General features: G+C 65.7%; 60 protein-coding genes, 1 tRNA gene and 1 riboswitch (1 of these 62 only partly in view). Of the genes, 48 read left to right on the plus strand and 13 right to left on the minus strand.

Translation table 11 applies throughout. The annotated features are described in order from the left end of the window. The 5 genes from ugpB to ugpQ form a co-directional block, all read left to right on the plus strand. A protein-coding gene (ugpB, locus tag MYA_RS01580) for a sn-glycerol-3-phosphate ABC transporter substrate-binding protein UgpB (RefSeq protein WP_011883028.1) crosses the window boundary here: on the plus strand, positions 1-514 show its final stretch. It extends 821 nt beyond the left edge of the window; only the last 514 of its 1,335 coding nucleotides appear in the window; its start codon lies beyond the left edge, outside the window; it ends in the stop codon at positions 512-514. 97 nt (positions 515-611) lie between these two features. After that, positions 612-1,496, plus strand: a complete 885-nt coding sequence (ugpA, locus tag MYA_RS01585; protein WP_041493739.1) for a sn-glycerol-3-phosphate ABC transporter permease UgpA — start codon at positions 612-614, stop codon at positions 1,494-1,496. Beyond that, positions 1,493-2,338, plus strand: coding sequence for a sn-glycerol-3-phosphate ABC transporter permease UgpE (ugpE, locus tag MYA_RS01590; protein ID WP_011883030.1), 846 nt, complete (start codon positions 1,493-1,495; stop codon positions 2,336-2,338). Before ugpA ends, ugpE begins: the two co-directional genes overlap by 4 nt. A gap of 32 nt (positions 2,339-2,370) precedes the next feature. After that, the gene (locus tag MYA_RS01595) at positions 2,371-3,456 is read left to right on the plus strand and encodes a sn-glycerol-3-phosphate import ATP-binding protein UgpC (RefSeq protein WP_011883031.1); all 1,086 of its coding nucleotides are present in this window, start codon (positions 2,371-2,373) and stop codon (positions 3,454-3,456) included. Positions 3,457-3,491: 35 nt separating this feature from the next. Then, entirely contained in the window at positions 3,492-4,256 is a 765-nt protein-coding gene (gene ugpQ, locus MYA_RS01600; protein WP_011883032.1) for a glycerophosphodiester phosphodiesterase, read from the plus strand. A gap of 168 nt (positions 4,257-4,424) precedes the next feature. Here the strand turns inward: ugpQ and MYA_RS01605 are convergent, their stop codons facing one another. Continuing rightward, on the minus strand, positions 4,425-5,156 hold the full coding sequence (locus tag MYA_RS01605) for an OmpW/AlkL family protein (protein ID WP_011883033.1): 732 nt from the start codon (positions 5,154-5,156) through the stop codon (positions 4,425-4,427). 192 nt (positions 5,157-5,348) lie between these two features. Here MYA_RS01605 and MYA_RS01610 point away from each other — a divergent pair, with 192 nt between their 5' ends. From MYA_RS01610 to thpR, 5 genes are all read left to right on the plus strand, one after another. Continuing rightward, a complete protein-coding gene (locus MYA_RS01610; RefSeq protein WP_034194003.1) occupies positions 5,349-6,062 on the plus strand; it encodes a transposase in 714 nt (237 codons plus the stop codon). Between the two features lie 298 nt (positions 6,063-6,360). After that, entirely contained in the window at positions 6,361-11,064 is a 4,704-nt protein-coding gene (locus MYA_RS01615; protein ID WP_011883035.1) for a glutamate synthase-related protein, read from the plus strand. Positions 11,065-11,149: 85 nt separating this feature from the next. Further along, positions 11,150-12,616 carry a glutamate synthase subunit beta gene (locus tag MYA_RS01620; RefSeq protein ID WP_014722301.1) on the plus strand — a complete coding sequence of 489 codons (1,467 nt, stop codon included), beginning with the start codon at positions 11,150-11,152 and terminating at the stop codon, positions 12,614-12,616. A 275-nt stretch (positions 12,617-12,891) separates the two neighbouring features. Further along, entirely contained in the window at positions 12,892-13,134 is a 243-nt protein-coding gene (locus tag MYA_RS01625; RefSeq protein WP_014722302.1) for a hypothetical protein, read from the plus strand. After that, on the plus strand, positions 13,131-13,685 hold the full coding sequence (gene thpR / locus MYA_RS01630) for an RNA 2',3'-cyclic phosphodiesterase (RefSeq protein WP_014722303.1): 555 nt from the start codon (positions 13,131-13,133) through the stop codon (positions 13,683-13,685). The genes MYA_RS01625 and thpR overlap by 4 nt, the downstream gene beginning before the upstream one ends. 112 nt (positions 13,686-13,797) lie before the next feature. Here the strand turns inward: thpR and MYA_RS01635 are convergent, their stop codons facing one another. After that, positions 13,798-15,564 carry an ABC transporter ATP-binding protein/permease gene (locus MYA_RS01635; RefSeq protein ID WP_014722304.1) on the minus strand — a complete coding sequence of 589 codons (1,767 nt, stop codon included), beginning with the start codon at positions 15,562-15,564 and terminating at the stop codon, positions 13,798-13,800. Between the two features lie 269 nt (positions 15,565-15,833). Further along, positions 15,834-15,956: riboswitch (TPP riboswitch) on the plus strand. A 234-nt stretch (positions 15,957-16,190) separates the two neighbouring features. On the opposite strand from MYA_RS01635, the gene MYA_RS01640 reads away from it, so the two are divergent. The 29 genes from MYA_RS01640 (at position 16,191) to tatC (ending at position 37,647) form a co-directional block, all read left to right on the plus strand. Continuing rightward, on the plus strand, positions 16,191-17,342 hold the full coding sequence (locus tag MYA_RS01640; protein WP_014722306.1) for an FAD-dependent oxidoreductase: 1,152 nt from the start codon (positions 16,191-16,193) through the stop codon (positions 17,340-17,342). Between the two features lie 32 nt (positions 17,343-17,374). Continuing rightward, entirely contained in the window at positions 17,375-17,572 is a 198-nt protein-coding gene (gene thiS / locus MYA_RS01645; RefSeq protein ID WP_011883040.1) for a sulfur carrier protein ThiS, read from the plus strand. 38 nt (positions 17,573-17,610) lie between these two features. Further along, entirely contained in the window at positions 17,611-18,426 is an 816-nt protein-coding gene (locus MYA_RS01650; RefSeq protein WP_011883041.1) for a thiazole synthase, read from the plus strand. After that, positions 18,423-19,547: a thiamine phosphate synthase gene (gene thiE / locus MYA_RS29135; RefSeq protein WP_034193999.1), complete on the plus strand. Its 1,125-nt coding sequence runs from the start codon at positions 18,423-18,425 to the stop codon at positions 19,545-19,547. The genes MYA_RS01650 and thiE overlap by 4 nt, the downstream gene beginning before the upstream one ends. A gap of 84 nt (positions 19,548-19,631) precedes the next feature. Beyond that, positions 19,632-20,453, plus strand: coding sequence for an ABC transporter ATP-binding protein (locus tag MYA_RS01660; protein WP_011883043.1), 822 nt, complete (start codon positions 19,632-19,634; stop codon positions 20,451-20,453). Continuing rightward, the gene (gene mlaE, locus MYA_RS01665) at positions 20,450-21,217 is read left to right on the plus strand and encodes a lipid asymmetry maintenance ABC transporter permease subunit MlaE (RefSeq protein ID WP_011883044.1); all 768 of its coding nucleotides are present in this window, start codon (positions 20,450-20,452) and stop codon (positions 21,215-21,217) included. Before MYA_RS01660 ends, mlaE begins: the two co-directional genes overlap by 4 nt. A 24-nt stretch (positions 21,218-21,241) precedes the next feature. After that, complete coding sequence (mlaD, locus tag MYA_RS01670) at positions 21,242-21,808, plus strand: outer membrane lipid asymmetry maintenance protein MlaD (RefSeq protein WP_034193998.1); 567 nt, start codon at positions 21,242-21,244, stop codon at positions 21,806-21,808. A gap of 32 nt (positions 21,809-21,840) precedes the next feature. After that, on the plus strand, positions 21,841-22,788 hold the full coding sequence (locus tag MYA_RS01675; protein ID WP_014722308.1) for an MlaA family lipoprotein: 948 nt from the start codon (positions 21,841-21,843) through the stop codon (positions 22,786-22,788). A 124-nt stretch (positions 22,789-22,912) separates the two neighbouring features. Then, entirely contained in the window at positions 22,913-23,542 is a 630-nt protein-coding gene (locus MYA_RS01680; RefSeq protein ID WP_011883047.1) for an MlaC/ttg2D family ABC transporter substrate-binding protein, read from the plus strand. Next, positions 23,539-23,814, plus strand: a complete 276-nt coding sequence (locus MYA_RS01685) for an STAS domain-containing protein (protein ID WP_034193997.1) — start codon at positions 23,539-23,541, stop codon at positions 23,812-23,814. The genes MYA_RS01680 and MYA_RS01685 overlap by 4 nt, the downstream gene beginning before the upstream one ends. A 191-nt stretch (positions 23,815-24,005) precedes the next feature. Further along, positions 24,006-24,932, plus strand: coding sequence for an ABC transporter ATP-binding protein (locus tag MYA_RS01690; RefSeq protein ID WP_014722310.1), 927 nt, complete (start codon positions 24,006-24,008; stop codon positions 24,930-24,932). Then, complete coding sequence (locus MYA_RS01695) at positions 24,929-25,684, plus strand: ABC transporter permease (RefSeq protein ID WP_011883050.1); 756 nt, start codon at positions 24,929-24,931, stop codon at positions 25,682-25,684. Before MYA_RS01690 ends, MYA_RS01695 begins: the two co-directional genes overlap by 4 nt. Before the next feature lie 51 nt (positions 25,685-25,735). Beyond that, a complete protein-coding gene (locus tag MYA_RS01700; RefSeq protein WP_006477131.1) occupies positions 25,736-25,975 on the plus strand; it encodes a BolA family protein in 240 nt (79 codons plus the stop codon). Positions 25,976-25,988: 13 nt separating this feature from the next. Further along, positions 25,989-27,338, plus strand: a complete 1,350-nt coding sequence (gene murA, locus MYA_RS01705) for a UDP-N-acetylglucosamine 1-carboxyvinyltransferase (protein ID WP_014722311.1) — start codon at positions 25,989-25,991, stop codon at positions 27,336-27,338. Next, a complete protein-coding gene (gene hisG, locus MYA_RS01710) occupies positions 27,335-27,988 on the plus strand; it encodes an ATP phosphoribosyltransferase (RefSeq protein WP_011883052.1) in 654 nt (217 codons plus the stop codon). The genes murA and hisG overlap by 4 nt, the downstream gene beginning before the upstream one ends. Positions 27,989-28,012: 24 nt before the next feature. Next, on the plus strand, positions 28,013-29,329 hold the full coding sequence (gene hisD / locus MYA_RS01715; protein ID WP_011883053.1) for a histidinol dehydrogenase: 1,317 nt from the start codon (positions 28,013-28,015) through the stop codon (positions 29,327-29,329). Positions 29,330-29,448: 119 nt separating this feature from the next. Then, complete coding sequence (gene hisC, locus MYA_RS01720) at positions 29,449-30,522, plus strand: histidinol-phosphate transaminase (RefSeq protein WP_011883054.1); 1,074 nt, start codon at positions 29,449-29,451, stop codon at positions 30,520-30,522. Positions 30,523-30,584: 62 nt separating this feature from the next. After that, complete coding sequence (gene hisB / locus MYA_RS01725; RefSeq protein WP_006765368.1) at positions 30,585-31,172, plus strand: imidazoleglycerol-phosphate dehydratase HisB; 588 nt, start codon at positions 30,585-30,587, stop codon at positions 31,170-31,172. Between the two features lie 62 nt (positions 31,173-31,234). Then, the gene (locus MYA_RS01730) at positions 31,235-31,855 is read left to right on the plus strand and encodes a YchE family NAAT transporter (RefSeq protein ID WP_011883055.1); all 621 of its coding nucleotides are present in this window, start codon (positions 31,235-31,237) and stop codon (positions 31,853-31,855) included. Beyond that, positions 31,852-32,493 (plus strand): imidazole glycerol phosphate synthase subunit HisH, encoded by a 642-nt coding sequence (hisH, locus tag MYA_RS01735; protein WP_011883056.1) that lies wholly within the window; start codon positions 31,852-31,854, stop codon positions 32,491-32,493. The genes MYA_RS01730 and hisH overlap by 4 nt, the downstream gene beginning before the upstream one ends. Positions 32,494-32,656: 163 nt before the next feature. Then, complete coding sequence (gene hisA, locus MYA_RS01740; RefSeq protein ID WP_011883057.1) at positions 32,657-33,412, plus strand: 1-(5-phosphoribosyl)-5-[(5-phosphoribosylamino)methylideneamino]imidazole-4-carboxamide isomerase; 756 nt, start codon at positions 32,657-32,659, stop codon at positions 33,410-33,412. Positions 33,413-33,518: 106 nt separating this feature from the next. Beyond that, the gene (hisF, locus tag MYA_RS01745; RefSeq protein ID WP_011883058.1) at positions 33,519-34,292 is read left to right on the plus strand and encodes an imidazole glycerol phosphate synthase subunit HisF; all 774 of its coding nucleotides are present in this window, start codon (positions 33,519-33,521) and stop codon (positions 34,290-34,292) included. Next, the gene (gene hisI, locus MYA_RS01750) at positions 34,292-34,708 is read left to right on the plus strand and encodes a phosphoribosyl-AMP cyclohydrolase (RefSeq protein ID WP_011883059.1); all 417 of its coding nucleotides are present in this window, start codon (positions 34,292-34,294) and stop codon (positions 34,706-34,708) included. The genes hisF and hisI overlap by 1 nt, the downstream gene beginning before the upstream one ends. Continuing rightward, on the plus strand, positions 34,705-35,070 hold the full coding sequence (locus MYA_RS01755; protein WP_011883060.1) for a phosphoribosyl-ATP diphosphatase: 366 nt from the start codon (positions 34,705-34,707) through the stop codon (positions 35,068-35,070). Before hisI ends, MYA_RS01755 begins: the two co-directional genes overlap by 4 nt. Before the next feature lie 81 nt (positions 35,071-35,151). Further along, positions 35,152-35,544 (plus strand): DUF4870 family protein, encoded by a 393-nt coding sequence (locus MYA_RS01760; RefSeq protein WP_011883061.1) that lies wholly within the window; start codon positions 35,152-35,154, stop codon positions 35,542-35,544. A 28-nt stretch (positions 35,545-35,572) separates the two neighbouring features. Next, positions 35,573-35,938 (plus strand): histidine triad nucleotide-binding protein, encoded by a 366-nt coding sequence (locus tag MYA_RS01765; protein WP_011546602.1) that lies wholly within the window; start codon positions 35,573-35,575, stop codon positions 35,936-35,938. Positions 35,939-36,032: 94 nt separating this feature from the next. Then, positions 36,033-36,263 carry a Sec-independent protein translocase subunit TatA gene (gene tatA / locus MYA_RS01770; RefSeq protein ID WP_006751795.1) on the plus strand — a complete coding sequence of 77 codons (231 nt, stop codon included), beginning with the start codon at positions 36,033-36,035 and terminating at the stop codon, positions 36,261-36,263. Positions 36,264-36,289: 26 nt separating this feature from the next. Next, entirely contained in the window at positions 36,290-36,823 is a 534-nt protein-coding gene (gene tatB, locus MYA_RS01775) for a Sec-independent protein translocase protein TatB (RefSeq protein ID WP_014722313.1), read from the plus strand. A 41-nt stretch (positions 36,824-36,864) separates the two neighbouring features. After that, entirely contained in the window at positions 36,865-37,647 is a 783-nt protein-coding gene (gene tatC, locus MYA_RS01780; RefSeq protein WP_011883064.1) for a twin-arginine translocase subunit TatC, read from the plus strand. Between the two features lie 145 nt (positions 37,648-37,792). On the opposite strand, the gene MYA_RS01785 is transcribed toward tatC, so the two are convergent. Beyond that, a complete protein-coding gene (locus MYA_RS01785; protein ID WP_011883065.1) occupies positions 37,793-39,001 on the minus strand; it encodes a Do family serine endopeptidase in 1,209 nt (402 codons plus the stop codon). A gap of 21 nt (positions 39,002-39,022) precedes the next feature. On the opposite strand from MYA_RS01785, the gene MYA_RS01790 reads away from it, so the two are divergent. From MYA_RS01790 to MYA_RS01825, 8 genes are all read left to right on the plus strand, one after another. Then, positions 39,023-39,769 (plus strand): Nif3-like dinuclear metal center hexameric protein, encoded by a 747-nt coding sequence (locus MYA_RS01790; protein WP_011883066.1) that lies wholly within the window; start codon positions 39,023-39,025, stop codon positions 39,767-39,769. A 219-nt stretch (positions 39,770-39,988) separates the two neighbouring features. Next, positions 39,989-40,609 carry a ubiquinol-cytochrome c reductase iron-sulfur subunit gene (petA, locus tag MYA_RS01795; RefSeq protein WP_014722315.1) on the plus strand — a complete coding sequence of 207 codons (621 nt, stop codon included), beginning with the start codon at positions 39,989-39,991 and terminating at the stop codon, positions 40,607-40,609. Beyond that, on the plus strand, positions 40,609-41,991 hold the full coding sequence (locus tag MYA_RS01800; RefSeq protein WP_011883068.1) for a cytochrome b: 1,383 nt from the start codon (positions 40,609-40,611) through the stop codon (positions 41,989-41,991). Before petA ends, MYA_RS01800 begins: the two co-directional genes overlap by 1 nt. Positions 41,992-42,012: 21 nt before the next feature. Further along, positions 42,013-42,771, plus strand: a complete 759-nt coding sequence (locus MYA_RS01805; RefSeq protein ID WP_014722316.1) for a cytochrome c1 — start codon at positions 42,013-42,015, stop codon at positions 42,769-42,771. 94 nt (positions 42,772-42,865) lie between these two features. Continuing rightward, entirely contained in the window at positions 42,866-43,477 is a 612-nt protein-coding gene (locus tag MYA_RS01810; RefSeq protein WP_006400565.1) for a glutathione S-transferase N-terminal domain-containing protein, read from the plus strand. Between the two features lie 71 nt (positions 43,478-43,548). Further along, positions 43,549-44,055 (plus strand): ClpXP protease specificity-enhancing factor, encoded by a 507-nt coding sequence (locus tag MYA_RS01815; RefSeq protein ID WP_014722317.1) that lies wholly within the window; start codon positions 43,549-43,551, stop codon positions 44,053-44,055. Positions 44,056-44,074: 19 nt separating this feature from the next. Continuing rightward, positions 44,075-44,150: transfer RNA gene (locus MYA_RS01820), tRNA-Thr, on the plus strand. Between the two features lie 174 nt (positions 44,151-44,324). After that, positions 44,325-45,542, plus strand: a complete 1,218-nt coding sequence (locus tag MYA_RS01825; protein WP_014722318.1) for a tyrosine-type recombinase/integrase — start codon at positions 44,325-44,327, stop codon at positions 45,540-45,542. Positions 45,543-46,159: 617 nt separating this feature from the next. Here MYA_RS01825 and MYA_RS01830 read toward each other — a convergent pair. From MYA_RS01830 to MYA_RS30800, 10 genes are all read right to left on the minus strand, one after another. Beyond that, complete coding sequence (locus MYA_RS01830) at positions 46,160-49,021, minus strand: DUF927 domain-containing protein (RefSeq protein ID WP_014722319.1); 2,862 nt, start codon at positions 49,019-49,021, stop codon at positions 46,160-46,162. 127 nt (positions 49,022-49,148) lie between these two features. Continuing rightward, a complete protein-coding gene (locus MYA_RS01835) occupies positions 49,149-49,475 on the minus strand; it encodes a hypothetical protein (protein ID WP_004556769.1) in 327 nt (108 codons plus the stop codon). Positions 49,476-49,484: 9 nt separating this feature from the next. After that, complete coding sequence (locus MYA_RS01840; protein WP_014722320.1) at positions 49,485-49,832, minus strand: hypothetical protein; 348 nt, start codon at positions 49,830-49,832, stop codon at positions 49,485-49,487. Beyond that, positions 49,825-50,037: a hypothetical protein gene (locus MYA_RS01845; RefSeq protein WP_014722321.1), complete on the minus strand. Its 213-nt coding sequence runs from the start codon at positions 50,035-50,037 to the stop codon at positions 49,825-49,827. Before MYA_RS01845 ends, MYA_RS01840 begins: the two co-directional genes overlap by 8 nt. Next, positions 50,030-50,332, minus strand: coding sequence for a hypothetical protein (locus MYA_RS01850; protein ID WP_014722322.1), 303 nt, complete (start codon positions 50,330-50,332; stop codon positions 50,030-50,032). The genes MYA_RS01845 and MYA_RS01850 overlap by 8 nt, the downstream gene beginning before the upstream one ends. Further along, positions 50,325-50,501, minus strand: coding sequence for a hypothetical protein (locus MYA_RS31875; RefSeq protein ID WP_009964272.1), 177 nt, complete (start codon positions 50,499-50,501; stop codon positions 50,325-50,327). Before MYA_RS31875 ends, MYA_RS01850 begins: the two co-directional genes overlap by 8 nt. A gap of 364 nt (positions 50,502-50,865) precedes the next feature. Further along, positions 50,866-51,168, minus strand: a complete 303-nt coding sequence (locus MYA_RS01855) for a hypothetical protein (RefSeq protein ID WP_050991209.1) — start codon at positions 51,166-51,168, stop codon at positions 50,866-50,868. After that, positions 51,165-51,383: a helix-turn-helix transcriptional regulator gene (locus tag MYA_RS29145; protein WP_083854874.1), complete on the minus strand. Its 219-nt coding sequence runs from the start codon at positions 51,381-51,383 to the stop codon at positions 51,165-51,167. The genes MYA_RS01855 and MYA_RS29145 overlap by 4 nt, the downstream gene beginning before the upstream one ends. 116 nt (positions 51,384-51,499) lie before the next feature. Then, complete coding sequence (locus tag MYA_RS30795; RefSeq protein WP_148278533.1) at positions 51,500-52,294, minus strand: hypothetical protein; 795 nt, start codon at positions 52,292-52,294, stop codon at positions 51,500-51,502. Positions 52,295-52,503: 209 nt separating this feature from the next. Then, positions 52,504-53,799 carry a hypothetical protein gene (locus MYA_RS30800; RefSeq protein WP_148278534.1) on the minus strand — a complete coding sequence of 432 codons (1,296 nt, stop codon included), beginning with the start codon at positions 53,797-53,799 and terminating at the stop codon, positions 52,504-52,506. A gap of 144 nt (positions 53,800-53,943) precedes the next feature. Between MYA_RS30800 and MYA_RS01870 the strand changes: the two genes are divergently transcribed. Then, positions 53,944-55,031 (plus strand): IS3 family transposase gene (locus MYA_RS01870; protein WP_085954460.1). Its coding sequence is split into 2 segments (ribosomal slippage): positions 53,944-54,205 and positions 54,205-55,031, totalling 1,089 coding nucleotides; the frame shifts between segments, so codons are not numbered across the junction. Positions 55,032-55,336: the final 305 nt, after the last annotated feature.

A 55,336-nucleotide genomic window follows, 5' to 3' on the forward strand; every position in this document is an offset into this window, starting at 1 on the left:
GACGACGTCGTCGGGCGCGCTCGCCAACGTGCAGAAGTTCGCCAAGTTCAACTACGGCACCGGCATGATGCCGTACGACGCGAACGTGAAGGGCGCGCCGCAGAACGCGATCATCGGCGGCGCGAGCCTGTGGGTGCTGGGCGGCAAGGACGCGGCCACCTACAAGGGCGTCGCGAAATTTCTCGCGTTCCTCGCGTCGCCGCCGATCGCCGCGAAGTGGCATCAGGAAACCGGCTATCTGCCGGTGACGACCGCCGCGTACGAGCTCACGCGCCAGCAGGGCTTCTATGCGAAGAACCCGAGCGCGGAAACGGCGATCAAGCAGATGATGAACAAGCCGCCGCTGCCTTACACGAAGGGGCTGCGGCTCGGCAACATGCCGCAGATCCGCACCGTCGTCGACGAGGAGCTCGAGCAGGTCTGGGCGCAGAAGAAGTCGCCGAAGGACGCGCTCGACTCGGCCGCATCGCGCGGCGACGAGCTGCTGCGCCGCTTCGAGAAGTCGGGCGGCTGAGCCCGCGTCGCGTTCGTGTCGCCGGCCGGCGCGTCGCAGTGGCGCGCGCGGGCGGCGGCACGGCCTCCTTTCCGCTTTGCCTGACCGGATCTCCGCGATGCAATCCCGTTCCCGTTTCGGCGCGAGCCTGCTGCCGTATCTGCTGATCGCGCCGCAGCTCGCGATCACCGCCGTATTCTTCCTGTGGCCGGCCGGCGTCGCGCTGTGGCAGTCGACGCAGATGCAGGACGCGTTCGGCACGTCGAGCGAATTCGTCGGCTTCGCGAATTTCACGCGTCTGTTCGCCGATCCGCTCTACGTCGACTCGTTCCGCACGACGCTGGTGTTCAGCACGCTCGTCACGGTCAGCGGGCTCGTCGTGTCGCTGCTGCTCGCCGCGTGCGCCGACCGCGTGATCCGCGGCGCGCGCGTGTACCGGACGCTGCTGATCTGGCCGTACGCCGTCGCGCCGACGATCGCGGCAGTGCTGTGGGCGTTCCTGTTCAATCCGAGCATCGGCCTCGTCACCTATGCGCTCGCCAAGGGCGGCATCGTCTGGAACCACGCGCTGAACGGCGGCCAGGCGATGTTCCTGGTCGTGCTCGCATCGGTGTGGAAGCAGGTCAGCTATAACTTCCTGTTCTTCTACGCGGGCCTGCAGGCGATTCCGCGCTCGCTGATCGAGGCGGCCGCGATCGACGGCGCCGGGCCGGTGCGGCGCTTCTTCAACATCGTGCTGCCGCTGCTGTCGCCGACCAGCTTCTTCCTGCTGGTCGTCAATCTCGTGTACGCGTTCTTCGACACGTTCCCGGTGATCGACGCGGCCACCGGCGGCGGCCCCGCGCAAAGCACGAAGACGCTGATCTACAAGATCTTCACGGAAGGCTTCCAGGGCCTCGACATCGGCAGCTCGGGCGCGCAGTCGGTCGTGCTGATGATCATCGTCGTCGGCCTGACGGTGATCCAGTTCCGCTTCGTCGAACGCAGGGTGCAATACGCATGATCGAAAATCGCAAGGGCTTCGACCTGTTCTGCCACGCGGTGCTGCTCGCGGGCGTCGTCGTGATCGTGTTCCCGGTGTACGTCGCGTTCTGCGCGGCGACGATGAATGCGCAGGAAGTGTTCACGATCCCGCTGTCGCTGGTGCCGAGCACGCATCTGCTGGAGAACGTCGCGTACATCTGGAGCCACGGCAGCGGCGGCACGACCGCGCCGTTCGGCCGGCTGCTGGTGAACAGCTTCGTGATGGCGCTCGGGATCGCGGTCGGCAAGATCGCGGTGTCGATCCTGTCCGCGTACGCCATCGTCTATTTCCGCTTCCCGCTGCGCAACACCGCGTTCTGGCTGATCTTCGTCACGCTGATGCTGCCGGTCGAGGTGCGGATCTTCCCGACCGTGCAGGTCGTGTCGACGCTGCACCTGACCAACACCTACGCGGGGCTGTCGCTGCCGCTGATCGCGTCGGCGACCGCGACGTTCCTGTTCCGCCAGTTCTTCATGACGCTGCCCGACGAGCTGATGGACGCCGCGCGCATCGACGGCGCGGGGCCGCTGCGGTTTTTCTGGGACGTCGTGCTGCCGCTGTCGAAGACGAGCATCGCCGCGCTGTTCGTGATCACGTTCATCTACGGCTGGAACCAGTATCTGTGGCCGATCCTGATCACGACGGAGGCGTCGCTGTCGACGGCGGTGGTCGGCATCAAGACGATGATCGCGAGCGGCGACGCCGCGACCGAATGGCAATACGTGATGGCGGCGACGCTGCTGGCGATGATTCCGCCGCTCGTCGTCGTGCTGGCGATGCAGCGCTGGTTCGTGCGCGGCCTCGTCGATTCCGAAAAATGATCAACCTCCGGTAACCGGGAGAAGGACCAGGTATGGCTGCGCTGAGCTTGAAGGGCGTCAGGAAATCCTACGACGGCAAGCAGCACGTGCTGCACGGCATCGACGTGGAGATCGCCGACGGCGAATTCATCGTGCTGGTCGGCCCGTCGGGCTGCGGCAAGTCGACGCTGCTGCGGATGATCGCGGGGCTCGAGACGGTGACGGACGGCGAAATCGCGATCGGCGATCGCGTGGTCAACGCGCTGGAGCCGAAGGATCGCGACATCGCGATGGTGTTCCAGAACTACGCGCTGTATCCGCACATGACGGTCGCGCAGAACATGGGCTACGGGCTGAAGATTCGCGGCGTCGAGCGCGCGACGATCGACGAGCGGGTGGCCGCGGCGGCGAAGATCCTCGAGCTCGAGCCGCTGCTCGCGCGGCGGCCGCGCGAGCTGTCGGGCGGCCAGCGCCAGCGCGTCGCGATGGGGCGTGCGATCGTGCGCGAGCCGTCGGTGTTCCTGTTCGACGAGCCGCTGTCGAACCTCGACGCGAAGCTGCGCGTGCAGATGCGCCTGGAGATCCAGCGGCTGCATGCGCGGCTCGCGACCACGAGCGTGTACGTGACGCACGACCAGATCGAGGCGATGACGCTGGCGCAGCGCGTGATCGTGATGAACCGCGGCTACGCGGAGCAGATCGGCGCGCCGGTCGACGTGTACGAGAAGCCGGCGACGGTGTTCGTCGCCGGCTTCATCGGCTCGCCGGCGATGAATCTGATGCACGGCGCGCTGTCGGCGGACGGCGCGACGTTCACGGTCGCGGGCGGCGGCCCGGCGCTGCCGGTGGCCGGCGCACCGGGCGTCGGCACGACGATCGCCACCGGTCGCGACTGGGTGCTCGGCGTGCGGCCGGAGCATATGACGCCGCAGCCGGGCGTCGCCCAGGCGACGTTGCCGGTCGATTCGTGCGAGCTGCTCGGCGCGGACAACCTCGCGCACGGCCGCTGGGGCAACCACGACGTCGCGGTGCGGCTGCCGCACGCGGACCGTCCGGCGCGCGGCACCGCGCTGGCTGCGTCGTTGCCTGCGCACCGGCTGCACTTCTTCGATCCCGAAACCGGCCGGCGCGCCGGCTGACCCGACGAACCTCCGAACGAGCGACGAGGCTGACGATGACTTCCCGACCCGACTGGCCCTATCCGCGCGTCGTCGCCCATCGCGGCGGCGGCACGCTCGCGCCGGAGAACACGCTTGCCGCGCTCGACGAGGGTGCGCGGCGCGGCCACCGGATGGTCGAATTCGACGCGAAGCTGTCCGGCGACGACGTGACGTTCCTGCTGCACGACGACACGGTCGATCGCACGTCCGACGGAAGCGGGCCGGCGGCGGGCATGCGCTATGCGGCGCTGGCCGCGCTCGACGCCGGCGCGTGGTTCGACGCGCGCTTTGCCGGCGAGCGGATGCCGACGCTCGAGGCGGCGGCGGCGCGCTGCATGACGCTCGGGCTGGCAGCGAACGTCGAGATCAAGCCGTGCCCCGGCCGAGAATCCGACACCGGGCGGCGGGTGGCCGCCGATGCGGCGGCGTACTGGCACGGCGCCGCCGTGCCGCCGCTGCTGTCGTCGTTCTCGTTCGATGCACTGCGGCACGCGCGCGACGCGGCGCCCGCGCTGCCGCGCGGCATGCTGTACGAGCGCGTGCCCGACGACTGGCACGCGCAGGCCGTCGGCGCGCTCGACTGCACGTCGTTGCATGCGGACCACACGCAATTGAGCGAGCCGCTCGTGCGGGCAATCAAGGCGGCCGGCCTGCGCATCCTGGTTTACACGGTGAACGACCTCGGCAGGGCGCGCGAACTCGTGCGCTGGGGCGTCGACGCGATCTGCACCGACCGCATCGACCTGATCGGCCCGACGGCGCTCGACGACATCGTGTAAGCCCGCGCGAGCCGAATTCGTTTCGCGTTTCGCCAGCGTGCCTGACGCGAAAAAACGACGCCCCGGCGGTTTCCCGCCGGGGCGTTTTGCATCGTGGAGACGTTACGCTCGGAAAAATCCGCTACAAATTGCAGCAGGATTAACCATTCCCCAAATATTCGACTACGCTTAGAAGCGGTAGCCGACGTTCACGTACGTGACGATCGGGTTCAGCGCGATGCGAGCCTTCGACGTCTCGGTCAGCGTGCCGACCTGGGTGCGGCGGGCGGTCGTGAACGTGGCGGTGACGCTCACCGGCACGTACGAGATCGACAGCCCGGCGAACCAGTGCTTCGTGAAGTTGTACGAGAAGCCGGCGTTGAACACGGGCGCCCACTGGTTGCTCGTGGTGGCGCTGGTCGGGCCGCCGAGCACGCCGTTCTCGAAGGTGCTGTTGGTGATCTTCGCGCCGGTGAACCAGACGTAGGTAGCGCCGACGCCGACGTACGGCCGGAACTTCGCGTTGGCGTCGTTGAAGTGGTAGCGCAGCAACACCGCCGGACTCCACTGGTATGCCCGGCCGAGCACGCCGAAGCGCGAGAACTGACCCTTGCCGGTGATGTCGAACTTCGGCGGTATGCCGAGAACGAATTCGGTGGAGATGTGGTCGGTAAGGAAGTAGCCGGATGCGAAGCCGAGCGTATCGGCGTCGTTGATGCCGGCGCCGGTGTTGGGAACGGATTGATTGACGGGCGTGCCGCCGACGCCGTACACGAACAGCGGGTCGCTGCTGTCTTGCGGTGACAGGTGGAACCAGCCGGTGCTGACGTAGAAATCACCTGCGGATTGTGCGTGTGCCGTGCCGCCTGCGGCCGCGAATGCGAGCGCAGCGGCCCCCGTAATGGCCAGTTTTCGTTTCATTGTGTCTCCTCCGATCAAAGGCGTGCTCATTATGACGACTGCGTTTAAAACCAAACAAGCTCGTAAGTTAGAGCTTTCTCCCTAGGATCCGCACGACCGTACGCTTTCGCGCCCCGCAGGGACAGGCATTCTACGCAAATGCGTAATTCGGACCCCAGGGTATTTCCTAACGCGTTCAAACGGACATTCAGCATGGCACGGTTAGCACGACTCTATGTTCCCGACCAGCCTCAGCACGTGATACTGCGCGGGCTGGATCAGCAACCCGCGTTCGTCGACGACCAGGACTACGAACTCTTCATCGATTGTCTGAAGGCGGCGGCACGCGATCACCATCTTTCGGTGCACGCGTACGTGCTGCTGCCGCGTCAGGTGCAGTTGCTCGTCACGCCGAGCGACGAGGCGAGCCTGCCGAAGGCGATGCAGGCCGTCGGCCGCCGCTACGTCGCGCACTTCAACCGGCGCTACTCGCGCCGCGGCACGTTGTGGGAAGGCCGCTACCGCGCGACGGTGATCGAAGGCGAGCGCTATTTCCTGCTCGCGAGCCGCGTGGTCGAGATGAGCCCGGTGCGCTCGCAGCTGGTGGCGACGGCCGACGCGTATCGATGGTCGAGCTACCGGCACCACGTGGGCCTGACCGTCGACAGCCTGATTACCGACCACCCGCTCTACTGGGCGCTCGGCAACACGCCGTTCGACCGTCAGCGCGCGTACAAGGAGCTGTGCGAACAACCGCTCGACGAGCGGCAGGCCGATCAGCTTCAGCAGGCGACGCTGAAAGGCTGGGTGCTCGGCGGCGACAACTACCGCGAGTGGGCCGCCCGCACCGCGAACCGGCGCGTGTCGCCGCTGCCGCGCGGACGCCCCAGAAAGGTGCGCGAAAACACGCCGCCGGCCCAGCAGTAGCGCCGGGGAGGCGGGCGGGGAGCGGCGCTGCGGGCGCCGCTTCTTTTTGCACCAAATCGTTACGGCCCCAATAAATAGGCACCACATCTGAGCATCTGTTTAATTGGGGTTCGATCATCCGGTTTTTGTTGCTATTCCCTTGATTCGTCGCGTATATTCCGAATTCCGGTGGCCCGGGCGCATGCAGCATGCAGCATGCCCAACCACCGTCGGCCGTGCCGTCTCCTGCCGGAGCGGGATCGACGGCAACAGAAAAATGGTTCAACGGCCCTCGAGGCCCCTTTACGACGGTGTCCCCATGAACGACCACCAGAAGCCGCTCGCCGCGGTGCCCGCCGCACAAGGTCTGTACGACCCGCAAAACGAACACGACGCCTGTGGCGTCGGCTTCGTCGCTCACATCAAGGGCAAGAAGAGCCACGAGATCATTCAGCAGGGCCTGAAGATCCTCGAGAACCTCGATCACCGGGGCGCCGTCGGCGCCGATCCGCTGATGGGCGACGGCGCGGGCATCCTGATCCAGATCCCGGACGCGTTCTATCGCGAGGAAATGTCGAAGCAGGGCGTGACGCTGCCGCCGGCCGGCGAATACGGGGTCGGCATGATCTTCCTGCCGAAGGAAAACGCGTCGCGCCTCGCCTGCGAGCAGGAACTTGAGCGCACCGTGCGCGCCGAAGGCCAGGTCGTGCTCGGCTGGCGCGACGTGCCGGTCGACCATGCGATGCCGATCTCGCCGACCGTGAAGGCGAGCGAGCCGCTGATCCGCCAGATCTTCATCGGCCGCGGCAAGGACATCATGGTGACGGATGCGCTGGAGCGTAAGCTGTACGTGATCCGCAAGACCGCCAGCCACCGCATCCAGGCGCTGAAGCTCAAGCACGGCAAGGAATATTTCGTGCCGTCGATGTCGGCGCGCACCATCGTGTACAAGGGGCTGCTGCTCGCCGGCCAGGTCGGCGTGTATTACCGCGACCTGCAGGACGCGCGCGTCGTGTCGGCGCTCGCGCTCGTGCACCAGCGCTTCTCGACCAACACGTTCCCGGCCTGGGAACTCGCTCACCCGTACCGGATGATCGCGCACAACGGCGAGATCAACACCGTGAAGGGCAACGTGAACTGGCTGAACGCGCGTACCGGCGCGATCGCGTCGCACGTGCTCGGCGACGATCTGCCGAAGCTGTGGCCGCTGATCTATCCGGGCCAGTCCGACACCGCATCGTTCGACAACTGTCTCGAACTGCTGGTGATGGCCGGCTATCCGCTCGTGCACGCAGTGATGATGATGATCCCGGAAGCATGGGAGCAGCACACGCTGATGGACGAGAACCGCCGCGCGTTCTACGAATACCACGCCGCGATGATGGAGCCGTGGGACGGCCCGGCCGCGATCGCGTTCACCGACGGCCGCCAGATCGGCGCGACGCTCGACCGCAACGGCCTGCGCCCGGCGCGCTATATCGTGACCGACGACGATCTCGTGATCATGGCGTCGGAAGCCGGCACGCTGCCGATCCCCGAATCGAAGATCGTCAAGAAGTGGCGCCTGCAGCCGGGCAAGATGTTCCTGATCGACATGGAACACGGCCGCATCATCGACGACAAGGAGCTCAAGGACAACCTCGCGAACGCGAAGCCGTACAAGAGCTGGATCGACGCCGTGCGCATCAAGCTCGACGAAATCGAGCCGAAGGCCGAGGACGTGGCGGCCGGCCGCACGCAGGGCGCCGCGCTGCTCGACCGTCAGCAGGCGTTCGGCTATACGCAGGAAGACCTCAAGTTCCTGATGGCGCCGATGGCGGCGCAGGGTGAGGAAGCCGTCGGCTCGATGGGCAACGACTCGCCGCTTGCGGTGATGTCGAACAAGAACAAGACGCTCTATCACTACTTCAAGCAGCTGTTCGCGCAGGTCACGAACCCGCCGATCGACCCGATCCGCGAGAACATGGTGATGTCGCTCGTGTCGTTCATCGGTCCGAAGCCGAACCTGCTCGACACCAACAACATCAACCCGCCGATGCGTCTCGAAGTGTCGCAGCCGGTGCTCGACTTCAAGGACATCGCGAAGATCCGCGCGATCGACCAGTACACGGGCGGCAAGTTCAGCGCGTACGAGCTGAACATCTGCTATCCGGTCGCATGGGGCAAGGAAGGCATCGAGGCGCGCCTCGCGTCGCTGTGCGCCGAAGCCGTCGACGCGGTGAAGTCCGGCTACAACATGCTGATCGTGTCGGACCGCAAGACCGATGCCGACCACGTCGCGATTCCGGCGCTGCTCGCCACGTCGGCGATCCACACGCACCTCGTCCAGCAAGGGCTGCGCACGAGCACGGGCCTCGTCGTCGAGACGGGCTCCGCGCGCGAGACGCACCACTTCGCGCTGCTCGCCGGCTACGGCGCGGAAGCCGTGCACCCGTACCTCGCGATGGAAACGCTCGCGAAGATGGCCGAAGGCCTGCCGGGCGACCTGTCGCCGGAGAAGGCGATCTACAACTTCACGAAGGCGGTCGGCAAGGGCCTGCAGAAAGTGATGTCGAAGATGGGCATCTCGACGTACATGTCGTACACGGGCGCGCAGATCTTCGAAGCGCTCGGCCTGTCGAGCGACCTCGTCGAGAAGTACTTCAAGGGCACGGCATCGAAGGTCGGCGGCATCGGCCTGTTCGAAGTCGCGGAAGAAGCGATCCGCCTGCACCGCGATGCGTTCGGCGACAACCCGGTGCTGCGCGACATGCTCGACGCGGGCGGCGAGTACGCCTACCGCGTGCGCGGCGAAGACCACATGTGGACGCCGGATTCGATCGCGAAGCTCCAGCACGCGACGCGCAGCAACTCGTACCAGACGTACAAGGAATACGCGCACCTGATCAACGACCAGACCAAGCGCCACATGACGTTGCGCGGCCTGTTCGAGTTCAAGGTCGACCCGACCCGTGCGATCCCGATCGACGACGTCGAGCCGGCGAAGGAAATCGTCAAGCGCTTCGCGACGGGCGCGATGTCGCTCGGCTCGATCAGCACCGAAGCGCACGCGACGCTCGCGATCGCGATGAACCGGATCGGCGGCAAGTCGAACACCGGCGAAGGCGGCGAGGACGACAAGCGCTACCGCAACGAACTGCGCGGCATTCCGATCAAGGCGGGCGAGACGCTGAAGTCGGTGATCGGCGACGAGATCGTCAGCGACATTCCGCTGAAGGACGGCGATTCGCTGCGCTCGAAGATCAAGCAGGTCGCGTCGGGCCGCTTCGGTGTCACCGCCGAGTACCTCGCGTCGGCCGACCAGATCCAGATCAAGATGGCGCAGGGCGCGAAGCCGGGCGAAGGCGGCCAGCTGCCGGGCCACAAGGTGTCCGAGTACATCGGCAAGCTGCGTTATTCGGTGCCGGGCGTCGGCCTGATCTCGCCGCCGCCGCACCACGACATCTACTCGATCGAGGATCTGGCGCAGCTGATCCACGACCTGAAGAACGTCAACCCGAGCTCGAGCATCTCGGTGAAGCTGGTGTCGGAAGTCGGCGTCGGCACGGTCGCGGCCGGTGTCGCGAAGGCGAAGGCCGACCACGTCGTGATCGCCGGCCATGACGGCGGCACCGGTGCGTCGCCGCTGTCGTCGGTCAAGCATGCGGGCACGCCGTGGGAACTCGGCCTCGCCGAAACGCAGCAGACGCTGGTGCTGAACCGCCTGCGCGGCCGCATCCGCGTGCAGGCCGACGGCCAGATGAAGACGGGCCGTGACGTCGTGATCGGCGCGCTGCTCGGTGCGGACGAATTCGGCTTCGCGACGGCGCCGCTGGTCGTCGAAGGCTGCATCATGATGCGCAAGTGCCATCTGAACACGTGCCCGGTCGGCGTCGCGACGCAGGATCCGGTGCTGCGCGCGAAGTTCAAGGGCCAGCCCGAGCACGTCGTGAACTACTTCTTCTTCGTCGCCGAGGAAGTGCGCGAGATCATGGCGCAGCTCGGCATCGCGAAGTTCGACGACCTGATCGGCCGCCCCGACCTGCTCGACACCCGCAAGGGCATCGAGCACTGGAAGGCGAAGGGCCTCGACTTCTCGCGCGTGTTCTATCAGCCGGAAGGCTGCGAGGACGTCGCCCGCCGTCACGTCGAAGGGCAGGACCACGGCCTCGAGCGCGCGCTCGACCACGTGCTGATCGAGAAGGCGAAGGCCGCGATCGAGAACGGCGAGCATGTGTCGTTCATCCAGCCGGTGCGCAACGTGAACCGGACGGTCGGCGCGATGCTGTCGGGCGTGATCGCGAAGAAGCACGGCCACGACGGCCTCGCCGACGACGCCGTGCACATCCAGCTGAAAGGCACGGCCGGCCAGAGCTTCGGCGCGTTCCTCGCGAAGGGCGTGACGCTCGACCTCGTCGGCGACGGCAACGACTACGTCGGCAAGGGCCTGTCGGGCGGCCGGATCATCATCCGTCCGACCAACGACTTCCGCGGCAAGTCCGAAGAGAACATCATCTGCGGCAACACGGTGATGTACGGCGCGCTCGAAGGCGAGGCGTTCTTCCGCGGCGTCGCGGGCGAGCGCTTCTGCGTGCGCAACTCGGGCGCGACGGCGGTCGTCGAAGGCACGGGCGACCACGGCTGCGAATACATGACGGGCGGCACGGTGGTCGTGCTCGGCGAAACCGGGCGCAACTTCGCGGCCGGCATGTCGGGCGGCGTCGCGTACATCTACGATCCGGAAGGCACGTTCGCGGCGAAGTGCAACAAGGCGATGGTCGCGCTCGATCCGGTGCTGCAGCAGGCCGAGCAGGAGCGCACGGTCGATCGCGCGCTCTGGCACGCGGGCACGACGGACGAAGCGCTGCTCAAGGGGCTCGTCGAGCGTCATTTCCAGTTCACGGGTTCGCCGCGCGCGAAGTCGCTGCTGGAAAACTGGGACGCGGCGCGCCGCCAGTTCGTGAAGGTGTTCCCGAACGAATACAAGCGCGCGCTGGGCGAGATCGGTGCGAAGAAGGCGGCGAAGCAAGCGCTGGCCGCCTGAGCGACGAACGACATAGCGAATGCCGCGCGCGCCTGACGGCTGCGCGCGGGTCCCCCACCCGATACACCGAACAGAAGAGCACCTTATGGGCAAGGCAACCGGTTTTCTGGAGTTCGAACGCCGCCACGAGGCGTACGAAGCACCGCTCACGCGCGTGAAGCACTACAAGGAATTCGTCGCGGCGCTGACCGACGCGGACGCGAAGGTCCAGGGCGCGCGCTGCATGGATTGCGGCATCCCGTTCTGCAACAACGGCTGCCCGGTCAACAACGTCATTCCGGACTTCAACGATCTCGTGTATCGCCAGGACTGGCAGCAGGCGATCGAAGTCCTGCATTCGACCAACAACTTCCCGGAGTTCACGGGCCGGATCTGCCCGGCGCCGTGCGAGGCGGCGTGCACGCTCGGGATCAACAACGATCCGGTCGGCATCAAGTCGATCGAGCACGCGATCATCGACAAGGCCTGGGCCGAAGGCTGGGTGAAGCCGCAGCCGGCCGAGCACAAGACGGGCAAGAAGGTCGCGGTCGTCGGCTCGGGCCCCGCGGGCCTCGCGGCCGCGCAGCAGCTCGCGCGCGCCGGCCATGACGTAACGGTGTTCGAGAAGAACGATCGCGTCGGCGGGCTGCTGCGTTACGGGATCCCCGACTTCAAGTTGGAGAAGTGGCTGATCGACCGCCGCATGCGCCAGATGGAAGCCGAAGGCGTGACGTTCCGCACCAGCGTGTTCATCGGCAAGGAGCCGCTGCCCGAGTCGATCGGCAACCTCGCGAAGGAAACCATTTCGCCGGACACGCTGAAGGAAGAATTCGACGCGGTCGTGATCGCGGGCGGTTCGGAAACGCCGCGCGACCTGCCGGTGCCGGGCCGCGAGCTCACCGGCGTCCATTTCGCGATGGACTTCCTGCCGCAGCAGAACCGCGTGAACGCGGGCGACAAGCTCACCGACCAGCTGCTCGCGAAGGGCAAGCACGTGATCGTGATCGGCGGCGGCGATACGGGTTCGGACTGCGTCGGTACGTCGAACCGTCACGGCGCGAAGCAGGTCACGCAGTTCGAACTGCTGCCGCAGCCGCCGGAAGAGGAGAACAAGCCGCTCGTGTGGCCGTACTGGCCGATCAAGCTGCGCACGTCGTCGTCGCACGAGGAAGGCTGCGAGCGCGATTGGGCGGTCGCGACGAAGCGCCTCGAAGGCAAGAACGGCAAGGTCGAGAAGCTGATCGCGGTGCGCGTCGAGTGGAAGGACGGCAAGATGCAGGAAGTGCCGGGCTCCGAGTTCGAGATGAAGGCCGACCTCGTGCTGCTCGCAATGGGCTTCACGCAGCCGGCGGCGCCGGTGCTCGACGCGTTCGGCGTCGCGAAGGACGCGCGCGGCAATGCGCGTGCTGCCACCGAAGGCGAGCGCTCGTACTACACGTCGGTCGACAAGGTGTTCGCGGCCGGCGACATGCGCCGCGGCCAGTCGCTCGTCGTGTGGGCGATCCGCGAAGGCCGCCAGTGCGCGCGCTCGGTCGATGCGTACCTGATGGGGCATTCGGAACTGCCGCGCTGATTTCGGCCGCGAGCAGGTTTCGACGAGACGGGCGTCCGCGAGGGCGCCCGTTTTTTTATGGCAGCCGACCGCCCGTGGTGCGCGGTCGCATCGCGCGCGTCGACGCATCTTCGCGATGCGTCGCCTAATCTGATCACATCGGGTCGCGACGTCATGCGAGCGCCGATCGTTTCCGTTTGCGGTTTTCGGGCGGGCTGCCCGATCCGATCATGTCGTCCCGACGGCGGCGTTCGCGCGGCCGGCGCATATGACCGAGCCCTGTAGAAGGATTGAGGATGAGCGCATCCGTGCCTGGTCTGTTCAACGCCGTCTACGGGATCGTGCCGGCGATGGCGGTCGTCAACTTCGTTGTGATCCTCTCGCCCGGCAAGCATGCGCGTGCCGCGTGGGGAGACTATCGCCGGCAGCGCATCGCTAAGCCGGCGTTCGCGCGCCACACGATCCCGGCACGCGCATGCGTGCTGCCGGCCGGCGCCGATGCGCTGGCCGACACGCGCATCGCGGCGCGCGAATCATGAACGGCGACCGGCTCCGTGCATTCGTCGCGCTGATGCCCGATCGGGCATCGAGCGACGCGCTGCATGCGTTGCCGGTCACGCGCGGCGCACGCCGCACGCCGGCGGCCCAACTTCACGTGACGCTTGCGTTCATCGGCGCGATCGAGCGCCCGCGGTGCGACCTGCTGGCCGCGCGTCTGCCGGCGCTCGCGGCCGCCCACGCGCTGCCGCTGCAGCAGGTCGAGCGGATCGCATGGTGGCCGAGCCTGCCGCGCGCCAGGCTGATCGTGGCCGAACTCGCGGCCGATCCCGCGTGCGCGGCGCTGAACGCGGCGTTGTCTGCGGTGTTGCGCGAGCTCGGCGTGCCGGCCGATCACCGGCCGTTCCGGCCGCACGTGACGCTCGCACGGCTGCCGCGCGACGCGGACGGGCAGCCCGCGCATGGCGGCGCGATCGGCCGGCCGCTCGCGCTGCGCTTCGACGCGCTGACGTTGTTCGAAAGCCGGTTGTCGCACGAAGGCGTGTCGCATGTGCCGATCGTGTCGGCGCCGATCGCGGCTGCGGGCGGGTAGGGCAGAAGGGACGGCGAGCCGGTGCAGCGCGCCGGCTCGTTGCTTCGCTGCATAACGAGTGCAGCGCTACTCAGGAATGCCGCGCCATGCAGGAACGCAGCGTTACAGGGCGCTACGCGGCAACCTTGTCGTCGTCGTTCACGCGCTCGACGTTGATCGTGCCGACGTGGAACTCAGCCAGCGCCTCGCGATGCGCGATGCTGACGATCGCCGCTTTCGGCAGCCGTTCGGCGAACAAGTGATAGAGCCGCGCTTCGTTGTCGGCGTCGAGCGCGCTCGTCGCTTCGTCGAGGAACAGGAAGTCGGGCTTGTGCAGCAGCACGCGCGCACCCGCGAGCCGCTGCTGTTCGCCCGGCGACAGCACGCGCGTCCAGTGGCCGGTTTCGTCCAGACGGTCGACGTAGCCTTCGAGGCGGCACGCGCGCAGCGCGTCGCGGCATGCGTCGTCGGTGAAGGCATCGGGCGCGGCCGGATAGGTGAGTGCGGCCTTCAGCGTGCCGATCGGCAGATAGCTCGTCTGCGGCACGAACATCAACCGCGCGCCGACCGGCGCGTCGATCGCGCCGTCGCCAAACGGCCACAGGCCCGCGAGCGCGCGCATGAAGGTGCTCTTGCCGGAACCCGACTTGCCGACCACCAGCCAGCGCGAGCCCGGCTCGATCGTCACGTTGCCGATGTTCGCGAGCGCGGTGCCGTTCGGCAGCGCGAGCTTCAGCGACGACGTCGACAGCTTCGCCGCATCGACGTAGTGCAGGTTGATGCCGCCATGCTCGGTCGCGGGCGACAGGCTTTCCTTCAGATGCGACGTGCCCATCACGCGCTTGAATTCGCGCAGACGGTTGACGGTCGCGCGCCATTCGACGAGGGTGCCGTAGCTGTTGATGAACCACGAGAACGAATCGCTGACGGTGTTGAACGCGGACGAGATCTGCATCAGCACGCCGAACGAGAAGGCACCCGCGAAATAGCGCGGCGCCGCGACGACGAGCGGGAAAATCATCGCGATCTGCCCGTAGAAGCTCAGCACGAACGTGAGGCGCTTCGTGTATTTCATCACGCGCCACCAGTTGTCGCGAATGCGCATGAACAGGCCCTGCGCGTTGGCGGTCTCGGTTTTCTCGCCGTCGTAGAACGCGATCTGCTCGGCGTTCTCGCGCACGCGGATCAGCCCGAAGCGGAAGTCGGCCTCGACGCGCTGCTGCTGGTAGTTGATCGACACGAGCGGGTGACCGACCTTCTGGATGATCACCGAGCCGACCACTGCGTACAGTGCGGCCGCCCACACCATGTAGCCGGGAATCGTGATCGGCGTCGCGCCGAGCGAGACGCTCAACGCGCCGGCAAGCGACCACAGGATCGTGATGAACGACACGAGCGTGACGACCGTCGACAGCAGGTCGAGCGACAGCGCGAGCGTCGTCGTCGCGAACGACTGGAGGTCGTCGGTGATCCGCTGGTCGGGGTTGTCGGCGAGGTGGTCGCGCTCGATCCGGTAGAACGCGCGATCGCCGAGCCACTGGCCCAGAATGCGGTCGGTGAGCCATTGGCGCCAGCGGAAGCCGAGCATCTGGCGCAGGTAGCGGCCGTACACCGCAAGGATGATGAAGCCGAACGCGAGCGCGGAGAACTGCATCAGCAGGTTCGGGAATTCGTGGACGTCCTTCGACTGCAGCGCGTTGTAGAACTGCGCGTTCCACTTGTTCAGTTTGACGTTGATCCAGACCACGCAGAGGTTGATCGCGACGATCGTGATCAACAGCCCCCACGCGACCTTCCATTCGGACGACACCCAGTAGGGCTTGATGAGGCTCCACGCGGATACCGGGCGCTCGTCCTGCGGCGCGGCGTCGGAGCGGACGGGATCGATCGATTGGGTCATGTGCTTCCTGGTGAGTGGCCGGCGCGCGGGCCGGGCGGACCGGACGCGCGCCGCGATAGGAGATGCCGGCGACGAGGTGCCGACCGACAGCGGGCGTCGGGATGGTCGCCCGCGCGCCTTAAACGGCACTTAAGGCCGGCGGTGACGCGGCAACCGGCCGCTCGCGCAGCCGGCCTGCGGGCATTGTGCCAGAGCGGCGCGCTGCGACGGGCGAATTTGCCGCACGGGGACAGTTTGCGGCGCTTTCCGCTTTTATGGTCTAATGGCCGACGACGAAACAGGGGTGCTTCGAGTGCGGCCGCGGGTAGTTCCGGGCAGCGCTGCGAGGCTGAGAAAGACCCTTCGCACCCGATCCGGGTAATACCGGCGAGGGAAGTTTCTGATCCCGCCGGGCCGCGCTGGCCGCCATCCCACATGGTCAGCGCCCGAGTCCCGCCCGGCCGGCCTTTGCTGCCGGTTTCGTCCTTTTGGGTACGCGCATCGCGCGTTACGGAAGGAATGATGACCGCTCAATCTTCAGTCTTTTTCGCTGTTCCCGATCCGCTGCCGCGTGCGTCTGCACGAGGCGGCGCGCACGCGCCTGCGTCGGCCGTTCAGGCCCGCGCGCTTCGCATGGAGGGCGCACGATGAATCTCCGCACGTCGAACCTCGGCGCGTCGCGCCCGGATTTCGCGGTACTCGGCGGCGGCCTCGTCGGCCGCCTGGTCGCCTGGCGGCTCGCCGGCGACAGGCATCGCGTCGCCCTGTACGAGCGCGGCGGCCCCGGCGGCGAGCAGTCGGCCGCATGGATCGCCGCCGCGATGCTCGCGCCCGTCGCCGAGGCGGCGAGCGCCGAGCTGCTGATCACCGAGCTCGGTGTCGCGTCGCTCGCGCGCTGGCCGCAATGGCTCGCCGAGTTGCCGGAACCCGTGTTCTTCCAGCATCGCGGCACGCTGGTCGTCTGGCATCACGCCGATCGCGCGGAAGCGCCGCTGTTCGAGCGCCGCGTGCGCGCGAACGCGCCGGCCGAGCTGTTCGACGGCGGCTTCGTGGCGCTGGCCGGCGCGCAGGTGGATGCGGCCGAGCCCGCGCTCGCCGGCCGCTTCGCGCGCGGCCTGATGCTGCCGCGCGAAGGGCAGCTCGACAACCGGCAGGCGCTGCACGCGCTGGCGGCCGGCCTCGCGCAACGCAGCGTCGAGCTGCACTGGCACGCGACGATCGACGACGCGAACCGTCCCGACGCGCATTTCACGATCGATTGCCGCGGGCTCGGCGCGAAACCGGCGCTGCCGGCGCTGCGCGGCATCCGCGGCGAAGTCGCGCGCGTGCACGCGCCCGGCATCGGCCTCACGCGGCCGGTGCGGCTGCTGCATCCGCGCTATCCGCTGTACATCGCGCCGAAGCAGGACGACCTGTACGTGATCGGCGCGACCGAGGTGGAAGGCGAGGACATGTCGCCCGTCAGCGTGCGCTCGGCGCTCGAGCTGCTGAGCGCGGCGTTCTCCGTGCACCCGGCGTTCGGCGAGGCGCGCATCCTCGAACTGAATTCGCAGTGCCGCCCGACGCTGCCCGATCACCGCCCCGCGGTGATCTGGGACGGCGCGACGACGCTCGCGGTCAACGGCCTGTACCGGCACGGCTTCATGATCGCGCCGGAAGTCGCGCAGGCGGCCGCCGCGCTCGCGCAGGCGGCGCTCGGCGGCGCGTTCGCCGATGCCGACGCGTTTGCCGCGTGGCGCGACGCCGCGCGCTGGCCGACGCTCCTTCATCACCGCGACGACGCGCGCCAGCCGGCCTGACGCGCGCCGCCGACCGAATCCGACCGAGCCTCATGGATATCCAGATCAACCAGCAGACCCTGACGCTGCCCGACGGCGCGACCGTCGCCGATGCGCTCGCCGCGTACGGCGCGCGCCCGCCGTACGCGGTCGCGCTGAACGGCACGTTCGTCGCGCGCACGCAGCATGCGGCGCGCGCACTCGCGGCGGGCGACAAGCTCGACGTGGTGCATCCCGTCGCAGGCGGCTGAGCGTCGCCGCGTTGCCCCCGCTCTTCCAGGAAAACGACATGACGTCCCACACTTCCGCCGACGCACTCACGCTCTACGGCGCAACCTTCGCAAGCCGCGTACTGCTCGGCACGTCGCGCTATCCGTCGCTGCAGTCGCTGTCCGATTCGATCGACGCGTCGCGCCCCGGGATGGTGACCGTCGCGCTGCGCCGGCAGATGACGGGCGGCACCGCCGAGGCCGGCTTCTTCGATCTGCTCAAGCGCCACGCGGTGCCGCTGCTGCCGAACACGGCCGGCTGCCAGACCGTCGCCGAGGCCGTGACGACCGCGCACATGGCGCGCGAGGTGTTCGACACCGACTGGATCAAGCTGGAGCTGATCGGCGACGACTACACGCTGCAGCCCGACCCGGTCGGGCTGATCGAGGCAGCCGCGCAACTGGTCAAGGACGGCTTCAAGGTGCTTCCGTACTGCACCGAGGATCTCGTGATCGGCCGCCGCCTGCTCGACGTCGGCTGCGAGGCGCTGATGCCGTGGGGCGCGCCGATCGGCACCGGCAAGGGCGTCGTGAACCCGTACGGGCTGCGCGTGCTGCGCGAACGGCTGCCCGACGTGCCGCTGATCGTCGACGCCGGGCTCGGCGTGCCGTCGCATGCGTGCCAGGTGATGGAGTGGGGCTTCGACGGCGTGCTGCTGAACACGGCCGTGTCGCAGGCCACGCATCCGGAGATCATGGCGCGTGCGTTCGCCCAGGGCGTCGAAGCCGGCCGCGCCGCATACCTGGCCGGCCCGATGGACGCGCGCGAGACCGCGCATGCGAGCACGCCGGTCGTCGGCATGCCGTTCTGGCACCAGGACGGAGGCGGCGCATGAGCGCGCGCTTCGCCGACGCGTTCTGGCCGCCGGCCGACGAACTGGCCGAGGCGGCCGAGCGGATTCGCGCGCGCCTGGGCGACTGGCCGGCCGCGGCGACGCCGTGGCGCATCTGCGTCGCCGCGCCGGACGTGCCGGCCGACGGCGACGTGCTGATCGTGTCGGCCGGCGACCGGGCGGCCCAGGTGCGCGCGTCGGCCGCATCGCGCCCGGCGTCCGCCGACGCGGTCGCGATCGAATTCGACGAGCGCGGCGCGGTGCTGCATGCCGCCGGCGCGCGCCATGCGCTCGAAGGTGCCCATCCGCTCGCCGACGACTGGATCGCCGCGCTCGCGGCGTTCCTCGATTGCGGCTTCGCGCCGCTCGACGCGCTGGTGCTCGCGCTGGCGTGGCGCGACGGCGACGAAACCGGCGACGCGGACCCCTGGCCCGTCGACCCGGCACGATTCCCGCGCGTAGCCGGCCTGCCGGCCGCGCCGGAGCCCGCGTTCCCGCCGTGTCCGGCGCAACTGGGCCTGTATCCGGTGGTGCCCGACGCCGAATGGGTCGAACGCCTGCTCGATTGCGGCGTGCGCACCGTGCAGCTGCGGGTCAAGGGCGCGACTCCGGACGCGCTGCGCCGCGAGATCGCGCGCGCGGTGGCAGCAGGCCGGCGCTATCCGGATGCGCGCGTGTTCATCAACGATCACTGGCAGATCGCCGTAGAAGAAGGCGCGTACGGCGTACATCTGGGCCAGGAAGACCTCGACACGGCCGATCTCGCGACCATCGCGCGGGCCGGCCTGCGGCTCGGACTGTCGAGCCACGGTTATTACGAGATGTTGCGCGCGTTGCACGAGCGCCCGAGCTATCTGGCGCTCGGTCCCGTGTTCGCGACCGCGACCAAGGCGGTCGCCGCGCCGCCGCAGGGCCTCGCGCGGATCGCGCGCTATGCGCGCTTCGCGGCGGCGCGTGCGCCGCTGGTGGCGATCGGCGGCGTCAGCCTGGACGTGCTGCCGGACGTGCTGGCGACGGGCGTCGGCAGCGTCGCGGTGGTCAGCGCCATCACGGGCGCGGCCGATTATCGGGCGGCGGTTATTGCGTTGCAGCAATGGTTTGCCCGACAATTTGACAATCGTTGACCGCAGGGCTCGAAACGCCGTCGCGACATCATTCCGATGCAGGCCCTATAATTCGGCGTTCTGCGTAAAAGGACTGTCAGCTCCGTGAGCCCCACTCCTCCCGACACACTGCTGGAACTTCGCGACGTCGACTTCGGCTACGGCGACCGCCTCGTGCTGTCGAACCTGAACATGCGCTTCGGGCGCGGCCGGGTCGTGGCCGTGATGGGCGGGTCGGGTTGCGGCAAGACGACCGTGCTGCGGCTGATCGGCGGCCTGGTGCGCGCGAGCCGCGGCCAGGTGCTGTTCGACGGCGCCGACGTCGGCGCCCAGACGCGCGATGGCCTGTACGCGCTGCGCCGCAAGATGGGCATGCTGTTCCAGTTCGGCGCGCTGTTTACCGACATGTCGGTGTTCGAGAACGTCGCGTTCGCGCTGCGTGAGCACACCGACCTGCCCGACGACCTGATCCGCGATCTCGTGCTGATGAAGCTGAACGCGGTCGGGCTGCGCGGCGCCCGCGACCTGATGCCGTCCGAGGTATCGGGCGGGATGGCGCGACGCATCGCGCTCGCGCGCGCGATCGCGCTCGATCCCGAGCTGATCATGTACGACGAGCCGTTCGCCGGCCTCGATCCGATCTCGCTCGGCATCACCGCGAACCTGATCCGCACGCTGAACGAGGCGCTCGGCGCGACGTCGATCCTCGTCACGCACGACGTGCCCGAATCGTTCGCGATCGCCGACTACGTGTACTTCCTGGCCAATGGCGGCGTGCTCGCGCAGGGCACGCCGGCCGAGCTGCGCGCATCGACCGATCCGAGCGTGCGCCAGTTCATCGACGGCGCGCCGGACGGCCCGTACAAATTTCATTACACGAGCGCGCCGCTGGCGGCGGATTTCGGGCTCGGCGGAGGACGCGCATGATCAGCGCGATCGGACGTTACGTCATCGGCGGCCTCGAGCGCGCGGGCTACGGCACGCGGTTGTTCGTGCGCCTCGTGCTGGAATTCTTCCCGCTGCTGCGCCGGCCTCGGCTCGTCACCAAGCAGATCCACTTCCTCGGCAACTACTCGTTCGTGATCATCGCCGTGTCGGGGCTGTTCGTCGGCTTCGTGCTCGGGCTGCAGGGCTACTACACGCTGAATCGCTACGGGTCCGAGCAGGCACTCGGGCTGCTCGTCGCGCTGTCGCTGGTGCGCGAACTGGGGCCGGTCGTGACCGCGCTGCTGTTCGCGGGCCGCGCCGGCACGTCGCTGACCGCCGAAATCGGCCTGATGAAGGCCGGCGAACAGCTGACCGCGCTCGAGATGATGGCCGTCGACCCGCTGAAGACGGTGATCGCGCCGCGCCTGTGGGCCGGCATCATCGCGATGCCGCTGCTCGCGGCGATCTTCAACGCGGTCGGCGTGCTCGGCGGCTATTTCGTCGGCGTGGTGCTGATCGGCGTCGATCCGGGCGCGTTCTGGTCGCAGATGCAGGGCGGTGTCGAGGTCTGGGCCGACGTCGGCAACGGCGTGATCAAGAGCATCGTGTTCGGATTCGCCGTCACCTTCATTGCGCTGTTTCAGGGGTATGAAGCGAAGCCCACGCCCGAGGGCGTGTCGCGCGCGACGACCAAGACGGTCGTGTTCGCGTCGCTCGCCGTACTCGGCCTCGATTTCCTGCTGACCGCGCTGATGTTCAGCTAAGCCTCAGCCAAGCCAAATTTTGGAATGACGATGAAAAAGACTGCTCTCGACTTCTGGGTCGGCCTGTTCGTGGTGGTGGGCTTCCTTGCCGTGCTGTTCCTTGCGCTCAAGGTCGGCAACATGAGCTCGCTGTCGTTTCAGCCGACCTACTCGGTGCGGATGAAATTCGACAACATCGGCGGGCTGAAGCCGCGCGCGGCCGTGAAGAGCGCGGGCGTCGTGGTCGGCCGCGTGAAGTCGGTCGGCTTCGACACCAACACGTACCAGGCGGTCGTGACGATCGACGTCGACGGCCAATACCAGTTCCCGAAGGATTCGTCGGCGAAGATCCTGACGTCCGGGCTGCTCGGCGAGCAGTACATCGGCCTCGATCCGGGCGGCGACACGGAAATGTTGAAGTCGGGCGATACGATCACGATGACGCAGTCGGCGATCGTGCTCGAGAACCTGATCGGCCAGTTCCTGTACAGCAAGGCGGCCGACGCGGGCGGCGCGAAGCCCGCCGCCGCGGCGCCGGCTGCACCGGCCGCGCCCGCGCCCGCACCGGTGGCGGTGCCGGCCTCCGCGGTGTCCGGCTCGGCCGCCCAATAACCACACGAGAACAAGAGAAGAGGGTAATGACCATGCAGACGATCCGCATCAGACATGCCGCGCTGGCCGTGGCGGCAGTCGCCGCGTTGAGCGGTTGCGCGACCGTGCAGACGCCGACCAAGGGCGATCCGCTCGAGGGCTTCAACCGGTCGATGTACAAGTTCAACGACACCGTCGACACGTACGCGCTGAAGCCGGTGGCGAAGGGCTATCAATACGTGGTGCCGCAGCCGGTGCGCGACAGCGTGACCAACTTCTTCTCGAACATCGGCGACGTCTACATCGCCGCGAACAACATCGTGCAGCTGCGCATCGCCGACGGGGTGGGCGACATCATGCGGGTCGTGATCAACACGGTGTTCGGCGTCGGCGGCCTGTTCGACGTCGCGACGGTCGCGAAACTGCCGAAGCACACGGCCGACTTCGGCGTCACGATGGGCCGCTACGGCGTGCCGGCCGGCCCGTACCTGGTGCTGCCGCTGCTCGGCCCGAGCACGCTGCGCGACACGGCCGGCCTCGGCGTCGACTACATCGGCAACCCGCTCACCTACGTGAAGCCGGACGGATTGAGCTGGGGCCTGTTCGGCGTGAACCTCGTGAACACGCGTGCGAACCTGCTCGGCGCAGGCGACGTGCTCGACGCGGCCGCGCTCGACAAGTATTCGTTCGTCCGCAACGCGTATCTGCAGCGCCGCCAGATGCTGATCAACAACGCGCGCGGCGAAGCCGCCACGGCGTCGGGCAGCGATGCGCTGCCGAAGTACGACCTGCCGGACGACGGCGCGGCTCCGGCTGCCGCCGGCGCCGCAGCCGTCGGCGGCGCGACCGCGCCGGCCGGTGCGTCGGGCGCGGCGATTGCGGCACCGGCATCCGGCGCCGCCGAGGCGCCGAACCCGGCGAGCGCGACGAACGTGCCGGCGATGCAGATGACGCCGCCGTCGCCGGGCGGCTTCCGCTTCCCGAGCATCAAGCTGCACTGAGAAGCTGCACTGAGCCGCTTACATTCGTTACAGCCGGAAACGATTCAGTCGGTGGCGCGCGCGAACTTGCGCGTAAGCTACCGGCTCAAAGCTTTGCCTCGACTCATTCACGCAGGTCATTACGATGAAAAAACTGTTCCTGATCCCCGTATTCGCGACGTTGTTCTCGTTCGGCAGCGCGGCGCACGCGCAAGTCGACCAGTCGAATCCGCAGGGTTTGATCAAGACGGCGACGCAGCAGGTGCTCGATGAAGTCAAGCAGCAGACGATCAAGCAGGGCGACACCAACCGCATCATCACGATCGTCAACAAGGACATCCTGCCGTACACCGATTTCCGCCGCACCACGCAGCTCGCGATGGGCCGCAACTGGCGCGCCGCGACGGCCGAGCAGCAGCAGCAGGTTCAGGAGCAGTTCAAGCTGCTGCTGATCCGCACGTACTCGGGCGCGCTCGCGCAGCTCAAGCCCGACCAGCAGATCCAGTACCCGCCGTTCCGCGCCGATCCGGCCGACACCGACGTCGTCGTGAAGACGGTCGCGATGAACAACGGCCAGCCGGTGCAGATCGACTACCGCCTGTACAAGACGGCCAACGGCTGGAAGGTGTACGACCTCAACGTGCTCGGCGCGTGGCTGATCCAGACGTATCAGCAGCAGTTCAACGAGAAGATCCAGCAAAGCGGCGTGGACGGCCTGATCAAGTTCCTCACGCAGCGTAACCAGGAGCTTGCCGCCGGCAAGCAGGCGTCGTGAGCGGCTTCCAAGCCGGCTCCTCGATGACCGTCGCGAGCGCGAAGGCCGCGCTCGCGGACGGTCTTGCGCGCATCGACGCGGGCGCGAGCGCCGTCGATTGCGCGACGCTGACGCAGTTCGATTCGTCGGCGCTCGCCGTGCTGCTCGCCTGGCAACGTGCCGCCCAAGCGCGCGGCACGACGCTCGACATCGTCAACCTCCCTCCCAAGCTCGCGAGCCTCGCGCGCGCGTACGGCGTCGACGCCCTGCTCGACGGCACCGGCCGACATTGACGCTGCCCGATCGAAGCCTGCCGCGCCAGCCGGCGCGCGCACGCTTCGGGCCGCGCGCCGTCGGCGCCGGCTCCACCAGCCGGTTTGCCCTATAATCAAGCGTTTTGCGGGGCTGCCAATCGGCGTCCGGCCCCGTTTTCATTCGCAGCAAGCACAGAATAGGCGTCGCGGCCGTTGCGCCGCGCACAGTCATGTCAGCCATAGAAATCCGTCACGTCAAGAAGCGCTACAAGTCGCTTCAGGCGCTCAAGGGCGTCAGCCTGTCGGTCGAGGAAGGCGAGTTTTTCGGTCTGCTCGGCCCCAACGGCGCAGGCAAGACCACGCTCATCAGCATCCTCGCCGGGCTCGCCCGGGCCGATGAAGGCAGCATTTCGGTGCGCGGCCACGACGTCGTCAAGGATTTCCGCGGCGCGCGCCGCGCGCTCGGCGTGGTGCCGCAGGAGCTCGTGTTCGATCCGTTCTTCACCGTGCGCGAGACGCTGCGGATCCAGTCCGGCTATTTCGGGCTGCGCCGCAACGACGACTGGATCGACGAGGTGATGGCCAATCTCGACCTCACCGAGAAGGCCGATGCGAACATGCGCGCGCTGTCGGGCGGGATGAAGCGCCGCGTGCTGGTCGCGCAGGCGCTCGTGCATCGGCCGCCCGTGATCGTGCTCGACGAGCCGACCGCCGGCGTCGACGTCGAACTGCGCCAGACGCTGTGGAAGTTCATCTCGCGGCTGAACCGCGAGGGCCACACGATCGTCCTCACGACCCATTACCTCGAGGAAGCCGAGTCGCTGTGCGACCGCATCGCGATGCTGCGTCGCGGCGAAGTGGTCGCGCTCGACCGCACCGACGCGCTGCTGCGCCGCTTCGCGGGGCTGCAGCTGTATCTGCGGCTCGCGACCGGCGCGCTGCCCGTCGAGCTGCGCGGGCTGGAGACCGATCCGGCCGCGCGCGCGCCGGGTGAGCATCTGCTGCGCCTCACCAACTACGACGATGTCGAACGCATCCTCGCGCAATGCCGCGCGGCCGGCTGCACGTTCGACGAGATCGAGATCCGCAAGGCGGATCTCGAGGATGTGTTCGTCCAGGTGATGAACGGGGCCGAGGTCATCGAGGGTTTGGCATGAGCGGGTTTCAAACGCTGTTCTACAAGGAACTGCTGCGCTTCTGGAAGGTGTCGTTCCAGACGGTCTGTGCGCCGATCGTCACGGCGCTGCTGTACCTGACGATCTTCGGCCACGCGCTGTCGGGCCGCGTCGAGGTGTATCCGGGCGTCGAATACGTGAGCTTTCTGGTGCCGGGCCTCGTGATGATGAGCGTGCTGCAGAACGCATTCGCGAACAGCTCGTCGTCGCTGATCCAGTCGAAGATCACCGGCAACCTCGTGTTCATGCTGCTGCCGCCGCTGTCCTACAAGGACATCTTCGGCGCGTACGTGCTCGCCTCGGTCGTGCGCGGGCTCGCGGTCGGCACCGGCGTGTTCGTCGTGACGATCTGGTTTATCCCGATGCATTTCGCGGCGCCGTTGTTCATCATCGCGTTCGCGCTGCTCGGATCCGCGATCCTCGGCACGCTCGGGCTGATCGCCGGGATCTGGGCCGAGAAGTTCGACCAGCTCGCCGCGTTCCAGAACTTCCTGATCATGCCGCTGACGTTCCTGTCCGGCGTGTTCTATTCGACGCACTCGCTGCCGCCCGTGTGGCGCGAGATCTCGCGTCTCAACCCGTTTTTCTACATGATCGACGGCTTCCGTTACGGGTTCTTCGGCGCGTCCGACATCAACCCGCTCGAGAGCCTCGCGATCGTCACCGGTTTCTTCGTGCTGCTCGCGATGTTCGCGATGCGGCTGCTCGCGACCGGCTACAAACTGCGTCATTGATATCGACAGGCAGCGGCCGCCGCGGGCGGCGCGCGCCGACAGGAGCCCCTCATGTTGCCGACTCCCGAACAGGTCAAGCAATACATCGCCGGCGGTCTCGCCTGCACCCATCTGGAAGTCGAAGGCGACGGCCAGCATTTCTTCGCGACGATCGTGTCGGCGGCCTTCGAAGGCAAGCGACCGATCCAGCGGCACCAGCTCGTCTATGCGGCGCTCGGCGATCGCATGAAGCAGGAAATCCACGCGCTCAGCATGAAGACGCTGACGCCCGCCGAATGGCAGAACGCATAACCGGAACCACTGAGTGCAAGTCACCGCCAACGAGCGCGACGCCGTCGAGAGCGTCGCCACGGCACACCCGGCCGCCAACGGGGAATCGCAGGGACACGGGATGGACAAGCTGGTGATCGAAGGCGGCCGCCGGCTGTCCGGCGAGATCGTCGTGTCGGGCGCGAAGAATGCGGCGCTGCCGATTCTCTGTGCGGGCCTGCTCAGCGCCGAGCCCGTCGAGCTCGACAACGTGCCGAACCTGAAGGACGTGTGCACCACGCTGAAGGTCCTGAACCAGATGGGCGTGCAGAGCGAAACGGACGGCTGCCGCGTGCGGCTCGACGCGTCGCGCGTCGACAACCTGGTCGCGCCGTACGAGCTCGTCAAGACGATGCGCGCGTCGATCCTCGTGCTGGGGCCGCTGCTCGCGCGCTTCGGCGAGGCGAAGGTGTCGCTGCCGGGCGGCTGCGCGATCGGCGCGCGCCCGGTCGACCAGCACATCAAGGGCCTGCAGGCGATGGGCGCCGAGATCAGCATCGAGCACGGCTTCATCGAGGCGCGCGCGAAGCGGCTGAAAGGCGCCCGCATCGTCACCGACATGATCACGGTCACGGGGACGGAAAACCTGCTGATGGCCGCGACGCTCGCCGACGGCGAAACGGTGATCGAGAACGCGGCGCGCGAGCCCGAAGTGAGCGATCTCGCACACTTGCTGGTCGCGATGGGCGCGAAAATCGACGGCATCGGCACCGACCGTCTCGTGATCCAGGGCGTCGAGCGCCTGCACGGCGCGCGCCATTCGGTGATCCCCGACCGCATCGAGGCCGGCACGTTCCTGTGCGCGGTCGCGGCGGCCGGCGGCGACGTGATGCTGACGGGCGTGCGCCCGCACATTCTCGACGCGGTGATCGACAAGCTGCGCGAGGCAGGCGTGTCGATCGACGAAGGCGACAGCTGGCTGCGCGTGCGGATGGACCGCCGCCCGTCGGCCGTGACGATCCGCACGTCCGAATATCCGGCGTTCCCGACCGACATGCAGGCGCAGTTCATGGCCCTCAATACGGTGGCGTCGGGCACGGCGCAGGTGGTGGAGACCATCTTCGAGAACCGCTTCATGCACGTGCAGGAACTGAACCGGCTCGGCGCGAACATCACGATCGACGGCAACACCGCGCTCGTGACGGGCGTCGACAAGCTGTCCGGCGCGAACGTGATGGCGACCGACCTGCGCGCGTCGGCGAGCCTCGTGATCGCCGGGCTGCGCGCGGAAGGCGAGACGCTCGTCGACCGCATCTATCATCTGGACCGCGGCTACGACCGCATGGAAACGAAATTGACCGCCGTCGGCGCCAACGTGCGCCGCCTCTCCGGGAGCCAAGCATGAGCGCGCCGTTGACCCTCGCCCTGTCGAAGGGCCGGATTTTCGAGGAAACCCTGCCGCTGCTGGCAGCCGCCGGCGTGCAGGTGGCCGAGGACCCTGAAACGTCGCGCAAGCTGATCCTGCCGACGACCGATCCGAACCTGCGCGTGATCATCGTGCGCGCGAGCGACGTGCCGACCTACGTCGAGTACGGCGCGGCCGATTTCGGCGTGGCCGGCAAGGACGTGCTGGTCGAGCACGGCGGCTCGGGCCTGTATCAACCGATCGATCTGAACATTGCCCGCTGCCGGATGTCGGTGGCGGTGCCGGCCGGTTTCGACTATGCGAACGCGGTGCGCCAGGGCGCGCGCCTGCGGGTTGCGACCAAGTACGTCGAGACGGCCCGCGAACACTTCGCCGCGAAGGGCGTGCACGTCGACCTCATCAAGCTGTACGGCTCGATGGAGCTCGCGCCGCTCGTCGGGCTGGCCGACGCGATCGTCGACCTGGTCAGCTCGGGCGGCACGCTGAAGGCGAACAATCTGGTCGAGGTCGAGGAGATCATGTCGATCTCGTCGCGCCTCGTCGTGAACCAGGCTGCGCTGAAGTTGAAGCGCACGGCGCTCAAGCCGTTCCTCGACGCGTTCGAACGCGCGTCGCAGAATGGCAACTGAGCGCATCACCGTAACGGAACTCCCATGGCCATCACCATCCGCAAACTCGATTCGACGCGCGACGGCTTCGACGCCGAGCTGCGTACGTTGCTCGCCTTCGAGGCGAGCGAGGACGAAGCGATCGAGCAGTCGGTCGCGAAGATCCTCGCCGACGTGAAATCGCGCGGCGACGCCGCGGTGCTCGAATACACGAACCGCTTCGACCGGCTGGACGCGGACAGCGTCGCCGCGCTCGAACTGCCGCAGGACGCGCTGCAGGCCGCGCTCGACGGCCTCGCGCCGAAGGCGCGCGCGGCGCTCGAAGCCGCGGCCGCACGCGTGCGTGCGTACCACGAGAAGCAGAAGATCGAGTGCGGCACGCACAGCTGGCAGTACACGGAAAGCGACGGCACGGTGCTCGGCCAGAAGATCACGCCGCTCGACCGCGTCGGGCTCTACGTGCCGGGCGGCAAGGCCGCCTATCCGTCGTCGGTGCTGATGAACGCGATTCCGGCGCGCGTGGCGGGCGTCGGCGAGATCGTGATGGTCGTACCGACCCCCGACGGCGTGAAGAACGACCTCGTGCTGGCCGCCGCGCTGCTCGGCGGCGTCGATCGCGTGTTCACCATCGGCGGCGCGCAGGCGGTCGGCGCGCTCGCGTACGGCACGGCCACGGTGCCGCCGGTCGACAAGATCTGCGGCCCGGGCAATGCGTACGTCGCATCGGCGAAGCGCCGCGTGTTCGGCACGGTCGGCATCGACATGATCGCCGGCCCGTCGGAAATCCTCGTGCTGTGCGACGGCACGACCGATCCGAGCTGGGTTGCGATGGACCTGTTCTCGCAGGCCGAGCACGACGAGCTCGCGCAGTCGATCCTGCTGTGCCCGGACGGCGCGTTCCTCGAGCGCGTCGAGAAGGCGATCGACGAGCTGCTGCCGACGATGCCGCGTCAGGACGTGATCCGCGCGTCGCTCGAAGGGCGCGGCGCGCTGATCAAGGTGCGCGACATGGCCGAAGCGTGCCGGATCGCGAACGACATCGCGCCCGAGCACCTCGAAATTTCCGCGCTCGAGCCGCAGCAATGGGGCCAGCAGATCCGCCATGCCGGCGCGATCTTCCTCGGCCGCTACACGAGCGAGAGCCTCGGCGATTACTGCGCCGGCCCGAACCACGTGCTGCCGACCTCGCGCACCGCGCGCTTCTCGTCGCCGCTCGGCGTGTACGACTTCATCAAGCGCTCGAGCGTGATCGAAGTCAGCGCCGAAGGCGCGCAGACGCTCGGCGAGATCGCCTCCGAGCTCGCCTACGGCGAAGGGCTGCAGGCGCATGCGCGCAGCGCCGAACTGCGGATGAGGGGATGACGCGCGCCGGCGCCGACGCGAACGCATCGGCGCCGCAGCGTGAGGAGACTCCGTGCAGGGCGGCAGCCGCCGCCTTGCCGACCATTTGATGCCGGCGCGACGCACGCCGGCTGGACACCATGACCACGCCACAAGACATCATCCGCCGCGACGTGCTCGCGATGACGAGCTACCCGGTGCCCGACGCGAGCGGCTTCGTGAAGCTCGACGCGATGGAAAACCCGTATCCGCTGCCCGCGCCGCTCGCCGCCGCGCTCGGCGAGCGCCTCGCGCAGGTCGCGCTGAACCGCTATCCGGCGCCGCGCCCCGGTGCGCTGCTGGACAAGCTGCGCCGCACGATGGGCGTGCCGGCCGCGTGCGACGTGCTGCTCGGCAACGGCTCCGACGAGATCATCAGCATGATGTCGGTCGCCTGCGCGAAGCCGGGCGCGAAGGTGCTCGCGCCGGTGCCGGGCTTCGTGATGTACGAGCTGTCGGCGAAGTTCGCGCAGCTCGAGTTCGTCGGCGTGCCGCTGAAGGCCGACCTGACGCTCGACGCCGACGCAATGATCGCGGCGATCGCCGAGCACCGGCCGGCGCTCGTCTATCTGGCGTACCCGAACAATCCGACCGGCACGCTGTACGACGCAGCCGACGTCGAGCGGATCATCGCGGCTGCGCGGCACAGCCTCGTCGTGATCGACGAGGCGTACCAGCCGTTCGCGCAGCACTCGTGGCTGCCGCGCGCGGCCGAGTTCGACAACGTCGTCGTGATGCGCACGGTGTCGAAGCTCGGGCTCGCCGGGATCCGCCTCGGCTATCTCGCCGGGCTGCCCGCGTGGCTGACCGAATTCGACAAGGTGCGCCCGCCGTACAACATCAACGTGCTGACGCAGGCGACCGTGGATTTCCTGCTCGACCACCTCGACGTGCTCGACGCGCAGGCAGCCGAGCTGCGTGCGGAACGCACGCGCGTCGCGCAGGCGGTCGCCGCGCTGCCGGGCGTGACCGTGTTCCCGAGCGCCGGCAATTTCCTGCTGGTGCGCGTGCCCGATGCGGCCGCCGTGTTCGATGCATTGCTCACCGAGCGGGTGTTGATCAAAAACGTGAGTAAAATGCACCCATTGTTGGCCGAATGCGTGCGACTGACCGTCGGTTCCCCGGACGAAAACGCACGCCTCCTGGCTGCGCTGAAACTCGCACTGCCCGGTTGAGCCGGGCGCGCGGCGCGCAACGATCAACCCCCATTTACATCAGACTCATTCAAGGAATTGCCATGCGTGTGGCGGAAGTCGTTCGCAATACCAGCGAAACGCAGATCCGTGTGAAGCTCGACCTCGACGGTACGGGCCGGCAGAAGCTGGCCACCGGCGTGCCGTTTCTCGACCATATGCTCGACCAGATCGCGCGCCATGGTCTGATCGATCTCGAGGTCGAAGCGCATGGCGACACGCATATCGACGACCACCATACGGTCGAGGACGTCGGCATCACGCTCGGCCAGGCGGTCGCGAAGGCCGTGGGCGACAAGAAGGGCATCCGGCGCTACGGCCATTCGTACGTGCCGCTCGACGAGGCGCTGTCGCGCGTCGTGATCGACTTTTCGGGCCGGCCGGGCCTCGAATTCCACGTGCCGTTCACGCGCGCGCGCATCGGCACCTTCGACGTCGACCTGTCGATCGAATTCTTCCGCGGGTTCGTGAACCACGCGGGCGTCACGCTGCACATCGACAACCTGCGCGGGATCAACGCGCACCATCAGCTCGAAACGGTGTTCAAGGCCTTCGGTCGCGCGCTGCGTGCGGCGGTCGAGCTCGACGAGCGCGCGGCGGGGCAGATTCCGTCGACGAAGGGCAGCCTCTAACTTCCGGACGGACAGGACGCCAACGACAACCTGACGGCTTCGGCGCGCCGCGCCGGTTCGCGATGGATCTGCTCAAATCGTTCATTTCGCTGCTTGCGCTGATCAATCCGGTCGGCGCGGTGCCGTTCTTCCTGAGCCTGACCGCGCAGCAGACGGAGCACGAGCGGCGCCGCACGATCCGGATCGCGTCGGTGTCGGTGTTCTGCGTGATGACGATCACGACGCTGCTCGGCCAGCAGATCATCGATTTCTTCGGCATTTCGGTCGGCTCGCTCGAAGTGGGGGGCGGGATCATCATGCTGCTGATGGCGATCAACATGCTGAACGCGCAGATCGGCAATACGCGATCGACGCCCGAGGAACGCGACGAGGCCGAGCTGAAGGACAACATCGCGGTCGTGCCGCTGGCGATTCCGCTGCTGACGGGCCCCGGCTCGATCAGCACGGCGATCATCTATGCGGCGAACTCGCATCACTGGTATGAACGGGCGGGGCTCGTCGCGATCGGCGCGGTCCTCGCTCTGCTGTGTTTCCTCGCGATGCGGCTTGCCGAGCCGATCGCGAACTGGATCGGCCGCACCGGCATCAACATCGCCACGCGGCTGATGGGTCTGATGCTGTCGGCGCTGGCGGTGGAATTCATCGTCAATGGACTGAGGGCACTACTGCCTGCACTGAGATGAAAACTTCGATTGCGATTGTGGATTATGGGATGGGCAACCTGCGCTCGGTGGCGCAGGCGCTCAAGAAGGCCGAACCGGCCGCCGACGTGGCGATCGTCGACACGCCGGCCGCGATTCGCGCGGCCGACCGCGTCGTGCTGCCCGGCCAGGGCGCGATGCCCGACTGCATGCGCTGCCTCGGCGAATCGGGACTGCAGGAGGCGGTGCTCGAGGCGTCGCGCACGAAGCCGCTGCTCGGCGTGTGCGTGGGCGAGCAGATGCTGTTCGACTGGAGCGCGGAAGGCGACACGAAGGGCCTCGGCCTGTTGCCGGGCAAGGTTCTGCGCTTCGAGCTCGAAGGCCGGCTGCAGGACGACGGCTCGCGCTTCAAGGTGCCGCAGATGGGCTGGAACCGCGTGCATCAGTCGCGCTCGCACCCGCTGTGGGAAGGCGTGCCCGACGACGCGTATTTCTACTTCGTGCACAGCTACTACGTGAGCCCGGAGAACCCGCAGCACACGGTGGGCGAGACGGCCTACGGCGCGCCGTTTACGTCCGCAGTCGCGCGCGACAACATCTTCGCGACCCAATTCCATCCGGAGAAGAGCGCGGAGGTCGGCTTGCGTCTGTATCGCAACTTCGTGCACTGGCAGCCGTGAACGTCGCGTCCGAGCCACAGTGGGCGGGCGGCAAACGCCCGTCGCGCGGGGCTCGCACGCGTCTGCACCGAAAGAGTTGTACTAAACTAGCGAGACGGCGCGGCACCGGTTTGGCCGGTACGCGCCCGATTCTTTTCATCTTCCACGACGACACCCGATTGCTATGCTGCTGATTCCGGCCATCGATCTCAAAGACGGTCAGTGTGTGCGCCTCAAACAGGGCGATATGGACCAGGCCACGATTTTCTCCGAGGACCCGGCGGCGATGGCCCGCAAGTGGGTCGATCTCGGCGCCCGGCGGCTTCACCTGGTCGACCTGAACGGCGCATTCGCCGGCAAGCCGAAGAATCTCGAGGCGATCGAAGCGATCCTCGAAGAGGTCGGCGACGAAATCCCCGTGCAGCTGGGCGGCGGCATCCGCAGCCTGGAGACGATCGAGAAGTATCTCGACGCCGGCCTGTCGTACGTGATCATCGGCACCGCCGCCGTGAAGAATCCGGGCTTCCTGCAGGACGCGTGCACCGCGTTCTCGGGCAGCATCATCGTCGGGCTGGACGCGAAGGACGGCAAGGTCGCGACCGACGGCTGGAGCAAGCTGACGGGCCACGAAGTGATCGATCTCGCGCGCAAGTTCGAGGATTACGGCGTCGAATCGATCGTCTACACCGATATCGGCCGCGACGGGATGCTTCAGGGCATCAACATCGACGCGACCGTGAAGCTCGCGCAGGCGGTCGGCATTCCGGTGATCGCGAGCGGCGGCCTGTCGAACCTGACCGACATCGAGAATCTCTGCGAAGTGGAAGAGCACGGCGTCGAAGGCGTGATCTGCGGCCGTGCGATCTACTCCGGCGATCTCGATTTCGCGGCCGCGCAGAAACGCGCGGACGAACTGAACGGCGAACTCGACGACGCGTAAGCGCGCCCGTCCCGTTCGCCGGGGCCGCCACCGGGCGGCCCCGATCGGGCGTCTCGCGCGAGACGCTCGCAACCGGCCGTCCCACCGCGGCCAATGGCGCAACATCATGGCTCTAGCTAAACGCATCATCCCCTGCCTGGACGTGACTGCCGGGCGTGTCGTCAAGGGCGTCAACTTCGTCGAGCTGCGCGATGCCGGCGATCCCGTCGAAATCGCGCGCCGCTACGACGAGCAGGGCGCCGACGAACTGACGTTCCTCGACATCACCGCGACCTCCGACCAGCGCGACCTGATCCTGCCGATCATCGAAGCGGTCGCGTCGCAGGTGTTCATTCCGCTGACCGTCGGCGGCGGCGTGCGCGCCGTCGAGGACGTGCGGCGCCTGCTGAACGCGGGTGCGGACAAGGTCAGCATGAATTCGTCGGCCGTCGCCAATCCGCAGCTCGTGCGCGACGCGGCCGACAAGTACGGCTCGCAGTGCATCGTCGTCGCGATCGACGCGAAGCGCGTGTCCGCGCCTAACGAAGCGCCGCGCTGGGAAGTCTTCACGCACGGCGGCCGCAAGGCCACCGGCCTCGACGCGATCGAATGGGCGCGCAAGATGGCGGAGCTCGGCGCGGGCGAGATCCTGCTCACGAGCATGGACCGCGACGGCACGAAGTCGGGCTTCGACCTCGCGCTCACGCGCGCGGTGTCGGACGCGGTGCCGGTGCCGGTGATCGCGTCGGGCGGTGTCGGCTGCCTGCAGGATCTCGCGGACGGCATCAAGCAAGGCCACGCCGACGCGGTGCTGGCGGCGAGCATCTTCCACTATGGCGAGCACACGGTCGGCGAGGCGAAGCACTTCATGGCCGACCAGGGCATCGCGGTGAGGCTGTGATGACGACCGACACGCAATCCCTGCCTGCATGGCTGGACAAGGTCCGCTGGGACGACAACGGCCTCGTGCCGGTGATCGCGCAGGAAGCGGCGACCAACGACGTGCTGATGTTCGCGTGGATGAACCGCGAAGCGCTGGCGAAGACGATCGAGACGCAACGGGCCGTCTACTATTCGCGCTCGCGCAAGCGCCTGTGGTTCAAGGGCGAGGAGTCGGGCCACGTGCAGCACGTGCACGAGGTGCGGCTCGACTGCGACGAGGACGTCGTGCTGCTGAAGGTCGAGCAGGTGTCGGGCATCGCCTGCCACACCGGCCGGCATTCATGCTTCTTCCAGAAATTCGAAGGCACCGTCGAGAACGGCGACTGGGTCGCGGTCGAGCCGGTGCTGAAAGACCCCGAACACATCTACAAATGACGCAATCGACCGAAGACACGCTGCTGCGCCTCGCGGCCGTGATCGATAGCCGCAAGGGCGGCGACCCCGAGCAATCTTATGTATCGCGCCTGTTCCACAAGGGCGACGACGCGGTGCTGAAGAAGATCGGCGAAGAGGCGACCGAGGTCGTGCTGGCCGCGAAGGACGTGCGCCAGGGCGGCGCGCCGACGGCGCTGGTCGGCGAAGTGGCCGATCTGTGGTTCCATTGCCTCGTGATGCTGTCGCATTTCGACCTGAGCCCGGCCGACGTGATCGCCGAGCTGGAGCGTCGCGAAGGCCTGTCGGGCATCGAGGAAAAGGCGCTGCGCAAGCGCCGCGAGCGCGAGGCGAACGGCGGCTGACGGCGGCAGACGATTCGCGGCGTGCCGCGCATGCAGCCGTGCGGTAAGCTGTAAGAATTGTCATCTGACGGGGGTAGCATCATGACCGATACGCCGAGCCAGTTTCCGACACCGTCGGTGCCGGACGCAGCGCAAGCCGAGCGCCTGAACGGCCTGCGCACGTTGACGCACGTGCTGTACGGCCTCTATGCGTTTCATTGGCTGACCGGCGGCGTGACCGGCATCATCGCGATCATCATCAACTACGTGAAGCGCGACGACGTGGCCGGCACGCCGTACGCCGATCACTTCGAGTGGCAGATCCGCACGTTCTGGCGCGCGCTCATCGCGTACGTGATCGGCTTCGCGCTGATGTTTGTCGTGGTGGGGTTTGCCGTCATGTTTGTCACGTGGATCTGGACGCTGTACCGTATCATCAAAGGTTGGCTGTACCTGAACGACAACAAGACGCTCGATCCGCAGGCCTGGCTCTGACGGTGCGCGGGCGTTTCGCAGGAGCAACATGAGTCACGATCCGAATTGCCTGTTCTGCAAGATCGCGGCGGGCGAGATCCCGAGCACGAAAGTGCACGAGGACGACGAATTCGTCGCGTTCCGCGACATCCGCCCGGCAGCCGACACACACGTGCTGGTGATTCCGCGCCGACACCTGCCGACGCTGTCGGCGGCGAGCGAAGCCGATGCGCCGATGCTCGGCCGGCTGATGCTGCTGGTCGCGCGTCTGGCCGATCAGCTGGGCGTCGCGTACACGGGCGGCGAGACGGGGTTTCGCACGGTGATCAATACGGGCCCGGGCGGCGGGCAGGAGGTCTACCACCTGCACGCGCACATTCTGGCCGGCCCGCGCCCGTGGCAGCGGATGGGTTGACGTCGCGGGGCGTTTTCCCCGCATCGATAGTCGAAGCCGGCGCGCCGCCGGCGATTTGTGCCGCGACGCGGCGTGGTTGAGGAGAGGTTTGATCATGGGTGGATTGAGCATTTGGCACTGGCTGATCGTGCTGCTGATCGTCGCGCTGGTTTTCGGTACCAAGAAGCTGCGCAATATCGGCAACGACCTCGGTAGCGCCGTGAAGGGTTTCAAGGACGGCATGAAGGAAGGCGAAACGCCGGCCGACGCGCAGCAACTGCCGCGCACGGGCACGGTCGACGTCAACGCGAAGGAAACGACGCGTTCCGACTCGAACAAGGCGTAACGCCGGCACGCTGACAGGCATTCGCGATGCTGGATCTCGGTCTTTCGAAGATGGCGCTGATCGGCGTCGTCGCACTCGTGGTGCTCGGCCCCGAGCGCCTGCCGCGCGTCGCACGCACGGCGGGCGCGCTGTTCGGCCGCGCGCAGCGGTACATCAACGACGTGAAGGCCGAGGTCTCGCGCGAAATCGAACTCGACGCGCTGCGGACGATGAAGACCGATTTCGAGGCGGCCGCGCGCAATGTCGAGACGACCATTCACGACAACCTGCGCGAGCATGAGAAGGAGCTGAACGACACGTGGAATTCCGCGGTCGGCGGCCTTCATGAAGGCTCGGTCGATGCCGGCACGGCGGGCACCGATTCGCCCGCCGCGCCGTCGTCGTGGCGCGCCAGCACGATCGCGCTGGCGCGCAAGCGCCGCAACTGGCGTGTGAAGCAGGCGAGCACGCCGGTCTGGTACAAGCGCGCGACGGCCCGCCGCACTCACGTGCAGTCGGGCGCCGCGCGAGTCGCGCGCCATCAGCCGGCCAGCCTGCGCCGGCCGACGCGTTTCTTCTGAGCCGAGCGCATGCTCGCTCGTCAATCCTACCGAGGGCCGGCGTGAGCGACCCGCAGCAGAATCCGGGCGACGCCCCGGAAGAAACCTTCATTTCCCATCTCGTCGAGCTTCGCGATCGCATCATTCGCGCGGGGCTGGCCGTGATCGTCGTGTTCCTCGGGCTCGTGTACTGGGCGCCCGACATCTTCCGGCTGCTCGCGCGGCCGCTGATGGAGAACCTGCCGAAGGGCGGCAGGATGATCGTCACCGACGTCACCGGCTCGTTCTTCGTGCCGATGAAGGTCACGATGCTCGTCGCGCTCGTGATCGCGCTGCCGATCGTGCTGTACCAGATCTGGGCGTTCGTCGCGCCGGGCCTGTACCAGCACGAGAAGAAGCTCGTCGTGCCGCTCGTCGGCAGCAGCTACGTGCTGTTCCTGTGCGGGATGGCGTTCGCGTACTTCCTCGTGTTCCCTACCATCTTCCGCGTGATGGCGCACTACAACGCGCCGCTCGGCGCCGAGATGTCGACCGATATCGACAACTATCTGAGCTTCGTGCTCGGGATGTTCATCGCGTTCGGCGTCACGTTCGAGGTGCCGATCGTCGTCGTGCTGCTCGTGCGGATGGGCGTGCTGTCGCTGCAGAAGCTGAAGGAAATGCGGCCGTACGTGATCGTCGGCGCCTTCGTCGTCTCGGCGGTCGTCACGCCGCCGGACGTGTTCTCGCAGCTGATGCTCGCGCTGCCGCTCGTCGTGCTGTTCGAGATCGGGCTGCTGGCGGCGCGCTTCTTCGTGCCGAAGCCCGGCGAGGAACCGGAAGCGGAAAACGGTACGGCTACCTGAGCCGCGGCGCGGGCGCCAAGCGCCCGCCGAATGCGGTTTCAGGACGACGAATCCACGTCGATACAAAGCAAAAAGGGCAGCCAATGGCTGCCCTTCGTCGTTTACCGCTGCTGCGGGCCGCCGGCTGCGACCGGCCTGCGCGCATTCATTCGCTGTCGCTGTCCTGCTCGTCGACGGTCTGCTTCGGCGGCGGCGGGCGCTTGCCGATCACGACGTTCACGTCGAACTCCTTGCCCTTGCGCACCACGTGCACCTTGGTCGCCGTGCCGGGCTTGATCTGCGCGACGGTATTCAGCAGCTTGGTCGTGTCGGTGATGTCGTCGCCGTTCACGCTGACCAGGATGTCGCCCGGCTTGATGCCGGCCTTGTCGGCCGGGCCGCCCTGCAGTACGCCCGCGACGATCGCGCCCGACTTTTGCTGGAGCCCGAACGATTCGGCGATCTCCGGCGTGACGTCCTGCGGCTCGACGCCGATCCAGCCGCGCGTGACCGAGCCGGTCGTGATGATGCTTTCGAGCACCGTGCGGGCCGTCGACACCGGGATCGCGAAGCCGATGCCGAGCGAGCCGCCCGAGCGCGAGTAGATCGCCGTGTTGATGCCGAGCAGGTTGCCGTTCACGTCGACGAGCGCGCCGCCCGAGTTGCCGGGGTTGATCGGCGCGTCGGTCTGGATGAAGTTTTCGAACGTGTTGATGCCGAGGTGATTGCGGCCGAGCGCGCTGATGATGCCCATCGTGACCGTCTGGCCGACGCCGAACGGGTTGCCGATCGCCAGCACGACGTCGCCGACGCGCGAGCGGTCCGAACGGCCGAGCGTGATGGTCGGCAGGTCCGTCATGTTGATCTTCAGCACGGCGAGATCGGTTTCCGGATCGCTGCCGATCACCTTCGCGGTGGCCGTGCGGCCGTCGGCGAGCGCGACTTCGATCTGGTCGGCACCATCTACGACGTGCTGGTTCGTTAGAATGTAACCTTCCGGGCTCACGATAACGCCGGAGCCGAGGTTGGCGGCCGGTTCGTCCTGCTGCTTGCGGGCGTTGTTGCGATCGCCGAAGAAATAGCGGAACAGCGGATCCTTCGCGCGCGGATCGGGCGGCAACGAGCCGTCCTTGCTGGAGAACACGTTGACGACGGCGGGCATCGCCTTTTGCGCGGCTTCCGCGTACGACGTGGTCGCCGGCCCGCCGCCGATGCCCGGCGCAACTTCCCGCAGCGCGACGATCGGCGTGGCGAGCTGCTTGCCGAGCTGTCCTTGCCGTTGCAGCCATTGCGGCTTGAGCGTCACGACGATGAACATCAGCGCGAGCAGTACGGTGACCGCCTGCGCGAAGAACAGCCAGAAGCGTCTAAGCATCTGAATAGATTAGAGGTTTATATGGATCGGATCGAACTTGAATTGTACTTGAACAATACCCTTGAAACCGCGCGCTTCAAGGACTATTGCCCGAACGGCCTCCAGGTCGAGGGGCGGCGCAAGATCGAGAAGATCGCCACCGGCGTGACGGCCTCGGTCGCCTTGCTCGAAGCCGCGCTCGAATGGGGCGCCGACGCCGTGCTGGTCCATCACGGCTACTTCTGGCGCAACGAGGCGCCGCAGATCACCGGCCGCAAGTACCGGCGGCTGAAGCTGCTGCTCGCGAACGACCTGAACCTGTTCGCGTTCCACCTGCCGCTCGACGCGCACCCGCTGTTCGGCAACAACGCGCAGCTCGGCGAGAAGCTCGGGCTGATCGGCGACCAGCGTTTCGGCGACGGCGAGCTCGGCTGGATGGCCACGCTGCCGATGCCCGTCACGCTCGAGCACTTCGTCGCGAAGGTCGAGAACACGCTCGGACGCACGCCGCTCGTGCTCGGCGATTCCGACATGCAGGTGCGCCGTGTCGCGTGGTGCACCGGCGGCGCGCAGAGCTATTTCGACGCGGCGATCGACGCGGGCGCCGACGTGTTCCTGACCGGCGAGGTGTCGGAATCGACCACGCACGCGGCCGCCGAGAGCGGCGTCGCGTTCGTTGCGGCGGGGCACCATGCGACCGAGCGCTACGGCGTCCAGGCGCTGGGCCGCCACTTGTCGGAGGAATTCGATATCGAGCACCTTTTTATCGATATTCATAATCCGGTTTGAATCGCGGATTTTGCGGCGGTGCATCGAATTTTCACAATGAAGCAGGCGCTTAAAAGTGAAATGATTTAATTGCTCCAATAGTGGGGGAAAACCCTTAACTATCAATTACTTCGAAGGGATTTTCGTCTCCGGGCCTTGTAAATGGCGACTCCATTCGCGCACACTAGCGGCGGAATGCAAAGTCGTGACGGAAAATCCAACTCAGAAGTGGGGCGTGTGATGCGAGACAAGGAAGACAAACGCGTCGACAGCGGCCGCCGTACCTGGCTGATTGCGACATCCGTAGCAGGTGGCGTGGGAGGCGTAGCCACCGTCATACCTTTCGCGGCGTCGCTTGCGCCGTCCGCGAAAGCGAAAGCGGCCGGCGCGCCGGTCGAGGTCGACATCAGCAACCTGAAGAGCGGCGAGATGGTCACCGTGCCGTGGCGCGGCAAGCCGGTGTGGATCCTGAACCGCACCGACGACATGCTGGCCGACGTCGTCAAGGCCGACAAGGAAGTGGCCGACCCGACCTCGAAATCCCCCTATTCGATGCCGCTGCCCGCGTATTGTGCGAACGAGTATCGCGCGCGGGCCGATCGCAAGAACATTCTCGTCGTGATGGCCGTGTGTACGCACCTCGGCTGCACGCCAAGCCAACGCTTCACGCCCGGTCCGCAGCCGAACCTGCCGGACGACTGGCCGGGCGGCTTCCTCTGCCCGTGTCACGGTTCGACCTACGACCTCGCCGGCCGCGTGTTCAAGAACAAGCCGGCGCCTCAGAATCTCGACATCCCGCCCTATATGTTCACGTCGGCGACGACCCTCGTGATCGGCAAGGACGAGAAAGGAGAAGCGTGATGGCTGCCGACAACAACGAAGTGTCCACGACAGGTGTCACCGGCTGGATCGACCAGCGCTTCCCGCTCACGTCCACCTGGAAGAAGCACGTTTCCGAGTACTACGCGCCGAAGAACTTCAACTTCTGGTACTTCTTCGGCTCGCTCGCGCTGCTGGTGCTCGTCAACCAGATCGTCACGGGCATCTTCCTGACGATGAACTACAAGCCCGACTCGATGCTGGCGTTCGCGTCGGTCGAGTACATCATGCGTGAAGTGCCGTGGGGCTGGCTGATCCGCTACATGCACTCGACCGGCGCGTCGATGTTCTTCGTCGTCGTGTACCTGCACATGTTCCGCGGGCTGATGTACGGGTCGTATCGCAAGCCGCGCGAGCTCGTGTGGATCTTCGGCTGCGCGATCTTCCTGTGCCTGATGGCCGAGGCGTTCTTCGGCTATCTGCTGCCGTGGGGCCAGATGTCGTTCTGGGGCGCGCAGGTGATCGTGAACCTGTTCTCGGCGATCCCGTTCGTCGGCCCGGACCTGTCGCTGTGGATCCGCGGCGATTATGTGGTGTCCGACGTCACGCTGAACCGCTTCTTCGCATTTCACGTGATTGCGATTCCGCTCGTGCTGGTGGGCCTCGTCGTCGCGCACCTCGTCGCGCTGCACGAGGTGGGTTCCAACAACCCGGACGGCATCGAGATCAAGGCGAAGAAGGACGAAAACGGCATTCCGCTCGACGGCATCCCGTTCCATCCGTATTACTCGGTGCACGATTTCTTCGGCGTCTGCGTGTTCCTGATGGTGTTCGCGCTGATCGTGTTCTTCGCGCCGGAGATGGGCGGCTACTTCCTGGAGTCGAACAACTTCGTCCCCGCGAACCCGCTGCAGACGCCGCCGGAGATCGCGCCGGTCTGGTACTTCACCGCGTTCTACGCGATGCTGCGCGCGACCACCGACCCGTTCAAGATCGTGCTGATGATCGTGATCGCGCTGCTCGGCGTGCTCGCGCTGGTGCGCGCGCGCGGCAAGTGGAAGCTCGGCCTGCCGGTGCTGGCCGCGGCGATCGTCGTGTTCATGTTCCTGACCGAATCGAAATTCTGGGGCGTCGTCGTGATGGGTTCGGCGGTGATCACGCTGTTCTTCCTGCCGTGGCTCGACCGCAGCCCGGTGAAGTCGATCCGCTACCGGCCGCTGTTCCACAAGGTGTTCCTCGGGATCTTCGTCGCGGCGTTCCTGACGCTTGCGTTCCTCGGCACGCGGCCGCCGTCGCCGGCCGCGACGCTGATTGCGCAGGGCTGCGCGCTGATCTACTTCGCGTTCTTCCTCGGCATGCCGGTCTGGACGCCGCTTGGCACGTTCAAGCAGCCGCCGGAACGGGTGCGCTTCAAGCCCCATTAACGTGAGCGAGGAGAGAACGACATGAAGAAACTGCTTTCGACGCTCGCGCTGATCGGTGCGACGGCCGTGGCGCTGCTTGCGGCGCCGGCCGCGCGCGCGGAAGGTAATTTTCCGCTCGACCGGGCGCCCGATAACACGGAAAATCTCGTTTCGCTTCAGCACGGCGCGCAATTGTTTGTAAACTATTGCCTGAACTGCCACAGCGCGAACCTGATGCGCTACAACCGTCTGACGGATCTGGGCATATCCCAGAAGGAGATCGAAAAGAATCTCCTGTTCACGACCGACAAGGTCGGGAACACGATGTCCGTCGCGATGCGGCCCGAAGACGCGAAGAACTGGCTCGGCACCATGCCGCCCGACCTGTCTGTCGAGGAGCGGGCGCGCGGCCGCGACTGGCTGTATACGTATCTGCGCAGTTTCTACCGCGACGATACGCGGCCGACCGGCTGGAACAACGCGGTGTTCGAGAACGTCGGCATGCCCCATGTGTTGTGGCAGCTGCAGGGGCAGCGCACTGCCAAATTCGAAGACAAGACGAACGAGGAGACGGGCGAGAAGGTCCATACGCTCGTCGGCTTCCAGCAAGTCACACCGGGGACACTGTCGTCGCCGGATTATGATGCTGCGGTGGCCGACCTGGTGGCGTATATGACGTGGATGTCCGAGCCGGCTCAGCAGACCCGCAAACGCCTCGGCGTGTGGGTGCTGATCTTTCTCGGCGTCCTGACTTTCCTGGCCTGGCGGCTCAATGCCGCGTATTGGAAAGATATCAAGTAAACACGCCTGACCGGCGTGGGGCCGGCGCAAGGCGGAACCCGTGAAAGGGGTTGCGCCGCGTGCCGGCCCTCGGCTTTTTTGAGGAAACGCAAATATGATGGTTCTGTATTCCGGCACAACTTGCCCGTTCTCCCAGCGTTGCCGGCTGGTGCTGTTCGAGAAGGGCATGGACTTCGAAATTCGTGACGTCGACCTGTTCAACAAGCCGGAAGACATCTCGGTGATGAACCCGTACGGTCAGGTGCCGATTCTGGTCGAGCGCGATCTGATCCTGTACGAATCGAACATCATCAACGAATACATCGACGAGCGCTTCCCGCATCCGCAACTGATGCCGGCCGACCCGGTGCAGCGCGCACGCGCGCGCCTGTTCCTGCTGAACTTCGAGAAGGAGCTGTTCGTTCACGTCAGCACGCTCGAGAACGAGAAGGGCAAGGCAGCGGAGAAGAATCACGAGAAGGCGCGTCTTGCGATCCGCGATCGCCTGACGCAGCTTGCGCCGATCTTCGTGAAGAACAAGTACATGCTCGGCGAGGAGTTCTCGATGCTCGACGTCGCGATCGCGCCGCTGCTGTGGCGTCTGGATCACTACGGCATCGAGCTGTCGAAGAACGCTGCGCCGCTGATGAAGTATGCCGAGCGGATCTTCAGCCGTCCCGCGTATATCGAAGCACTGACGCCGTCCGAAAAGGTCATGCGTCGCTGATGGTGCAATGAGTGCATGACGGAGCGGGCGGCGCGGCGTGCCGCGTGCCCGCTCCGGGTTCGAGGATTGTGATGCAAGAGATTTCAACGAAGCCTTATCTGTTGCGCGCGCTTTACGAGTGGTGCACCGATAACGGATACACGCCGCATATCGCGGTGAGGGTCGACCAGTCGACGCGCGTGCCGCGCCAGTTCGTGCGTGACGGCGAGATCGTGCTCAACATCAGCTTCGAGGCCACGAGCCAGTTGCAGATGGGTAACGAGTGGATCGAGTTCACCGCCCGGTTTTCCGGGAAGGCGCACAAGATCGAGATTCCGGTGGCCAACGTGCTCGCGATCTATGCGCGGGAAAACGGGCAGGGGATGGCGTTCCAGGTCGATGCGGTGGCGGGTGAGGGCGAGGATTCGGGCGTGGCCGAAGACGAGGGCATGCCGAGCGACGATGCTGCGTCGCCGTTGACGCCGGTCGCTGAAAGCGGGGCGAACGAGGAGCCGTCCGAAGGCGCCGACGAGCCGCCGAACACCGACGGCGACGGCTCGAAAGGCGGTAGCAGACCTCGCCTCAAGATCGTGAAATGAGGTAGAATCGCGGGCTTACGCCGGCTTAGCTCATCTGGTAGAGCAGTTGATTTGTAATCATCAGGTGGCGGGTTCGAGTCCTGCAGCCGGCACCAAACACTAGTTTCAAGTAGTACCCGGAAGTCCCAAAACCCGCGTCCAGCCTAGCGCTGACGCGGGTTTTTTGTTTCAGGACGTCCCGTGAGAGGCCGGGGCATCCCCAAAATTTGGGGGTAAGATTCGGGGTATGACTTCCGGGATTTGGGGGTATGCCGTACCCCCGACGAACAATGAAAACCAAACCTCTTACCGACGCCAAGTGCCGCAACGCTAGATTCGATGAGGCCGGGGGAAACAAACTTTTCGACGGCGGCGGCCTGTATCTCGATCTGCGCTCCAGTGGTTCGAAGAAATGGCGGCTGAAATACCGGTTCAATGGCAAAGAAAACCTGCTGACGTTCGGCGACTATCCCGCGACGTCACTCGCTGATGCTCGGTCGAGGCGTGACGAAGCGAAGCGGCTGTTAGCGGAAGGGAAGAACCCTGCGTTCGAGCGTGACGTCGAGAAGCAGACTCGCGCCATTGCCGCACAGAACACCTTCGAGGCCGTCGCGCTGGAGTGGTACGAGGCGCAGCAAGCGACATGGAGCGGTTCGCACGCGAACCGAGTCAAGAAACAGCTCGATCGCGAGGTGTTTCCCCTGATCGGCCAGCGTCCGATTTCTTCGATCGGGGCACCGGATTTGCTCGCGGTCATTCGACGAATCGAAGGTCGAGAGGCGTTCGAGACGGCGCGCAAGACGTTGCAGACATGCGGCCAAGTCTTTCGCTATGCGGTTGCAACGAGCCGTGCCGAGCGAGATCCGTCGCCGGACCTGCGAGGCGCATTGAAGGCGGTGCCCGTCAAGCATATGGCGCGAGTCGGCGAAAGCGAGCTACCGGAGCTGCTTCGCTCGATCGCTGCCTACGAGGGAGAACCGGAGACTCGGCTCGCTCTGCGATTCTTGGCATTGACCTTCGTTCGCACTATCGAGCTGCGGCAGGCGGAGTGGACTGAGATTGACCTGGAGCGCCGAGAGTGGCGCATTCCGGCCGAGAAGATGAAGATGCGTCGTGTGCATATCGTGCCGCTCGCCGAGCAGACGATCGCGCTGCTTGCCGAGCTGCGCGCACTGACGGGCCACCGTCGCTGGCTGTTCCCGAACAGCCGTAGGCCGTTGCAGCAGATGAGCGAGAACACCATTCTGTACGCTCTATACCGTATGGGCTATCGCAGCCGCATGACCGGGCATGGGTTCCGGGGGCTCGCGTCAACGATCTTGAATGAGAAGGGCTTCAATTCCGACTGGATCGAGCGCCAGCTCGCCCACTCGGAGCAGGACGGCGTGCGGGCAGCATACAACCACGCCGAGTATCTGTCCGAGCGCCATCGCATGATGCAGTGGTGGGCGGACTATCTCGACAAACAGGGTGGGGCGAAGATCATCCCGATCGCGGTGGCAAGATAGACCCGTGCCGTCACACGTATGACCCCCTTGCTGCGCACCTCCCACCGATTTCTCAGAGTTGGCATCGTACTGCCGGCTCCCTGCATTTCGGTATGAATATGACCCCCCTTAGGTGGGCCGGGAGTAGGAAAAACACGCGGGTGTGAGCCCCCGCGTCTTTGCCCTAGACGCAGGGTCCCCCGCTTTCCGGCCACCCCGACACTTGCGACGGGCGCAACAATGCCGGATCGGTGCGCGTCGCGGACACCCCCCCTCGAAAACACGCCTCTGATACCCGTCAAATCCCGGAGAGCCGCGCCCCGTCTAGCTTCGCGGTCGACGCAGACGGTCGACGCCTGTCCGCTCAGTGCAAAACGAGTTGGAGATTTGGAGATAAACGTCTGAATCGGCCGCAAAGCCTTATGGGGTAAGGCTTCACGTGTCTCCAAACGATTTGGAGAACGCTGGAGATACTGGAGATAAATCGGGCTGGATTGTTACGGAGGCGGCAAGATTCGCGGCAGCCGCCGGCCCGGTTCCATCTGGAGCGGATCGCTCAAAGTAACTTTGACGCACGGGCCAAAAATGCCGCGCAAAAGAATGCCCGCCACCGCCCTCCCGGACGGCGGCGGTGCTTTTCACAGCTCGAGCGTGAAGATGGACGGCAGCACGCGATAGACCATGAACTTGCCGTGACCGGGGATGTACTCCTGCCGGTACGGATAGCCGTCGCTGCGCGGCATCAGCACGCCGCGCTTCATCAGTGCCTTGGCGACGATCTTGTGATCGAAGCCGGCGCACACGTCCTTGCGGAATACGGCCGCTTCGATCAGATACTCCGTCTCGACGCTTTCCGCATCGTCGGCGCTCATCTTGCCGCCGAACTCGGCGTAATAGTCGCGATCGGAGGCGATGGGCGTGCGCCGCTCGTCGCGCTTCACGTGCTGCTTGAAGCCCGCTCGATGCGGCACGTTCGGCCGATGGTCGTCCTGCGCACGGTTCATCCACACAAAACGGTTGTCGCCGTGTGCGGCGAGGAAATGTTGTACCTGCCGCACGGCTTCCGCCTCGTCCGAGTTGCCGGTGCCGCCGCGCAGTTCGAGCCAGCCTTCGAAGCAGCGACGCGCGGCCTCGACTGCTTCGCCCTGCGGCCAGCCGGTCAGCCCGTGCGCCGTCGCCAGCTCGCCGGCCACCGCAACGAGGCAGAACCGCTTGGCGACGCGCGCGACCTGCGAATGCGAACCGTCCGGCACCCATTGCCCGACCAGCTCGTCGACGCGTATGCGCAGATGCTCGGTCAGCTCGCCGGCCTGCGACGACGCCCACTCGATGAACGCGGGGCCGGCCGTGCCGTAGTGCATGCCGGCGTGCCGCTCTAGATGCTCGATCAGTGCGGCCGGCGTCGGGAAGCCATGCAGCTTCTCCACGACGCCCATTTCGCCGACCTCGGCCGGGATCGCGGGCAAGCGCACCTCGATACCGCCTTTCATCGGCTTGTTGCCCTCGGCCATCAACGCGGACACGCTCTTTTCGCCGTTCGACAGGAACAGCAGTCGCCACGTGAGAACCGGCTTTGCCGAGCCGCTACGCGACGCGCGAGCCTTGCCCGACTCGTTCGCGAGCATGTAGATCACATCGCCGACCAAGCGCGGCTCGACCTGTCCGATTTCGTCGAGAATCAGCAGCGCGTCGCTATGCTGCGTGGCGACGGCTTCGAGCGCGTTGTCGGTCGCCTTCCAGCTGCGCACATAGTCCGGCGAGCCGAACACGGACGCGGCGATGACGCCTCCTGTCGACTTGCCCTTGGACGTCGTGCCGAGCAGATGGAAGCCACCCGACTGAAGCCCGGAGAAGTGCAGCAGCGGACCAGCGAAGGCGGTAGCGACGCAGAACAGCAGCCGGCTATTGCCGACGCAGTAGGCTGCAACCTCGCGTTGCCAGTCATCGAGGGTGCCGCGCTCCTTGAACTGGCTCTGGATCGGCGTATCGGCCTGATAGATCAGCGCCTCTTTGCCGGTGCCGATCACGCGATCGGGCAGCACGAACGCGCCGTGATGCCAGCCGACGCGCGGCACGCAGCGCACGCGCTCGTCCGGCTGCGCCATCTGCACATAGTTCGCGATCTGCGTGCGGGCGATCTGCGTCACGCCAAGCTTTACGCCCATATCGAGCAGCATGCGGCGCAGCTCCGTGCCGTCGCCGGCAAAGAGGCCGGCCGGCACCGCCCACCGTTTCAGGATGCCGTCACGATCGGTGAATTCGAGCAGGTAGCCCCACTCGCTGTTCATCTCGTTGCGCGTCTCCGCAATCACGTCGATACGCGTGCTGACCCAATGCGGCGGGAGCGGGTCGCCCTGATTGTTGAAGCCGTGAAACCACACGCCCTTGTCGTCGACGACGAACCGCGACTTGCCGTCCTGCGCGCGGGCCGTTTTCGGGCGCTTGGCGGGCTTCGCGGCGGCTGGAGCAGCCTTGGCCTTGCCGGCATCCGCCGAGCCGGCCGGCGCGAGCGCAGCGCGCACGGCAGCGGCCACCGCATCCGGGCCGAGGTGCGCAGCCAGGTCGTTGAAGTCCGTCCCGTTCGCCGGACGGTTCGAACCGAAGTCGGGCACCGCGACGATGCCGGCGACGGCCTCGGCCGCCGCGCGGGCCTTCGTCACGCCCGGATTGCCCTTCGTCGTGTGATCGTCATCGGCGCACACGACAATGCGGGCGTCCGGATACTGGCCGCGCAGCGCCGTCGCCACCGCGTGCAGGTTGCCTGCGTCGAACGCGACGGCGGCCGGATAGCCGGTCGCGGCCGCGAGCGTCGCGCACGTGGCGTAACCCTCGCCAATCAGCAGCGTGGACGGCGCGGAAGATAGCGGGCCGCCGATCAACGAGAAGCAGCCCGCCTTGCGGCCGTTCGGCAGATAGCGTTTCTGCCCGTCCGTCAGGACGAACTCCAGCGTCCACAGCTTGCCGTCCGCGTCACGCGCCGGGATGACGAGGGCGCCGTCGCATGCGGCCGTGCCGATACACAAGCCGCCGCGATAGACGCGCAGCGCGTCGACCGGGATGCGCTTGCGAACGAGGTACGGGTGATCGGCCGACGCCGGCTCGGCCGCCGACCAGATGGATTCAGCGAGCGCCGACGCGCCTTGCTGTTTCTCGGTCAGTTCGGCCAGCTCGGCCGCTTCGCGGGCCGCGCGCTCGGCTTTCTGCCGCTCGCGCTCCGCTGGATCGACCGGCTTCGCCCGATGCGCACGTGGATCGAAGCCGCCGGCCTTGGCGAGGTGAAACAGCGTGTTGATGGTGATCTTGCCGCCCTTGAACGACTTCCACACATCGCGCGCGTCCTTGCCGTTGTAGTTCTGCGCGCCTTGGCTCCATTCGTTCCAGAGGGCGAAGCCCTCCTCGCCAAACTCGGCCTTGAGCGCCATTCCCACCTGACTCCACGTGTCGCGGTCGTCGGGCGGAACATAGCCGAGCGCGACTCTCGCCCGCTCGAATTCGGACATGGGTGCGTTACTCATAGGTTCCCACTGGACGCGCGTCGGCTGACTTCCGATTAGTAGTCCATATCGGGCAAGCAGCTACCCGACGCGCGAAGAATTGAATGATGCGACGATGCCTAGCGGCGCAGCGTCAGCCGGCCGCGCGAGGCACCGACAGAACCGCACCGCCTGCCGTGACGTCGTTGCTGTAGACGTATCGGCCGAGCCGCGACTCGCCGAGTGCGTCGTTGGCCGCCTCCAGCGCTGCGCCGATCGACGGCAGGGACGCCCGGAACAGGCTCAGCACAAGCCAGTAGTCGTCATCAGACATGGCTTTGTCGGCCGCCCAATGCAGGCTGTCCAGCAGCTCCATGGCGTCACTGATCCGCGTACCGATGCGGTTGCGATCGGGGCGGTTCACCTCGGCCACGAAGTGCGACGCGAGCGGTTGCACGGCATTCTTGTTCGTCTTTGCCATGACCGCCCCTCAGTGCGTCGTGCGCGGTTCGCGCGTGACGAGGCCGAGCGCGGCGAACAGGTGCTGTTGCACGCGCCCCATCAGGCCGGCCGCGAACGCTTGGCGGCTGATCGTCACGCGGTGCGCGTCGACGTCGCCCGCGTCCTGCATGGCCGCTTCCATGCCGCGCGCGAACGCAGCGGCTTGATGCGCCGCGTAGTCGTGCAGCCGCACGTCGCCTTTCAGGTCGAGCCATGCGTCGGCGCAGATCGCGCCCAGGTCGACGGCGAATTGCAGCTCGATCGGAGCGCCGGTATCGAGTGGCGGTGCGTTGTCAAAGCCATTGATAACCGCGGTTCGGATGCGCTGGTCAGTCATGGCACACCTCCGGCTGCGCAGTACGGCGCATTTCGGCCGAATAGCGGCTCGCAACGCTTTGCCCCATGTCGACGAGCGCGCGCTCGTAGGTGCCCTCAGCAAGATGCGAACGGACCGCATCGAACAGGGCTTCGAGTTGGGCGAACTGATGGGCCGCACACATGGCGATCATCGTGACTTCGTTCGGCAGGCGGTATTTAGCCATGGCGCACCTCCAGAATCGATGCGAGGAGTTGCCCGACATCGATCGTGCAATCCAGCTCCGCTTCGCCGCGAATCGGCGTGAGGTTCCAGTCGTGGACGGCTGCGTGCATGAAGTCGCCAGACCGGCGACCGCAGACGCTACGCCCCGAGACGGGGCCGCCCAAGATCCGCACGCGCCAATCGTGATCGGGCGTCGGGCGAGCCGATGCCACCTCGACCAGCATGCCGATACGCGAGCGAGCATCGCACTTCGTGACGATCGCCAGGTCGCCAATCTTGCAGCGCAGCTCAGCCATGACGCACCTCCGCACGGACGAGCGCCGCGATCGCGGCCAGTGCCGCGCCGGTTGCATCGAGCGCGTCCTGATACGTGCTGGCGGTTGCTGCGTCGCGCAGTGCTGCGCGGACGATGGATTGAATGAGGTGGGATTGCTGCCCGGTACGGGCGTGCGAGGGCTGGCGCATTGGTTGCGACCTCCTTTGGGTTTGGCTACAACCCGCTCCCCGGTTCCAATCGGGGTGGGCGGGCACATGACGGGGTTGGAACACCGGACCAAAGGAAACCGGCACGGCCGAAGCCGTCCCCGCCAAGGCCCACCCATAGAAGAAGGCGCGCGAAGGCGTGCGGACGAAAAAATACCGCCAGTGCGGCGGTTGTCCGCCTTTGGATTCGGGGTTCCACGCCCGGCCGCTGCTGTGTCAGCGGCAGACACAGGATACTGCGTGCCGTATCGATGTGCAAATTGTGGGAGGGGTGCACCACCGCCGGCAGACCAACTTCGCAGGCGTTCGGGACAGTCGGCATTCGCCAAGTGACTTTGGCCGACCATTACGCTGGCGCCTTCGGATCGAGCAGAAACACCGCGATCTTGATGACCTCTGCGGCCTTCTTCAGCCGAGTAGGAATGTGCTTGCCGTCGCTTTCGAAAACGACGGCCGCGGCTACCATGCCCCTAGCGGCGTCCCTGCGAACCATGTCGTCGCAGCGTTCGTATGCCGCCACGTACCGTTCGCGCTGATGGGCAACTAACGAAGAGTAGTGCTCGACCTCGGCGGTTTTCTGCGCAATACGCGCAGTCTCCAGGCCGGCCGCAGTTCGTCTCGCAACATTAGTTGGATCGACCGTGCTCATACCTCACCTCGCTTTGCGCGCGTGGTGAGCCACAATTCGACGTCCTGTTCGAGCCAGCCAACGGCCCGCACGCCAAGAGCGATCGGACGGGGAAACGTTCCTGCTTGTATCCGTCGATAGATTTCGCTTTTGCTCAAACCGATACGCTCGGTAAGCGGACGCAGGCGAACCACTCGATTCGTGATGGGGGGATGAGAGGGGGTCTCTATTTCCATATGCGCTCCGTTGAAATGGGACCGTGCGGAACTGCACGGCACGAACGCAGTGTCCCCATTTCAATGAAAGCGCGAACGTCAGATTCGCGGTGTCTGTATTTATAGCTTACCGATTGCTAACTTGACACGGGCAGCCCTCTCATGACAGGTAGAACGCGGTATTCGTGCTCGATATATCGGCGAGCGGCATCGAGCGCGTTTCGAGCGTCTTGAACATAGTCAATATCATCGACGTGCTGTTTTTCAGACATGAACTGGTCGGCCAATTCATTCAAGGCTTGAGATTCTGACAATCCGAAAGCCGTCAGCGCACGGTACCCATCAATTGCGCGCAAATAGCGCGGAAACAGGTGCCATCGCGGCCTGACGGTTTTTCGCGCGACCGGCAACATAGCCTGCTTCGATTCAAGCATTGCCTTAACCTGTGCGATTTGCGGAGCGATCGGCATGGCAACGTCGAAGATTACTCGATACTGGGTGTCACGCATTGGTCGATCGAAATAGCGCGATGAGTCCACCGGACCAGTTACAAAGCCGCACGGCGCATCGAAATCCATGTGCACGAATTGGTAGGGGCCGTCACGGTCGAGCTTGACAGGCCACCCCCATACCCAAGCGGGTGGATACCAATAATCGATACCCCAGTCCGCGAGGAACTGCGCGTGTTTTACAAACTCGGGGTGGGACGGCAGTCGCTGCTCGCGTGGAATGCGTGCAATCCGCTGACAGAAATCGTGCTGCTCCGAGAGAAAATCGTCGTTCCGGCGCAGAAATTCCCATGCCCATCTGTCACCACTGGCCGACGCCGGCGGGTACGCCGACGGTTCACGCCAATCGGGGATGCGGAACCAACTACGAACGCGACGACGGTCCTCGCGGGATCCAAGTCGCTTACCTTCAATGACAAACAATCAGTACCCTCCATCTGCCTTTGATCAACGACGCCAAACACGTTTGTCAAGGTGATCAGTTCACGGCAACGCACTAAAATTTTCTTGCAACCCTTACGTACATTGATGGAGCCAAGATCAGCCGGCCAACACGAACTTGCCGTGTGCAGATGCGGTCCGAACCTGGCTCCGTTCAAGCGCTGCGGAATTGCTCGGCAGCATATCGACTTCTATTCGTTCACGGCCGGGAGCGTTGGAGTAGATGTCGATTTATCCTTCGTTGACGTAACTGCGTTGATCGCTTTGCTAGCAAGATCTTTTACCTGATCGCCGAATCCCGGGACAGCCCTTATCGCTTGTTTCACAACGTCTGACGAGAAAAGCTCATGCCAAGGACTGCCGTGTGTGTCGGTCTCGACAAGCCGAAGCGGGAGTTCATCGAGCCGAGTAAGTGCGGAGGCGAGAAGTCGCGCCTCCATATCTTTGTCAAACCTAGCCGCTTCGCGGCGAAAACCCTCATACGCTCGTGAAATCGAGGCCTTGAAAGCATAGTCCTCTGCCAGTCTAAAGCGCTGACCGATCTGCTTGGTTGCTAACCACGCAAACCATACTGGCGCACCGACTGAGAGTAACGACAGCAGAAGATTCAGGATGACGACGGATGTCGAGGGATTCGGCAGTTTGAACAGCTCAGACAGGGCACGAAGGCGTTCAGATCCGAAATAACTTCCCGAACCGAGAGCGACGACGAGACCCCCAACCCAGACCCACATCGATGTTGCCAGCGTATCGGACCGTTCGTTGAATGCAGCGGCTAGGCCGACGCTTGTTGCGGCCGAGTAAGCGGTTTCACAGCGCTGGAGCACGGCTTCTGCATTCTCAGTACTTTTGCGCAATGATTCGTCCACTTTGTCCGCATTTTCACGGACCCCCAAGAGGTGCAGCTGATCCTTTGTTGCCTCTTGCACTAAATCAGCAAGCTTTCGCCTAGCCTCAGAAAGTGATTCCAGATCTGTAGGAAGCTGGTCCGCGGCATCGTATGCTTGCTCTATGCGCTCTATCATCGAAGCGAGGCTAGCTGTGCGAGGCTCTAGCCCGTTAAGTCGAGCTTCCATGCCCCGGACTTGGCTTGTCAGCTTTCGCAACTTTATCGCCGTCTCGGCCCCGCCATCCGAGGGCAGTACGGACACAAGGAGCCTCCGCAATCCCGCCAAAGTGAGCATGTAGGCAGAAACCGCCTGACCGGCGTTGCCCCACAAATTGGGGATGGTCTGGCCATGTAGATGTGCCAGTCGCCGAACGTAGTCATGGAGACGGGGCTGAGCGTCTCCGATTTCGTCCGTGCCACGCTCCTCGATAAGATCGATGATTGACTGGGCTTCTTCAATCAGTTCCGGTCGAGTGAGACCGGGGAAGCTCCAATTGTTATGAGCGTTACCAAATGGTTCGTCGTTTGGAACAACTTCCATCAAGCGGAGTATGACCTTCTGTAATTCCCCTTGTATTGCCGCTAACGCCTGGTTCATTTCGCCTTCCCCCGTAGTGTGGTTTTCTATGACTTCGACTTGTCATGTTAATGCACCGTCGCAAGATGGTCAGGTGGGAGGGTAATACCCCCGTTCAGTAGGCGGGATCAGAAGTAGAATTTCCAGCAAAGGGAGTTCTACGCGATGAAGAAGTCGAAGTTCACGGATAGCCAGATCATGGAAGCGCTCAAGCGCGCGGAAGCTGGGGTGGCGGTGCCGGAGATTTGTCGGGAGTTGGGCGTTAGCACGGCGACCTTCTACAACTGGCGCAGCAAGTACGGCGGGATGGACGTGTCGCTGATGGCCAAGATGAAGGAGCTGGAAGCGGAGAACGCGCGACTGCGCAAGATGTATGTCGAAGAGAAGATCAAGGCGGAGATCGTCGCGGAGGCGCTAGCAAAAAAAGACTGAGGCCATCTACCCGCCGCGAGATGGCCAGAGAAGCAGTAGCGAGCCGGGGTGTGTCGATCCGGCTTGCGTGCGAGGCATTTGGCATAAGCCAAACGTGCTACCGCTATGAGCGGCAGCGCAATGCGGAGAACGAACAGATTGCCGATTGGCTGCTACGGCTGACCGACAATCATCGCAACTGGGGCTTCGGGCTGTGTTTCCTGTATCTGCGCAACGTGAAGGGCTTCGGCTGGAACCACAAGCGCGTGTACCGGATTTATCGAGAACTGGAGTTGAACCTGCGCATCAAGCCGCGCAAGCGGCTCGTACGGCAGGCGCCGGAGCCGCTGATCGTGCCGGCGTCGGTGAATGCGGTATGGTCGATGGATTTCATGCACGATCAGTTGAAGGACGGCCGCAGTATCCGGCTGTTCAACGTGATCGACGACTTCAACCGAGAAGCATTGGGAATCGAGATCGACTTCTCGTTGCCCTCGGCGCGCGTCATTCGGTCACTGGAGCAGATCATCGGCTGGCGGGGAAAACCGATGGCGTTACGCTGCGACAACGGTCCAGAGTATTTGAGCGATGCGATCACGCAGTGGGCCACCAGACAGGGCATTTCATTGAACTACATCCAGCCTGGCAAGCCGCAGCAGAACGCCTACGTGGAGCGATTCAACCGGACAGTACGCTATGAATGGCTATCGCAGTACTACTGGGACGACCTCGCGCACGTGCAGCACTTCGCAACCGAGTGGATGTGGCAATACAATCACGAGCGCCCTAACATGGGCCTTGGCGGCGTGACGCCGAAACAGCGGCTCATGGCCGCGGCATAGTCTCTACTTCTGACTCGCGTTAAAAGCGGGGGGATTACCGGAGATATCCCGTCAACAGCAGTAGAGCAATTTGCTTACGCCGGTATTGGCGTGACGTACCGGGCGATGTTGTGCTTGGTTTGCCGAAGCGCACCTATCGGAACGGAAAGGCAGCGCTTGGCAATGGTAGCAGGCGACCTGCCTCGGCATCGACGCCCACAAGGATGGCTGACGCTGCTTGTTCGGCGCTTGGCGACACGCTGTTGGAGCGGAACTTCGCCGGAGGCTAATCGCTATGTACGAAACCGATCCCTTGCGGACAGGGG

It is taken from the genome of Burkholderia sp. KJ006 (assembly GCF_000262695.1).
In the GTDB taxonomy this organism is placed as follows: domain Bacteria; phylum Pseudomonadota; class Gammaproteobacteria; order Burkholderiales; family Burkholderiaceae; genus Burkholderia; species Burkholderia vietnamiensis.

Excerpts from the sequence above, each read along its gene's own strand:
- MYA_RS30800 (WP_148278534.1), bottom strand. The coding sequence starts at position 53,799 with ATGAACCAGGCGTTAGCGGCAATACAAGGGGAATTACAGAAGGTCATA.
- petA (WP_014722315.1), top strand. The coding sequence starts at position 39,989 with ATGCGAGACAAGGAAGACAAACGCGTCGACAGCGGCCGCCGTACCTGG.
- hisF (WP_011883058.1), top strand. The coding sequence starts at position 33,519 with ATGGCTCTAGCTAAACGCATCATCCCCTGCCTGGACGTGACTGCCGGG.
- MYA_RS01730 (WP_011883055.1), top strand. The coding sequence starts at position 31,235 with ATGGATCTGCTCAAATCGTTCATTTCGCTGCTTGCGCTGATCAATCCG.
- MYA_RS01785 (WP_011883065.1), bottom strand. The coding sequence starts at position 39,001 with ATGCTTAGACGCTTCTGGCTGTTCTTCGCGCAGGCGGTCACCGTACTG.
- MYA_RS01845 (WP_014722321.1), bottom strand. The coding sequence starts at position 50,037 with ATGGCTAAATACCGCCTGCCGAACGAAGTCACGATGATCGCCATGTGT.
- MYA_RS01690 (WP_014722310.1), top strand. The coding sequence starts at position 24,006 with ATGTCAGCCATAGAAATCCGTCACGTCAAGAAGCGCTACAAGTCGCTT.
- MYA_RS01650 (WP_011883041.1), top strand. The coding sequence starts at position 17,611 with ATGACGTCCCACACTTCCGCCGACGCACTCACGCTCTACGGCGCAACC.
- tatB (WP_014722313.1), top strand. The coding sequence starts at position 36,290 with ATGCTGGATCTCGGTCTTTCGAAGATGGCGCTGATCGGCGTCGTCGCA.
- MYA_RS29145 (WP_083854874.1), bottom strand. The coding sequence starts at position 51,383 with ATGGAAATAGAGACCCCCTCTCATCCCCCCATCACGAATCGAGTGGTT.
- hisC (WP_011883054.1), top strand. The coding sequence starts at position 29,449 with ATGACCACGCCACAAGACATCATCCGCCGCGACGTGCTCGCGATGACG.
- MYA_RS01815 (WP_014722317.1), top strand. The coding sequence starts at position 43,549 with ATGCAAGAGATTTCAACGAAGCCTTATCTGTTGCGCGCGCTTTACGAG.
- MYA_RS01835 (WP_004556769.1), bottom strand. The coding sequence starts at position 49,475 with ATGGCAAAGACGAACAAGAATGCCGTGCAACCGCTCGCGTCGCACTTC.
- MYA_RS01805 (WP_014722316.1), top strand. The coding sequence starts at position 42,013 with ATGAAGAAACTGCTTTCGACGCTCGCGCTGATCGGTGCGACGGCCGTG.
- thpR (WP_014722303.1), top strand. The coding sequence starts at position 13,131 with ATGAACGGCGACCGGCTCCGTGCATTCGTCGCGCTGATGCCCGATCGG.
- MYA_RS01850 (WP_014722322.1), bottom strand. The coding sequence starts at position 50,332 with ATGGCTGAGCTGCGCTGCAAGATTGGCGACCTGGCGATCGTCACGAAG.
- MYA_RS01855 (WP_050991209.1), bottom strand. The coding sequence starts at position 51,168 with ATGAGCACGGTCGATCCAACTAATGTTGCGAGACGAACTGCGGCCGGC.
- MYA_RS01760 (WP_011883061.1), top strand. The coding sequence starts at position 35,152 with ATGACCGATACGCCGAGCCAGTTTCCGACACCGTCGGTGCCGGACGCA.
- MYA_RS01695 (WP_011883050.1), top strand. The coding sequence starts at position 24,929 with ATGAGCGGGTTTCAAACGCTGTTCTACAAGGAACTGCTGCGCTTCTGG.
- MYA_RS31875 (WP_009964272.1), bottom strand. The coding sequence starts at position 50,501 with ATGCGCCAGCCCTCGCACGCCCGTACCGGGCAGCAATCCCACCTCATT.
- MYA_RS01755 (WP_011883060.1), top strand. The coding sequence starts at position 34,705 with ATGACGCAATCGACCGAAGACACGCTGCTGCGCCTCGCGGCCGTGATC.
- hisG (WP_011883052.1), top strand. The coding sequence starts at position 27,335 with ATGAGCGCGCCGTTGACCCTCGCCCTGTCGAAGGGCCGGATTTTCGAG.
- MYA_RS01625 (WP_014722302.1), top strand. The coding sequence starts at position 12,892 with ATGAGCGCATCCGTGCCTGGTCTGTTCAACGCCGTCTACGGGATCGTG.
- MYA_RS01610 (WP_034194003.1), top strand. The coding sequence starts at position 5,349 with ATGGCACGGTTAGCACGACTCTATGTTCCCGACCAGCCTCAGCACGTG.
- hisB (WP_006765368.1), top strand. The coding sequence starts at position 30,585 with ATGCGTGTGGCGGAAGTCGTTCGCAATACCAGCGAAACGCAGATCCGT.
- hisH (WP_011883056.1), top strand. The coding sequence starts at position 31,852 with ATGAAAACTTCGATTGCGATTGTGGATTATGGGATGGGCAACCTGCGC.
- MYA_RS01840 (WP_014722320.1), bottom strand. The coding sequence starts at position 49,832 with ATGACTGACCAGCGCATCCGAACCGCGGTTATCAATGGCTTTGACAAC.
- hisD (WP_011883053.1), top strand. The coding sequence starts at position 28,013 with ATGGCCATCACCATCCGCAAACTCGATTCGACGCGCGACGGCTTCGAC.
- MYA_RS01700 (WP_006477131.1), top strand. The coding sequence starts at position 25,736 with ATGTTGCCGACTCCCGAACAGGTCAAGCAATACATCGCCGGCGGTCTC.
- MYA_RS01635 (WP_014722304.1), bottom strand. The coding sequence starts at position 15,564 with ATGACCCAATCGATCGATCCCGTCCGCTCCGACGCCGCGCCGCAGGAC.
- MYA_RS01615 (WP_011883035.1), top strand. The coding sequence starts at position 6,361 with ATGAACGACCACCAGAAGCCGCTCGCCGCGGTGCCCGCCGCACAAGGT.
- MYA_RS01680 (WP_011883047.1), top strand. The coding sequence starts at position 22,913 with ATGAAAAAACTGTTCCTGATCCCCGTATTCGCGACGTTGTTCTCGTTC.
- ugpA (WP_041493739.1), top strand. The coding sequence starts at position 612 with ATGCAATCCCGTTCCCGTTTCGGCGCGAGCCTGCTGCCGTATCTGCTG.
- mlaD (WP_034193998.1), top strand. The coding sequence starts at position 21,242 with ATGACGATGAAAAAGACTGCTCTCGACTTCTGGGTCGGCCTGTTCGTG.
- MYA_RS01595 (WP_011883031.1), top strand. The coding sequence starts at position 2,371 with ATGGCTGCGCTGAGCTTGAAGGGCGTCAGGAAATCCTACGACGGCAAG.
- thiE (WP_034193999.1), top strand. The coding sequence starts at position 18,423 with ATGAGCGCGCGCTTCGCCGACGCGTTCTGGCCGCCGGCCGACGAACTG.
- ugpQ (WP_011883032.1), top strand. The coding sequence starts at position 3,492 with ATGACTTCCCGACCCGACTGGCCCTATCCGCGCGTCGTCGCCCATCGC.
- MYA_RS01790 (WP_011883066.1), top strand. The coding sequence starts at position 39,023 with ATGGATCGGATCGAACTTGAATTGTACTTGAACAATACCCTTGAAACC.
- MYA_RS01605 (WP_011883033.1), bottom strand. The coding sequence starts at position 5,156 with ATGAAACGAAAACTGGCCATTACGGGGGCCGCTGCGCTCGCATTCGCG.
- MYA_RS01765 (WP_011546602.1), top strand. The coding sequence starts at position 35,573 with ATGAGTCACGATCCGAATTGCCTGTTCTGCAAGATCGCGGCGGGCGAG.
- MYA_RS01800 (WP_011883068.1), top strand. The coding sequence starts at position 40,609 with ATGGCTGCCGACAACAACGAAGTGTCCACGACAGGTGTCACCGGCTGG.
- ugpE (WP_011883030.1), top strand. The coding sequence starts at position 1,493 with ATGATCGAAAATCGCAAGGGCTTCGACCTGTTCTGCCACGCGGTGCTG.
- MYA_RS01830 (WP_014722319.1), bottom strand. The coding sequence starts at position 49,021 with ATGTCCGAATTCGAGCGGGCGAGAGTCGCGCTCGGCTATGTTCCGCCC.
- MYA_RS01825 (WP_014722318.1), top strand. The coding sequence starts at position 44,325 with ATGAAAACCAAACCTCTTACCGACGCCAAGTGCCGCAACGCTAGATTC.
- MYA_RS01640 (WP_014722306.1), top strand. The coding sequence starts at position 16,191 with ATGAATCTCCGCACGTCGAACCTCGGCGCGTCGCGCCCGGATTTCGCG.
- thiS (WP_011883040.1), top strand. The coding sequence starts at position 17,375 with ATGGATATCCAGATCAACCAGCAGACCCTGACGCTGCCCGACGGCGCG.
- MYA_RS01620 (WP_014722301.1), top strand. The coding sequence starts at position 11,150 with ATGGGCAAGGCAACCGGTTTTCTGGAGTTCGAACGCCGCCACGAGGCG.
- mlaE (WP_011883044.1), top strand. The coding sequence starts at position 20,450 with ATGATCAGCGCGATCGGACGTTACGTCATCGGCGGCCTCGAGCGCGCG.
- hisA (WP_011883057.1), top strand. The coding sequence starts at position 32,657 with ATGCTGCTGATTCCGGCCATCGATCTCAAAGACGGTCAGTGTGTGCGC.
- MYA_RS01675 (WP_014722308.1), top strand. The coding sequence starts at position 21,841 with ATGCAGACGATCCGCATCAGACATGCCGCGCTGGCCGTGGCGGCAGTC.
- tatA (WP_006751795.1), top strand. The coding sequence starts at position 36,033 with ATGGGTGGATTGAGCATTTGGCACTGGCTGATCGTGCTGCTGATCGTC.
- MYA_RS01810 (WP_006400565.1), top strand. The coding sequence starts at position 42,866 with ATGATGGTTCTGTATTCCGGCACAACTTGCCCGTTCTCCCAGCGTTGC.
- hisI (WP_011883059.1), top strand. The coding sequence starts at position 34,292 with ATGACGACCGACACGCAATCCCTGCCTGCATGGCTGGACAAGGTCCGC.